This window comes from Corynebacterium sp. BF-R-2 (assembly GCF_024586525.1).
In the GTDB taxonomy this organism is placed as follows: domain Bacteria; phylum Actinomycetota; class Actinomycetes; order Mycobacteriales; family Mycobacteriaceae; genus Corynebacterium; species Corynebacterium singulare.
The window spans coordinates 1-56,763 of sequence record NZ_JAMFTP010000013.1 but is presented as its reverse complement, the minus strand read 5'-3'; the positions used below and the strand labels follow the sequence as shown (position 1 = coordinate 56,763).

Annotated in this window: 53 protein-coding genes, 1 tRNA gene and 1 pseudogene (1 of these 55 only partly in view); 18 read left to right on the top strand and 37 right to left on the bottom strand. The window is 58.8% G+C overall.

Features of this window, described 5'->3' with window-relative positions:
• Positions 1-1,648: the 5' portion of an FAD-binding and (Fe-S)-binding domain-containing protein gene (locus M5J09_RS10440; protein ID WP_257157806.1), read on the bottom strand. 1,274 nt of this gene lie to the left of the window's left edge; the window shows 1,648 of its 2,922 coding nt (coding positions 1-1,648); the start codon lies at positions 1,646-1,648; its stop codon lies off the left edge, out of view.
• A gap of 109 nt (positions 1,649-1,757) precedes the next feature.
• Here M5J09_RS10440 and M5J09_RS10435 point away from each other — a divergent pair, with 109 nt between their 5' ends.
• Positions 1,758-2,741: a bile acid:sodium symporter family protein gene (locus M5J09_RS10435; protein ID WP_257157805.1), complete on the top strand. Its 984-nt coding sequence runs from the start codon at positions 1,758-1,760 to the stop codon at positions 2,739-2,741.
• Here the strand turns inward: M5J09_RS10435 and M5J09_RS10430 are convergent.
• Complete coding sequence (locus M5J09_RS10430; RefSeq protein WP_257157804.1) at positions 2,738-4,108, bottom strand: MFS transporter; 1,371 nt, start codon at positions 4,106-4,108, stop codon at positions 2,738-2,740. The genes M5J09_RS10435 and M5J09_RS10430 overlap by 4 nt on opposite strands.
• 490 nt (positions 4,109-4,598) lie before the next feature.
• Here M5J09_RS10430 and M5J09_RS10425 point away from each other — a divergent pair, with 490 nt between their 5' ends.
• Positions 4,599-5,504, top strand: a complete 906-nt coding sequence (locus M5J09_RS10425) for a Dyp-type peroxidase (RefSeq protein ID WP_257157803.1) — start codon at positions 4,599-4,601, stop codon at positions 5,502-5,504.
• Positions 5,505-5,555: 51 nt separating this feature from the next.
• On the opposite strand, the gene M5J09_RS10420 is transcribed toward M5J09_RS10425, so the two are convergent.
• Genes M5J09_RS10420 through M5J09_RS10410 form a run of 3 tightly spaced genes read right to left on the bottom strand, consistent with a single transcriptional unit; the run spans position 5,556 to position 6,786 of the window.
• Positions 5,556-5,720, bottom strand: coding sequence for a hypothetical protein (locus M5J09_RS10420; protein ID WP_186302177.1), 165 nt, complete (start codon positions 5,718-5,720; stop codon positions 5,556-5,558).
• A 4-nt stretch (positions 5,721-5,724) separates the two neighbouring features.
• Positions 5,725-6,423, bottom strand: coding sequence for a YceI family protein (locus M5J09_RS10415; RefSeq protein ID WP_257157802.1), 699 nt, complete (start codon positions 6,421-6,423; stop codon positions 5,725-5,727).
• A 3-nt stretch (positions 6,424-6,426) separates the two neighbouring features.
• Complete coding sequence (locus tag M5J09_RS10410) at positions 6,427-6,786, bottom strand: hypothetical protein (RefSeq protein ID WP_042530875.1); 360 nt, start codon at positions 6,784-6,786, stop codon at positions 6,427-6,429.
• Positions 6,787-6,916: 130 nt separating this feature from the next.
• Here M5J09_RS10410 and M5J09_RS10405 point away from each other — a divergent pair, with 130 nt between their 5' ends.
• A complete protein-coding gene (locus tag M5J09_RS10405) occupies positions 6,917-7,300 on the top strand; it encodes an RNA polymerase-binding protein RbpA (RefSeq protein ID WP_257157801.1) in 384 nt (127 codons plus the stop codon).
• A 125-nt stretch (positions 7,301-7,425) separates the two neighbouring features.
• Here the strand turns inward: M5J09_RS10405 and M5J09_RS10400 are convergent, their stop codons facing one another.
• From M5J09_RS10400 to M5J09_RS10390, 3 genes are read right to left on the bottom strand one after another with little or no spacing between them, the layout of a single operon-like run.
• On the bottom strand, positions 7,426-8,301 hold the full coding sequence (locus M5J09_RS10400) for a polyprenol monophosphomannose synthase (RefSeq protein ID WP_042530871.1): 876 nt from the start codon (positions 8,299-8,301) through the stop codon (positions 7,426-7,428).
• Complete coding sequence (lnt, locus tag M5J09_RS10395; RefSeq protein WP_374982122.1) at positions 8,301-9,818, bottom strand: apolipoprotein N-acyltransferase; 1,518 nt, start codon at positions 9,816-9,818, stop codon at positions 8,301-8,303. The genes M5J09_RS10400 and lnt overlap by 1 nt, the downstream gene beginning before the upstream one ends.
• The gene (locus M5J09_RS10390; RefSeq protein WP_257157800.1) at positions 9,818-10,372 is read right to left on the bottom strand and encodes an FxsA family protein; all 555 of its coding nucleotides are present in this window, start codon (positions 10,370-10,372) and stop codon (positions 9,818-9,820) included. The genes lnt and M5J09_RS10390 overlap by 1 nt, the downstream gene beginning before the upstream one ends.
• Positions 10,373-10,442: 70 nt before the next feature.
• Between M5J09_RS10390 and M5J09_RS10385 the strand changes: the two genes are divergently transcribed.
• Positions 10,443-11,240, top strand: a complete 798-nt coding sequence (locus M5J09_RS10385; protein ID WP_257157799.1) for a cobalamin biosynthesis protein — start codon at positions 10,443-10,445, stop codon at positions 11,238-11,240.
• Here the strand turns inward: M5J09_RS10385 and M5J09_RS10380 are convergent.
• Together M5J09_RS10380 and M5J09_RS10375 are read right to left on the bottom strand one after the other, a co-directional pair.
• Positions 11,237-11,971 carry an SDR family oxidoreductase gene (locus M5J09_RS10380; protein ID WP_257157798.1) on the bottom strand — a complete coding sequence of 245 codons (735 nt, stop codon included), beginning with the start codon at positions 11,969-11,971 and terminating at the stop codon, positions 11,237-11,239. The two genes, M5J09_RS10385 and M5J09_RS10380, sit on opposite strands and share 4 nt — an antisense overlap.
• The gene (locus tag M5J09_RS10375; RefSeq protein ID WP_257157797.1) at positions 11,971-13,053 is read right to left on the bottom strand and encodes a Xaa-Pro peptidase family protein; all 1,083 of its coding nucleotides are present in this window, start codon (positions 13,051-13,053) and stop codon (positions 11,971-11,973) included. Before M5J09_RS10375 ends, M5J09_RS10380 begins: the two co-directional genes overlap by 1 nt.
• A 50-nt stretch (positions 13,054-13,103) precedes the next feature.
• Between M5J09_RS10375 and M5J09_RS10370 the strand changes: the two genes are divergently transcribed.
• Positions 13,104-13,754 (top strand): hypothetical protein, encoded by a 651-nt coding sequence (locus tag M5J09_RS10370; protein ID WP_257157796.1) that lies wholly within the window; start codon positions 13,104-13,106, stop codon positions 13,752-13,754.
• Between the two features lie 19 nt (positions 13,755-13,773).
• On the opposite strand, the gene M5J09_RS10365 is transcribed toward M5J09_RS10370, so the two are convergent.
• The 11 genes from M5J09_RS10365 to M5J09_RS10315 form a co-directional block, all read right to left on the bottom strand.
• Entirely contained in the window at positions 13,774-16,611 is a 2,838-nt protein-coding gene (locus tag M5J09_RS10365) for an RNA helicase (protein ID WP_257157795.1), read from the bottom strand.
• Positions 16,612-16,718: 107 nt separating this feature from the next.
• A complete protein-coding gene (gene tatC / locus M5J09_RS10360; protein ID WP_257157794.1) occupies positions 16,719-17,702 on the bottom strand; it encodes a twin-arginine translocase subunit TatC in 984 nt (327 codons plus the stop codon).
• 145 nt (positions 17,703-17,847) lie between these two features.
• The gene (tatA, locus tag M5J09_RS10355; protein ID WP_042530855.1) at positions 17,848-18,111 is read right to left on the bottom strand and encodes a Sec-independent protein translocase subunit TatA; all 264 of its coding nucleotides are present in this window, start codon (positions 18,109-18,111) and stop codon (positions 17,848-17,850) included.
• A gap of 81 nt (positions 18,112-18,192) precedes the next feature.
• Positions 18,193-19,173 carry a YafY family protein gene (locus M5J09_RS10350; RefSeq protein WP_257157793.1) on the bottom strand — a complete coding sequence of 327 codons (981 nt, stop codon included), beginning with the start codon at positions 19,171-19,173 and terminating at the stop codon, positions 18,193-18,195.
• Positions 19,166-20,164 (bottom strand): YafY family protein, encoded by a 999-nt coding sequence (locus tag M5J09_RS10345; protein ID WP_257157792.1) that lies wholly within the window; start codon positions 20,162-20,164, stop codon positions 19,166-19,168. Before M5J09_RS10345 ends, M5J09_RS10350 begins: the two co-directional genes overlap by 8 nt.
• A 19-nt stretch (positions 20,165-20,183) precedes the next feature.
• Positions 20,184-21,566: a Pup--protein ligase gene (gene pafA, locus M5J09_RS10340; protein WP_257157838.1), complete on the bottom strand. Its 1,383-nt coding sequence runs from the start codon at positions 21,564-21,566 to the stop codon at positions 20,184-20,186.
• Between the two features lie 47 nt (positions 21,567-21,613).
• The gene (locus tag M5J09_RS10335; protein ID WP_257157791.1) at positions 21,614-21,805 is read right to left on the bottom strand and encodes a ubiquitin-like protein Pup; all 192 of its coding nucleotides are present in this window, start codon (positions 21,803-21,805) and stop codon (positions 21,614-21,616) included.
• A gap of 81 nt (positions 21,806-21,886) precedes the next feature.
• Entirely contained in the window at positions 21,887-23,431 is a 1,545-nt protein-coding gene (gene dop / locus M5J09_RS10330; RefSeq protein WP_257157790.1) for a depupylase/deamidase Dop, read from the bottom strand.
• 11 nt (positions 23,432-23,442) lie between these two features.
• The gene (gene arc, locus M5J09_RS10325) at positions 23,443-24,999 is read right to left on the bottom strand and encodes a proteasome ATPase (RefSeq protein ID WP_257157789.1); all 1,557 of its coding nucleotides are present in this window, start codon (positions 24,997-24,999) and stop codon (positions 23,443-23,445) included.
• A 37-nt stretch (positions 25,000-25,036) separates the two neighbouring features.
• Entirely contained in the window at positions 25,037-25,873 is an 837-nt protein-coding gene (locus M5J09_RS10320) for a tRNA (adenine-N1)-methyltransferase (protein ID WP_257157788.1), read from the bottom strand.
• A 37-nt stretch (positions 25,874-25,910) separates the two neighbouring features.
• Positions 25,911-27,191, bottom strand: a complete 1,281-nt coding sequence (locus M5J09_RS10315; RefSeq protein WP_257157787.1) for a M18 family aminopeptidase — start codon at positions 27,189-27,191, stop codon at positions 25,911-25,913.
• Positions 27,192-27,281: 90 nt separating this feature from the next.
• Here M5J09_RS10315 and M5J09_RS10310 point away from each other — a divergent pair, with 90 nt between their 5' ends.
• A complete protein-coding gene (locus M5J09_RS10310) occupies positions 27,282-28,076 on the top strand; it encodes a RecB family exonuclease (RefSeq protein ID WP_257157786.1) in 795 nt (264 codons plus the stop codon).
• 55 nt (positions 28,077-28,131) lie between these two features.
• On the opposite strand, the gene M5J09_RS10305 is transcribed toward M5J09_RS10310, so the two are convergent.
• From M5J09_RS10305 to M5J09_RS10265, 9 genes are all read right to left on the bottom strand, one after another.
• Positions 28,132-29,799, bottom strand: a complete 1,668-nt coding sequence (locus tag M5J09_RS10305) for a formate--tetrahydrofolate ligase (protein ID WP_257157785.1) — start codon at positions 29,797-29,799, stop codon at positions 28,132-28,134.
• 130 nt (positions 29,800-29,929) lie between these two features.
• Positions 29,930-31,237, bottom strand: a complete 1,308-nt coding sequence (locus tag M5J09_RS10300; RefSeq protein ID WP_257157784.1) for an anaerobic C4-dicarboxylate transporter — start codon at positions 31,235-31,237, stop codon at positions 29,930-29,932.
• 300 nt (positions 31,238-31,537) lie between these two features.
• The gene (gene aspA / locus M5J09_RS10295) at positions 31,538-33,061 is read right to left on the bottom strand and encodes an aspartate ammonia-lyase (protein ID WP_042530835.1); all 1,524 of its coding nucleotides are present in this window, start codon (positions 33,059-33,061) and stop codon (positions 31,538-31,540) included.
• A gap of 91 nt (positions 33,062-33,152) precedes the next feature.
• Positions 33,153-33,998, bottom strand: a complete 846-nt coding sequence (hisG, locus tag M5J09_RS10290) for an ATP phosphoribosyltransferase (protein ID WP_042530832.1) — start codon at positions 33,996-33,998, stop codon at positions 33,153-33,155.
• 12 nt (positions 33,999-34,010) lie between these two features.
• The gene (locus M5J09_RS10285) at positions 34,011-34,274 is read right to left on the bottom strand and encodes a phosphoribosyl-ATP diphosphatase (protein WP_070536706.1); all 264 of its coding nucleotides are present in this window, start codon (positions 34,272-34,274) and stop codon (positions 34,011-34,013) included.
• A gap of 66 nt (positions 34,275-34,340) precedes the next feature.
• Positions 34,341-35,042: an HAD family phosphatase gene (locus M5J09_RS10280; RefSeq protein WP_257157783.1), complete on the bottom strand. Its 702-nt coding sequence runs from the start codon at positions 35,040-35,042 to the stop codon at positions 34,341-34,343.
• Complete coding sequence (locus M5J09_RS10275; protein WP_042530828.1) at positions 35,043-35,426, bottom strand: hypothetical protein; 384 nt, start codon at positions 35,424-35,426, stop codon at positions 35,043-35,045. It lies immediately after the preceding gene.
• 24 nt (positions 35,427-35,450) lie between these two features.
• A complete protein-coding gene (gene mshC / locus M5J09_RS10270; RefSeq protein ID WP_257157782.1) occupies positions 35,451-36,710 on the bottom strand; it encodes a cysteine--1-D-myo-inosityl 2-amino-2-deoxy-alpha-D-glucopyranoside ligase in 1,260 nt (419 codons plus the stop codon).
• 72 nt (positions 36,711-36,782) lie between these two features.
• On the bottom strand, positions 36,783-37,607 hold the full coding sequence (locus tag M5J09_RS10265; RefSeq protein WP_186302181.1) for an undecaprenyl-diphosphate phosphatase: 825 nt from the start codon (positions 37,605-37,607) through the stop codon (positions 36,783-36,785).
• Between the two features lie 102 nt (positions 37,608-37,709).
• On the opposite strand from M5J09_RS10265, the gene M5J09_RS10260 reads away from it, so the two are divergent.
• Both M5J09_RS10260 and M5J09_RS10255 read left to right on the top strand, forming a co-directional pair.
• Entirely contained in the window at positions 37,710-38,735 is a 1,026-nt protein-coding gene (locus M5J09_RS10260; RefSeq protein WP_257157837.1) for a hypothetical protein, read from the top strand.
• Between the two features lie 70 nt (positions 38,736-38,805).
• Positions 38,806-39,918 (top strand): quinone-dependent dihydroorotate dehydrogenase, encoded by a 1,113-nt coding sequence (locus M5J09_RS10255; protein ID WP_042530821.1) that lies wholly within the window; start codon positions 38,806-38,808, stop codon positions 39,916-39,918.
• Here M5J09_RS10255 and M5J09_RS10250 read toward each other — a convergent pair.
• A complete protein-coding gene (locus M5J09_RS10250; protein ID WP_070536453.1) occupies positions 39,915-40,298 on the bottom strand; it encodes a hypothetical protein in 384 nt (127 codons plus the stop codon). The two genes, M5J09_RS10255 and M5J09_RS10250, sit on opposite strands and share 4 nt — an antisense overlap.
• A gap of 23 nt (positions 40,299-40,321) precedes the next feature.
• The gene (locus tag M5J09_RS10245; protein WP_257157781.1) at positions 40,322-40,894 is read right to left on the bottom strand and encodes a YbhB/YbcL family Raf kinase inhibitor-like protein; all 573 of its coding nucleotides are present in this window, start codon (positions 40,892-40,894) and stop codon (positions 40,322-40,324) included.
• A gap of 253 nt (positions 40,895-41,147) precedes the next feature.
• Here M5J09_RS10245 and M5J09_RS10240 point away from each other — a divergent pair.
• Together M5J09_RS10240 and M5J09_RS10235 are read left to right on the top strand one after the other, a co-directional pair.
• Positions 41,148-41,233, top strand: a tRNA-Leu gene (locus tag M5J09_RS10240).
• A 263-nt stretch (positions 41,234-41,496) separates the two neighbouring features.
• Complete coding sequence (locus M5J09_RS10235) at positions 41,497-41,766, top strand: hypothetical protein (protein WP_042530816.1); 270 nt, start codon at positions 41,497-41,499, stop codon at positions 41,764-41,766.
• 64 nt (positions 41,767-41,830) lie between these two features.
• Here the strand turns inward: M5J09_RS10235 and M5J09_RS10230 are convergent.
• Positions 41,831-42,447 (bottom strand): annotated as a pseudogene (locus M5J09_RS10230) (DedA family protein).
• Positions 42,448-42,741: 294 nt separating this feature from the next.
• Between M5J09_RS10230 and M5J09_RS10225 the strand changes: the two are divergent.
• Together M5J09_RS10225 and M5J09_RS10220 are read left to right on the top strand one after the other, a co-directional pair.
• Positions 42,742-43,482 carry a TVP38/TMEM64 family protein gene (locus tag M5J09_RS10225; RefSeq protein WP_257157780.1) on the top strand — a complete coding sequence of 247 codons (741 nt, stop codon included), beginning with the start codon at positions 42,742-42,744 and terminating at the stop codon, positions 43,480-43,482.
• Positions 43,483-43,519: 37 nt separating this feature from the next.
• On the top strand, positions 43,520-44,095 hold the full coding sequence (locus tag M5J09_RS10220; protein ID WP_144792905.1) for a MarR family transcriptional regulator: 576 nt from the start codon (positions 43,520-43,522) through the stop codon (positions 44,093-44,095).
• 9 nt (positions 44,096-44,104) lie between these two features.
• On the opposite strand, the gene M5J09_RS10215 is transcribed toward M5J09_RS10220, so the two are convergent.
• The gene (locus M5J09_RS10215) at positions 44,105-44,947 is read right to left on the bottom strand and encodes a DUF3097 domain-containing protein (RefSeq protein ID WP_257157836.1); all 843 of its coding nucleotides are present in this window, start codon (positions 44,945-44,947) and stop codon (positions 44,105-44,107) included.
• Positions 44,948-44,986: 39 nt separating this feature from the next.
• Here M5J09_RS10215 and M5J09_RS10210 point away from each other — a divergent pair, with 39 nt between their 5' ends.
• A complete protein-coding gene (locus tag M5J09_RS10210; protein ID WP_257157779.1) occupies positions 44,987-45,754 on the top strand; it encodes a hypothetical protein in 768 nt (255 codons plus the stop codon).
• A gap of 30 nt (positions 45,755-45,784) precedes the next feature.
• Here the strand turns inward: M5J09_RS10210 and M5J09_RS10205 are convergent, their stop codons facing one another.
• The 3 genes from M5J09_RS10205 to M5J09_RS10195 all read right to left on the bottom strand — a co-directional run bounded on the left by M5J09_RS10205 (position 45,785) and on the right by M5J09_RS10195 (position 50,719).
• The gene (locus M5J09_RS10205) at positions 45,785-46,903 is read right to left on the bottom strand and encodes a ferrochelatase (protein WP_257157778.1); all 1,119 of its coding nucleotides are present in this window, start codon (positions 46,901-46,903) and stop codon (positions 45,785-45,787) included.
• A gap of 26 nt (positions 46,904-46,929) precedes the next feature.
• Positions 46,930-48,903 (bottom strand): DIP1281 family NlpC/P60 protein, encoded by a 1,974-nt coding sequence (locus M5J09_RS10200; protein ID WP_257157777.1) that lies wholly within the window; start codon positions 48,901-48,903, stop codon positions 46,930-46,932.
• 1,339 nt (positions 48,904-50,242) lie between these two features.
• Entirely contained in the window at positions 50,243-50,719 is a 477-nt protein-coding gene (locus M5J09_RS10195) for a DUF6676 family protein (RefSeq protein ID WP_070536465.1), read from the bottom strand.
• A gap of 281 nt (positions 50,720-51,000) precedes the next feature.
• On the opposite strand from M5J09_RS10195, the gene can reads away from it, so the two are divergent.
• The 5 genes from can to M5J09_RS10170 all read left to right on the top strand — a co-directional run bounded on the left by can (position 51,001) and on the right by M5J09_RS10170 (position 56,674).
• Positions 51,001-53,817 (top strand): aconitate hydratase, encoded by a 2,817-nt coding sequence (gene can, locus M5J09_RS10190; RefSeq protein ID WP_210385396.1) that lies wholly within the window; start codon positions 51,001-51,003, stop codon positions 53,815-53,817.
• A gap of 219 nt (positions 53,818-54,036) precedes the next feature.
• Entirely contained in the window at positions 54,037-54,606 is a 570-nt protein-coding gene (locus tag M5J09_RS10185; RefSeq protein ID WP_257157776.1) for a TetR/AcrR family transcriptional regulator, read from the top strand.
• 147 nt (positions 54,607-54,753) lie between these two features.
• Positions 54,754-55,533 (top strand): hypothetical protein, encoded by a 780-nt coding sequence (locus M5J09_RS10180; protein ID WP_257157775.1) that lies wholly within the window; start codon positions 54,754-54,756, stop codon positions 55,531-55,533.
• Positions 55,534-55,619: 86 nt separating this feature from the next.
• Complete coding sequence (locus tag M5J09_RS10175; protein ID WP_257157774.1) at positions 55,620-56,279, top strand: hypothetical protein; 660 nt, start codon at positions 55,620-55,622, stop codon at positions 56,277-56,279.
• Positions 56,280-56,356: 77 nt separating this feature from the next.
• Entirely contained in the window at positions 56,357-56,674 is a 318-nt protein-coding gene (locus tag M5J09_RS10170) for a hypothetical protein (RefSeq protein ID WP_257157773.1), read from the top strand.
• Positions 56,675-56,763 lie beyond the last annotated feature (89 nt).

Here is a 56,763-nt window from a genome sequence, read left to right as displayed (position 1 = left end):
TGGTTTCATCCCGGGTGAGCTTCACATTGGGAGCGAGGATGCCCTTGGGGTCGATCATGTTCTTGACTTCCCAGAAAAGCTCAAAAGCCTCCGTACCCCATTCGTGCTCTAGGTAGGGAGCCATGTTCACGCCGGTGCCGTGCTCGGCCTTCATTGATCCCTGGTACTTGTCGATGACCAGTTCAGCGAGGTCATCGAGGAAGTTAGCATAAGACTCGCGTTCTTCTTCGCGGTCAAAGCGCGGGGTGAAGAAGAAGTGGAGGTTGCCAAAGGCGGCGTGGCCCATAACAGACTCGGGATACCCGTACTTGGCCTGCAGATCCATAAGATCTGCTGCAGCTTCGCCCACCTGGGACGGCGGGAAGCAGACGTCTTCGGTGATGTAAGCCGTCCCATTGGGACGGTCAGCGCCGAGCAGACCATAGAGGCCATTGCGCAGCTCCCAGGCTCCACGCATCCCCTCTGGGGTGGTGAGGAATTCGAGGGGGCTCAGCAGTGGGGCGTCGGCAAGCACGGCGCGAAGACGCTCCATAGCCTGGTTGAGTTCCTCTTCATCGCTGCCGCCAACCTCCACGAGAAGGGCCGCCGCGTCATCGTCGAGGGTGCGCCAGGACTCCGGTGCGTGGGCGTAGTGCTCAGCGGAGCGGCGCATCACGGGAGCGACGAGCAACTCGCAGGCTTCCGCACCGGTCTCCATGATGGGGTGGACAAAGTTGGCGGCATCGCGCAAGTTCGGCAGCTCGACCCACGTCGTGGCCTTCACGCGCGGCAACTTCACTGTGCGGATGACGGACTCGGTGATGGCACCAAAAATGCCCTCGGAGCCCACGAGCAGGCGCTTGAGAATGTGCACCGGCTCGTCCTCATCCAAGAACGCGTCGATGCGCAATCCGTTGGTATTGCGGATGGAGAACTTCGTGCGCAGGAACTCCACCATTGTAGTGTTGGCGCGTAACCTGTCCCGGAAAGCCAACAGGTCAGCGTGGAGCTTCGGCTCTTGGGCGCGGAAGACCTCATCGCCGCGAGCCGTATCCACGATGGTGCCGGAGGGCAGGACGAAGGTGAGGTCCTCAACGCAGTGATAGCTATCGCGCTCGAGCGAGCAGCGCATACCACCAGAGTTGTCCGCGAGAACGCCTCCGATGGTGCAGACCGAGGTCGACCCCGGATCGGGGCCCAGCATGAAGCCGTGGCGGGAGAGCACAGCTTGGGCATCACCGAGGATCACACCCGGGCGCGCCCATAGGGTCCGTCCGTTCTCGCGAACTTCCATGCCGGAGAAGTGCGTTTTGACGTCGACGAGGATGTCATCGCTCATGGCCTGGCCGTTGAGGGAGGTACCGGCGGCACGGAAGGTCATGTGGCGGTTATTGGTCTCGCAGTATGCCATGAGTGCGGAGAGGTCAGCGGCATTGCGTGGGGAGACCACGATGTTGGGAATAGAGCGGTAGGGGCCGGCGTCGGAAGAGAAACGAACGAGGTCGGTGAGGCGCCCGTGGACGTTATCTGCCCCAACGATGGCTTCCATGTCCGCGACGAGCTCGGCGGGGGAGCCGTGGCGGTAGCGGGCGGAGACGGCGTCGGCCTGGCTGGTGGTTCCTTCTGGGCGGGTAAGGCGAGAGGTATCGGGGCTGAAGAGCTTTGACATATCTCTAATCTATCGCTTGACAGTAAATAGGGACTAAATGGGGTACACCTCGACTGTGATGTGGGATACTTAGTTCACTCAATGAGATGTGATAAGGAAAGGACACGTTATGAACAGCCCGCGCACGGAGGGGGAGGCTGGCGAGAAACTCGCCGTCTATGCCTTCCCCCTCGTTATTGTTGCCTGCGCCGCCGTGGCCTTTATGTCCCCGAGTACTTTCGAGCCGGTGGGGCAGTACACCAAGCAGTTGCTCATGGTGATCATGTTCTCCATGGGTCTCACGCTCACCTTTCCGGACTTGGCTCTAGTGGCGAAACGCCCGCTGCCCATTTTCCTCGGGGTTCTCTGCCAATTTGCCATTATGCCGACGAGCGCCCTGCTGGTGGCGAAAATACTGGGGCTTTCCGACGCCGCCACTGTCGGCCTCATCCTCCTCGGCTCCGTCCCCGGCGGCACGGCCTCCAACGTCATGGCCTATCTGGCGAAAGGAGACGTTGCATTATCCGTCGCAATGACGTCGGTGTCCACGCTGGTATCACCCATCATGACTCCGCTGCTCATGCTGTGGTTGGCCGGTGAGACGGCGGATGTCGACGGCGCCGGCATGATGTGGTCACTAGTGCAGACCGTTCTGATCCCCGTGGGACTCGGCCTGCTACTGCGGGTCATCGCGAGCACGGTCGTGGACAAGATCCTTCCCGTACTGCCGTGGGTGGCCATCGCCGGCATCGGAGCGGTGGTCATGGCGGTGGTGTCACAGTCACAGGACAAGCTGGTGACCGTGGGTCTCATTGTCTTCGTGGGCGTAGCCATCCAGAACGCTATTGGTTTCCTTTGTGGCTACTACTTGGCCAAGCTAGCCCGTGAACGCGAGTCCGCTGCCCGCACCACGGCCATTGAGGTGGCCACCCAGAACTCCGGCCTGGCGTCAGCCTTAGCGCTGCAGTTCTTTACCCCGGAGGCGGCCCTCCCAGGCGTGGTGGCCGCTGTGTGGGCCAATGTCACCGGCGCTATCTTTTCCGCTATTGTGCGCCGCACGCCGCTTGATGAAGCGCCGATGGATGAAGAGCTGGCTACTCAGAAGGCAGGCTAGACCTCGCTGAGGTCTTGGTCCTTCAGCTCTTTCATGATGAGGATGGCGATGAGAGAGACGAAGCAGACGGCGATGAGGTAGTAGCCCACGTAGTTGACGTTGTACTCACGAACTAGCCACGTGGCGATGAACGGCGCAACGGCAGCACCGAGGATGGAGGAAACATTGTAGGCAATTCCCGATCCCGTGTAGCGGACATTGGTGGGGAAGAGCTCCGGAAGAACGGCAGACATTGGGCCGAAGATAAGACCCATGCAGAACATGCCGATCAGCAGGAAGCCCAAGACCGAGTTGCGGTCAGCTACCTCGATGCCCAGGAAGTACGGGAAGCTGAAGCCGAAGGCAATCATCACGATGGAGGTTGCCACGAGAATGGGCTTGCGGCCATATTTATCGGAGAGCATAGAGGAAACCGGAATGCCGAGGATGAACATGAAGATGGAGATCAGCTGAATCTCCAGGAACTCCAAATAGGGAATGCCCAAGCCGAGGCCCAGTTCCTTATCACCAATACCGTAGGACAAAATCCACGTGGTTACCAGGTAGAACTGGGTGTAGCAGGAGACCATGACGAAGGTGCCGATGATCATTGGCTTCCACGAGGTCTTGAAGGCTTCGACCATAGGAGTTTTAGCCTTCTTGCCTTGGTCCACGGCCTTCTGGAAGACCGGGGTTTCCTCCAAGCGCAACCGCACGTACAGGCCAATAAGGACCATGACCGCCGAGGCCAAGAAAGGCAGGCGCCAGCCCCATTCCATGAACGCGCCCGTGGTATCACCACGGTTGTAGTCTAACGTTGCAACCAGGGTCAGGAAGAAGCCATTGGCCAACAGAAAGCCAACCGGAGCTCCGAACTGAGGCCACATCGCGGCAAATGCACGTTTTCCGTCCTTAGCAGTCTCGGAGGCCAGCAGCGCAGCACCGGACCATTCGCCGCCCAGGCCCAGCCCCTGGCAGAAGCGCATGAGGGCAAGCAGCGCCGGGGCAATAATGCCTGCCGTCTGGTACGTGGGCAGCAGACCGATGATAAAGGTCGCGATTCCCATGGTCAGCAGGGCACCCACTAGGGTGGCTTTGCGGCCGATGCGGTCGCCGAAGTGTCCAAAGAGGACTGAGCCCACGGGGCGGGCAATAAACGCTAGGCCGAAGGTGGCGAAGGATTGCAGCAAGGCAACCGTCGGATCCTCGGTCTTGGGGAAGAAGAGGAAAGGAAAGACGGCTACAGCTGCGGTGGCATAAATATAGAAGTCATAGAACTCAATTGTGGTGCCGATGGTTGAAGCTACGGCGATGCGTACACGGTCTCGTGAGGTGAGCTCAGCCGGGCTGCTTGCTTGCGCAGGTCGTGCGCTGTCTATTGCAGTCATTGGGGCGTCCTCCTTGGAATTTCAATAGGATGATTGGTTATTAGAAATCATAAAGTCTCACAGTCTGGAACACAAGTCTCATGCGGTGAAATATTTTCCGGCGGAGGGCCTGAGGCGCTATGTGATGAAGCGGTTAGCCTTGCGATGAAGCGCTTGCAGTGTTGTTGATAGCCCGCAAGGTGCCGTGTAGCTCGGGGCAGCCTTATGTAAACCCCCAGACCTGGCCCCCCAGACATGCTGGTCGGCGGGAAGGTGCCGGAAAGCGCAGGCGAAGAGTGACCTGCATGTCTGGGGTTTGAGGTCTGGGGAAATGGGTGCCAGGTAGCGCGAGGGAGGTAGCGCGATGTGCGCGGTTGGCGTAGTGGCGGGGAACTGAGGTCGCCGCATTATCTGACATAATGTACATTATCGGACAGTTATATAAGCAGTGCTAGGCTGTGGTACTGACGGCGCTGCCTCGTCCCACCCTCCGGTAGCTACACTGGGATATATGACTATTCAGCACATCGTAGATAAGCCGTCGCGGGCTGCGCTCTTTCTCGTCCTTGATATCAATCCCGGCGGCGAGGATGCGGTTCGGGATATGCTCACCGGATTCAGCGGACTATATAAGTCAGTCAACTTCCGCTATAACGAGGCGGATCTATTCACCGTCGTGGGCATTGGCGCTTCTCTGTGGCCGCGCCTCACCACCGCGCCCATTCCTCAGCATCTCCGTGAGTTTGAGGCCATTGACGCCGCGCACAAGGCGCCGGCAACTCCTGGCGATATCTTGCTGCACTTCCGTGCCAATAGTTACGACCTCTGCCATGAGCTGGCTCGTCAAGTGCTCGACCAGCTCGGTCCGGCTGCCACCGTGGTCGATGAGACGCACGGCTTTAAATACCTTGACCAGCGCGATCTTCTAGGCTTCGTGGATGGAACGGCAAACCCCCTGGCGCAGGAGGCTTTGGATGCGGTGCTACTCGGCGACGATGCTGATTATCCACGCGGATCTTACGTCACAGTACAAAAATACATCCATGACATGGACGCGTGGCACGAGCTAACCACTGAGGAGCAAGAAAAAGTTATTGGGCGCACCAAAGCGGACGATATTGAGCTTGGTGAAGCGGACAAGCCCAGTAACTCCCACGTTGCGCTCAATGACCTCGATGAGGATATCTACCGCGAGAATATGGTCTTTGGTTCCTTCGCCTCCGGCGAGATGGGCACCTACTTTATTGGTTATGCGAATGATCCGGAAAATATCAACAAGCGTCTGCGTCAGATGTTTGTTGGCGAGCCTGCCGGTAATTATGATCGCATTCTCGATTTTTCCACCGCCTTAACCGGAACGAACTTCTTCGTCCCCAGTGCGGATCTCCTGAAGAGCTTCGATGAACTTCCCCATTAAAGTCAAGTGACTGTAATGGGGGTATATGGAAGTACGGGGAAATTGGGCATTTTAGCGCTGTCGGTAGGCAATGACGAGTTGTATGAGAGTTAAAGCAACCAGAACTGCTGAGAACGCCGCCAGGACTTTCGTACCCGTAAACCAGATAAAGATTCCGAAACCCGCAAGCACAGCGAGGCGCACCCAGAGGACGGTGATGAGGTGTCGAGATTCCATGGTGCTACTTCTGAAGGGTCACGCGGACGTTCACTTCGCCGACCTCAGAAATCTTGGCGGCGATCATCTCGGGAGTCTCTACGCCGAAATCCAAGCGATTAATCGGGATATCGCCGCCGAGGATGATGGTGTCTCCATCTCGAACGACCTGGAAATCGGTGGTCACGTTCTTGGTCTCACCGTGGATGGTCAAGTCACCGGTGAGCGAGACGGTGGCCGGTGAGGCATCATCAGGCACAGCGGAGAGATCAGCCGGGGTGGTTAACGTAAACGTGGACTCTGGGAAGTCGGCGACCTCAAAGAGCTTCGTCTTCATGTTCTGGTCACGAACCTTCTTATCCGTAGTCAGCGTGGTCATGTCGACGGTAATGGTTGCTTCTTTGACGGTAGAACCCGAAATACTGGCCTGACCAGTCACTTCCTTGGTGGAACCGGAGGTCGTGCGTTTGTCAGCGGGCAGGATTTCATCGATAGTAAAGCCGGCGGACGTGAAGTTGTAGGGAGAGCCCTTCACCACGTGCCACTCACCATCGAGCTCTGTGGTTGCTGCCTTAACCCTGTCCAGATTGATCGGCTCAGTCTTGACGCCGCGGCCCATGACCAGCGAAAACACCATCGGACCAAGGGCCAGTGCTGTCGAAGCTAGGATCAGGATCACGAAGACAGTGATGACTAGTTTGCGGTTACCTAACAGCGATTTCATGTTCTATCTCAATTCCTCCAGATTGCGAGCCAACGTCACCAGTTCGGTACACAATTCCTTCATCTCTTCGGCGCTGGCGCTTTCCGACGCCGCCGTAGCCACATCCTCCGCACAGCACCGCAGTTCAAAGAGTCCATCCCGGAGCTGGTCGGCTTTGTCCGGGGTTAGGATGACGGCATCGGCAGGAATCGTGGTTCCGGCAACATTCTGACGCTGTTCATATGCACGCTGCTTGCAGGAGGCCGAGCAGAACTTGCGTGGGCGTCCTCGGCCGCCTTGCGCAATCTCCTTGCCGCACCATTGGCAGGTTGCGGCGTTGTTGCGACGCGGCGACCCCGGCTGCCGATCCTGTGTACCAATCACTCCACACACCTTAGCCCATAAAGCTGAGGGTGGGAACAAAGGCTAAAGCCTGTTCGTTATACTGGAGGAACTTTAAGTGATAAAGGTCGATCCTGATCCCTCCCTCACTACTTGAAAAGGATGATGTTGCATGGCAGATCGCGTGCTTCGTGGCAGCCGTATGGGCGCTGTGAGCTACGAAACCGACCGTGACCACGACTTGGCACCCCGCCAGATGGTGAAGTACCGCACTGAGGACGGCGAAATCTATGAGGTGCCGTTCGCTGACGATGCGGAGATCCCTGAGGAGTGGATGTGCAAGAACGGTAGGCTCGGCACCCTTGTCGAAGGCGAAGGCGTGGAATCCAAGCCCACCAAGCCGCCGCGTACCCACTGGGACATGCTGCGTGAGCGCCGCTCCATCGAGGAACTGGATGAGTTGCTGACGGAGCGCATTGATAACCTTCGCTCCCGCCGCCGCGCTGCTGCCCGCCTGCTCAAGGAGCAAAAGGAACAGGAAGAAAGCGAGTCCTAGCTGGACTGCGCTTTGGCAAAGTTAAAGGGTAGAGGCCCCATGGGAGCCTCTACCCTATTTTTGTTCTATTGATGCTGCGCGTCGGTCATTGCTAGTTCTGGCCACTGCAGCGCTAGCTCAGACGGCTAGCGCTTGCTCGAGCGCTGAACCAAGTGGGTAACGTCACCGATAAACTCGCTCACGGCGTTCTTGATCTTGGTGGCCTTTGCGCCGAGTTCGAGATCTTCCACGGTGCGGCTGGCCAGCTTGGACACTTCACCACTGAAATCGCTGACCTGCTCGGAACGGTGAGCAACGCCCCACTTGGTGACCTCAAGGAGGGAGTCCTTAACAAAAGAACCGTCCAGCTTGGATTCTCCCAGCTCACGCTCGGTAAAGGTGATCGGCACCTCGCGGACGTCAAAACCATCCTTGATGGCGCGGAAAGCCACGTCCACCTGGAAGATGTAACCGGCCTTAGACAGGTCATCGAAGTCAAGGTGCTCGAGCAGCTCACGGCGGAAGGCACGGTAGCCGGCGGTCATGTCGCTGATTCCTGCGCCGAGTGCGACGGAGATGTACTTGTTGCCCAGACGCGAGAGAAGCTCACGGTTGGCCGGCCAGTTGACGGTTTCGCCGCCCGGCACGTAGCGGGAGCCAATGACGAGGTCGGCTCCCTTCTCAATCTCCTCGAGCAGCAGGTGCAGCTGCTCTGGTGCGTGGGAGCCATCCGCATCCATTTCACACAGGACCTGGTAATCCTTCTCCAGACCCCACTCAAAGCCAGCGATATAAGCTCCCAGCAGGCCGCCCTTGCCCTCGCGGTGCAGCACGTGAAGGTTGGAGTCCTCCGCTGCCAGCTTGTCGGCTGCCTCGCCGGTGCCATCCGGGGAGTTATCGTCAACGATGAGGATGTGAACCTCAGGCGTGGCTTTACGCACGCGGCCGGTAATCAGCGGCAGGTTCTCAATCTCATTGTAGGTAGGGATGATGACCAGGGTGGATTCGCGGGTCGAGCTCACTAGTTCTTTGCTCCTTTGGGTTTAAGACGAGGCGTGCTGCTCCGGGTAGTAAAGGAAGTGGAATAGACCGCCAGCAGCGCGCAGACCGTTCCAATAATAGTCATGAGCCATTGCAGGATCGAACCATAACGCACCGCAAAAGTACGTCCTTCTCGTAGCGGGAGTTCTTCTTCAAGGTAGGCAGGCTCAAAGATGCCACTAGCTTGGCTCACGCTGCCGTCTGGATGAACGATGGCGGAGACTCCAGAGGTCGCGGCCACGACGACGGCCCGGTCAGCTTCCATCGCTCGCAACCGGCTCATCGCGAGTTGCTGGTAGGTCATGTCGGAATCGCTGAAGGTGGCGTTGTTGGTAGGCGTGGTCAGGATCTGCGCGCCGTTATCGATGGCAGTGCGGACGGCCTGGTCAAAGCTCACCTCATAGCAAGTGGCAATGCCCACCGTCGTGCCAGCCATGGTGACTACACCGGGCCCATCTCCGGGTTTCATATCCCCTGCAAGCTCCACCAGATCGGTGATCTTGGCAAAGAAGTCGCGCATCGGCATGGTCTCGCCAAAAGGCTGCAGGTACTTCTTGTGGTGATGCTCACCTGCCGAACCATCCGGGTTGAACACCTGCATGGTGTTGCGCGCGCCCACCTCATCTGTCGTTAATGTGCCGACGAGGATGGGGGCGTTGATGTCGCGGGAGGCGGCGTCGATAAGCATCCGTGCGTCCTTGTTAGTGAACGGATTGATATCGGAGGCATTCTCGGGCCAGATGACGATGTCAGGGTGTGCGCCGTTGTGGGCGGCTTGTTCAGTGACGCGCACGTGGTTGTCCAGCACCGCGCGGCGTTGCGCTGCGAAGTCCAGGCCAAGCCGCGGGACGTTGCCCTGCACTGCCGCGATGGTCACCGTTCCCGTGGTCCGTGAATCACGACCTATCCCCTGTCCTGCCAGAATGCCTGCCAGCAGGGGAAGCGCAATGAGCGCGCAGGCGAGCCTCGGTGCACGAGCCAATCCCACCACACCTGCGGCTGCACACACTGCTGCGAAGGTGATGAGAGCGGGGCCTCCCCACGGTGCGAGGTTAGCCAGTGGCCCCTCAATTTGCCCCCAGGCCAGGCGGACCCAGGAAAAGCCGCCGAAAGGTACCGAAGAGCGCAGCATCTCCACCGCAACATAAAAGAAAGGGAAGAGCGCGAAGCCGTACTTCCAGCGCAGCAGCGCAGACCCGCCGATGCCGAGCAGGATGCTGTAGAGGGACAAAAACAACGCCAGTGCGATATAGGGCATCGAGCCCACAAGCTCGCCAATCCACGGCAGTGTGAACACGTAGAGCACAGCACTGTGCACTGCGGCGATGAGTGCGGACCATGCCAAGGAAGGCTCAGTCGTGCGCCACGGCGCGAGCGCAGCCACCAGCAGCGCCACGCCGATAATTCCGGCTGCCCACCAACCCCGCGGTTCGATGGCGAGGTAGGTGACGGCGCCGGATGTGGCCGCCAGGATCAGTCGAGCGATAATCCCCAGCACTAGTTCTTGCCGTCCTCAAAGTCCTCAGGCTTGACGTTCTTGGTCCAATCCCGCAGCTCGTCCTCGTCGATCACTTCAGGAGACGGGGTATTCGGCGTCATCGGGCCGGCGTTGCCGAAGGAACCATAGGAGTCTCGGTGCTGAGCCATCGGAGAGGCCTCATAGGCGCGGATGCCCATGTCCTCAATCTTCTTAAACATCGACGCTGCTAGCATCATGCGAATCAGCGAACGCGTTGGTGCAAAGATAAACAGCGCACCGAGCACAGTAGACACGAAGCCAGGCATGGATAGCAGAATGCCTCCCACCATCGTCAGGCCCACGTTGCCGGCTGTCTTTCCAGGGGTCGGATCCTCCATGAAGTACATGCCATCTCCTGCTTGGCGGATGCGGCTCGACATCATGCGGCGCACCTCCAGGCTGGCAATGGTCATGCCGAAGAACATGGTCAGCGCTAGGGCAAGTAGGGCCCAGAGGACGCCGATCCACTGCGCGACGGCCCAGAAGGCGAGGGTTTCCAGAAGGATGTACGCGATGAACAGAACAAAGGGCATGCTGCCTACCCTACTTGCTTTACCAGCCGGTTCGCTGTTGCCCCTCCCAGGCCTATTAGACTAGCCCACCATGTCCCATACCCTGCACTTCTATCCCGCCGGCGGCGTGGTCACCCCTGAGCAGTGGCTAGCGCTGGGCCAGGTCGCGCGCGAGCACGCCGATGGCTATGTGTATCTCGAAGAGCACAGCGTGCTCACCCTTCGCGGAGTTGATGATGAGGCTGCGGTGAGCAGTGTGTCTCTTCCACGGACTCCTCCACGCGTCGTGGCCTCTCCCCTGTCTGCGCAGGCGCGATCGGTTGCTGCCCGCGTGGCTGAAGAGATCTCGGCTGCACTTGCTGAACACGAAGCGGAAGGGAACGCTTTACGTGAGACCGTTATTGGTATCGATGGCGGCCTAGGTGACATCCTCAGCCAGGGCGTGTCCACTGGCTTGCAGCTGCGCACACCTGAGGACTCGACGGTTGTTCGCCTCATCGAGGCAGGTCAGGTAAAAGGCGAGGAGCTTGCGCTTGACGACGCCCTCCCCGACCTCATCACCGCTCTCCTAAAGACCATAGATGAGGTAGATAGCCCTACTTCAGATTCGGCAGCGGAGGCAGCGGCATCCCTGCACCCCGCACCAATTGGTTGGCTTACCGAGCACACTGCCGAAGGACGAGTCGATCTGGGCGCGGGTCTCCACAAGGGCGCTTTGCCGGGTGAATACGCCGGACTGATTGCACAGCTCGATGTGCCGGTCACTGTCACTCCGTGGCGCGGCCTCGTTATCCACGACCTTGCCGATGGCGATGCCGACGTTGTTCTGCGGGTGCTTGCCCCGCGGGGCTTTATCTTCGACGTGAACTCGCCGCACCTTCAGGATTAGCGCGGCATATGCCGCCAGATGGGACGCGGCACGAGCTTCATGACCCAGGCTAGGAGCCGAAGCGCACGAGGGATCCACACGGTCCGTGACTGGGTTCCCGACTCGATAGCCTTCGTTACTGCCTCAGCCACACTGTCTGGCGTAACGGACAACGGAGCAGGTTTCATTCCCTTGGTCATAGAACCGATAACGAAGCCTGGCCGTGCAGTGATGAGGGCAAGATTGCTGCCGTGGAGACGATCAGCCAACCCTTGGCAGAAGGCATCGAGTCCGGCTTTGGTCGAGCCGTACACATAATTGGCGCGGCGGGCTCGCCATCCAGCGATGGAGGAAAAGGCGACGATGTGGCCCGACGTCATGACATCAGCTAGCACGGTGAGCATGGACACCTGCGCTGCATAGTCCACCAGCGCGATATCGAAAGCGTGGGCTTCATCGTGCTCTGCGCGGTTGTGATCCCCCAAGATGCCGAAGGCCACCACGGCGGTTGTGATCTCCTCGCCGGCCAGCTGGGCAGCTTGTGCCACTACTTCGCGGTGCTGGTCTACCTGGGTGGCATCAAAAGATAGTGTATGGACGGCGGTTGCCCCGGCATGAACGAGTTCCTCGCTGAGGGCTTCCATGCCTTGCTCACCACGCGCAGCCAACACCACCGGGCGGCCCTGGCAGAGCCTGCGGGCGAGTTCGCCACCTATGTCGCTGCGTCCACCCAGAATGAGCAGTGCTCCCATTAGCGCAGCTCCCTCGGTGCCTGGTTGAGGGACTCATAACCATCCTCAGTGGTCACCACGATATCTTCCAAGCGCATTCCCCATTTCCCGGGCACGTAGATGCCCGGCTCGATGGAAAAGGCCATAGACGCAGCTAGTTCTAAACTGTTTCCCGCCATGATGAAAGGCTCTTCGTGGGTTGAGAGCCCGATACCGTGGCCAGTGCGGTGCGTAAAGAACTCTCCCCAGCCAGCTTCCTCAATGACCTCACGGGTGGCGCGGTCAATGTCCTGGGCGGTCGCTCCCGGGCGGATGGCGGCACGGCTGGCAGCTTGGGCCTGCTCCAGCACCGCATAAGCCTCCAGAAAATCCTCTGGTGCAGCACTTGGATCGCCGCCTACGACATAAGTCCTCGTGCAATCGGAGTGATAACCCGAGGGCACAGTACCTCCGATGTCGACGACAACCGGATCCCCTGCTGCAAGAATGCGTTCTCCGAAGTCATAATGCGGGTTCGCGCCGTGGGCACCGGAACCAACGATGATGAAATCCACCGACGTGTGCTCTCGCAAGATGAGGGTCCGAAGGTCCTCGGCAACCTCGGCTTCGGTACCTCCAGGCTGCAAGAGTCCAGGTACCTGCGCATGTACCGCATCGATCGCTCGTGCGGCGTGGCGCAGTTCCGAAATCTCCTCGTCCTCTTTGCGCGTAAACAGATCAGCGAGGGCGGTGGTGGCGAGAACGAAGGAAGAGCCATCAAGCACTTCCTGGAAACGCAACACGTGATCGGCCGTCAGGGTTGAACCCAGCGCCACCTTTCGCGGAGTGCACCCCTCTAACGCCAGTGCGTAGGGATTCTCGCCGTCACTCCAACCACGCAAACGGGCAGCAACGCCCTCAAGGGATTCGATATCCGTGCGGGGAGCCACGATAACTGGCTCAGCATCAGGGCGAATCACTAGGCAGGTCAAACGTTCATGGGAGGACACCCAGGAACCGGTGAGATAAGCAAACTCGGCACCGGTGCCTACCAGTGCAACATCGATTCCTTGGGCAGCCACTGCCTCACGGGCGCGCTGAAGGCGGGAAGGATAATCAGTCATGCCCGCCAGCCTACCGCGCTGTACGCGGGCTCCTCGTTAGGCTGGAGTTCATGGAGCCTCATCCCGCTGCCGTCAAGATCCGCACCCGACAGGGCTACTGCTCGGGTGTGCTTGTTGACGCCTCCCTTCTACCCCGCCCGCAGCTCCGCGCCCAGCTGGTGCTCACCTGCGCTCATTTTTTCCGTGATGGGATTGAGGAAGGGGACCACTACAAAGTTAGCGGCGGATTCAACCGCAGGCTCACAGCCGTGCGCACCATTGATGGCACAGACATGGCCCTGTGCTTGCTGGACAGCCCAGCTCCTCCCCGTGATGTGCCGGGGCTGGACACACGGACCCCAGGCTTCCGCGAGGAGATTCTGACGTGGGGCTACGGCGGTAAGGCTCGGCGCGCCCAACAACGCCGAGGGCGCTTTCTCATGCCCTTCTTCCGCATATGGTCCGTTGACTTTCGGACGACCGTCTCCCCCGCCGGCATGGTGTTCAACACAGTGCCCGCGGTGAAAGGTGATTCCGGCGGACCGGCACTGGTGGGCGATGATGTCGTGGGTACCCAAGCGCTCATACTCAACCCCTTCGGGAAGAACCTGCGCATTGCCACGCTCGCACTCGTTGGTACACACCGCCCAGCACTCGTGGCTGCTGCGACCGCGCTCCTTGCAGGGGCGGATGAACATGAGACCCGGCCCGAGAAGCCGTGAACTGAGCCTTGGGGTGGGATTAGGCGCCGATGGCGACGACACCGCGCTGGATAGCATCGATGGCGCGCCGGGCATTGCGGCGAATGTCCTCTTCGTAGCCGGTTTTGGCCACCTGCTGAAGCAGGTCCACTACCTGGCGGCACCAGCGCACAAAGTCACCGGGGGTGAGCTCGGCGCCAGCTTCGTTGGCCGCGGCCATGCAGTAGGCCAGCGGCGCGCCCGCGGTCCACTGATGGATGGCCAGTGCGAAAGCAGGTTCCGGCTCACGCGTCTGCGGAAGGTTGTGGCGCCTCTCATCCGCCACGAGCTCGGTGTAGATACGCCAGGTGGCCTCCATGGCATCTGCCATGGGATCCGTGGCTGCACCGGGTTCACCGCGTGTGGCCTTTCGATTTTCAAAGACACACAGCGATGCCACACCTGCCAGCTCCGCGGGATCCAAGTCATTCCAGATACCGCGCTTCAGGCACTGCGCTACGAGGAGATCCGAGTCGGAATGGATCTTGGCAAGGCGTTCGCCCTCATCAGTGATCACTGGTTCACGGTCCTCGCCGAAGCCTTCAAACTCCACGTAGTCCATTTCAGAGAGTAGATCAACAATGCGCTCAAAGGTGCGGCCGAGGGTGTCGGTAGCACGCTCTACCTTGGCTTCGAGCTTGGCCAAGTCGCGCTCGCGGCGGGCAAGTTTCTGGGCTACACCAGCAAGTTGCTCTCGATCAGTTGCCGGCCAGTGGTGAACCGGGTGTTGGCGGATGGCGTCACGCAACTCCCCTACCTTCCTGTTGGGGCGATTCCGCGGCGCAGTGCGCATCTTTTTCGGACGCTTATAAAAGTCCCGCTTGAAGGCATCCTGAACGTACTTGGTGTGGCGGCGCGGATTCTTCTGCGCCGCGCGCGGCAGTTTCATGTGGCCGACGGAGATGGGAGGATTCTCAATGCCCTCGGCGTCGATACGCCCGGACCATCCCGATTCTGTGGTCACCCATGGGCGGGGGTCAGCAGATTGGTTGGCAGGGGTAATAACGACGGCTAACGTGGGGCGCTTCCTTGTTGCGATGGCGATAACCTCACCGACCTGGAGACGCGCGAGAACAGCGGCGACTTCTTTACGGCGCTCATTCTTCTTGTTGGCTTGGGCTGCCTTTTCCTCATCGCTCAAGGCGTGGCGCAGCCGCATGTAGTCCATAAGGACCTCCGCGGCATCCTCACCATCCGTGGTGGGTGGTGCTAAATGAGAAATCGCGTCGTCGAGCTGTGCGCGTAGTTCGCGAACGCGATGCTCAGCGCGCTCGATCTCACGGGTCTCCTCCACCACGGAGCCATCTGCCTGGAACTGGGCAAAGGACTTCTCCAACAGGCGCAGGGATTCTTCGAATCCCAGCATCCCCAACAGGTTGATGGCCATGTTGTAGCCGGGTTCAAACGTAGAAATCAGCGGGTAGGTACGCGTTGAGGCAAGGCCGGCCACCGCCTGGGGGTCCATGGCCGGCGCCCACTGCACCACCGCGTTGCCTTGCGTATCGATGCCACGGCGGCCGGCGCGACCAGTGAGCTGCGTGTATTGGCCTGGCGTGAGGTCAACGTGCGCTTCGCCGTTGAACTTGATGAGCTTCTCCAACACCACGGTGCGGGCAGGCATGTTGATGCCGAGGGCAAGGGTTTCAGTGGCAAACACGGCTCGGACGAGACCCTTGACAAAGAGCTCCTCAACGATATGCCGAAATGCCGGAAGCATGCCTGCGTGGTGAGCAGCGAACCCACGCGACAGAGCTTCACGCCAGCGCTTGAAGTCCAGAACCTGGAGGTCCTCCTCGGGGATGCCTTCCACACCTTTATCCACGATGGCTTTGATCTCCGTCGCTTCCTCCGGGGAGGTGAGCACCATGCGCGAGCGCAAGCACTGGTAGAGCGCCCCGTCACACCCTGCACGGGAGAAGATGAAGGTAATTGCCGGCAGCATGTTCATGGACTGCAGCTCTTTGAGCACTTCTGGGCGGCCGAGCGGGCGATAGCGGTCCTGTGCACGGGGTGCACCACTACGCCTGTCGTGACCGCCACCGTTGCGGTCACCGTGCCTGCCACGACCCCCGCCCTTGTGGCGTGCCCGCGAGCGGAAGCTGGCTCGCTTATTCTCGTAGGCGTCAGAAGAGCTACCAGCCGAGCGCTCCCCCGACTCCAAGCGCTCGATGCGCCGGGCAAGCTCCGCGTTGACCTGACCGCCAGAATTCGGTTCGAACAACGGGTAAATCTTGCGGCCCACCATCATCCACTGGTCCAGTGGAACGGGGCGGTTCTCGCTGACGATGACAGTGGTATCACCGCGCACGGTGCTCAGCCAACGTCCAAACTCCTCCGAGTTCGACACGGTGGCGGAGAGGCCAATGATGGAGACGTGTTCATCAAGATTGAGGATTACCTCCTCCCAGACTGCACCGCGCGAGGCGTCCGCAAGGAAGTGGATCTCATCCATGACCACGTGGGTAAGCCGCTCTAGTGCACCGGAGCCAGCGTAAATCATGTTGCGGAGCACCTCAGTGGTCATCACGAGGATGTCTGCGGAAGAGTTGATAGAGACATCACCTGTCAACAGGCCCACGGCGTCTTCACCATGGGCTTCGACGAGGTCGTGGTACTTCTGATTACTCAGTGCCTTAATCGGCGTGGTGTAGAAACAGCGGGTGCCCTGGCTCAGCGCAAGGGAGACCGCAAATTCGCCGACGATGGTTTTACCAGCACCAGTAGGCGCGCACACCAGCACGCCGTGGCCGTCCTCGACGGCTTGGCAACCCTCGATTTGGAAGTCATCCAGGGAGTACGGCAGGGCGCGGGTGAACTCGTCCAGATGCGTCAATGTCATAAGCACCCAGGGTACCTGCCCAGCGTTACCGCGGCGCAGTCGGTGACCGCTGCGCGAGGAGAAACGCGGTCAGTGCCTTTGCCAGGTCGGCTTTAACGAGTATGTCCTTAAAGGACGTCATCGAAGAATCCGCCCTGTGGCGGCTGCGTGGTGCGCGGAGCGGTGCTGGTGCTTGGCGACGCCCCCGTGGTCCGTGGAGATGGGCTACTTACTGGTGCAGCGGAGGCAGAGACACTCGTCGGGGCCTCGACTGGAGTCGGCGTGCCAATGCCCCCGGGGCCCTCGCCCAACGGCGAGGCCGTTTCATCATCGAGGTCCATCCACGCAGGACGTTCACGCTGAGCGCGATTATCGTGGATTCGGCAGAACTGGAAGGCAATCTCCACCAACAGGACGAGCGCGAGGGCCAACACCAGCATGGAAAAAGGTTCTTGTCCTGGAGTCACCACGGCTGCGAAGATCATGATGACCACAATGATGATGCGGCGCTTGTCCTTGACGTGCTCGTACTCCAGCACACCGATAAGGTTGAGGCAGACAATGAGCAGCGGAATTTCGAAGCTCACGCCAAAGATCATGAGCAGAGTGAGCAGGAAGTAGAAGTAGCGCTCACCGGTGAGCGCTGCGGTCTGGAACTCCTCACCCATCCCCATGAGGAACTCCAGTCCCACCGAGAGGATGAAGTACGCCAGAACGGCACCGAGAACAAAGAGAACCACGGCGCTGGAGACAAAGAAGAAAGTGAAGCGGCGCTCGTTCTTGTGCAGCCCGGGCACGATAAAGGCCCAAATCTGATAGAGCCACACTGGGGAGGCAAGCACCGCACCGGCGAGAGCACCAACCTTCAGACGCAGGAGAAGCATCTCAAAAGGACTGGTAGCAAGCAGACGGCATTCACCGTCTGCGCTAAAGGAAATACGGCGCTCTTCTGGCAAAGAGCAGTACGGGCCACGCAGGATTTCGCCCAACGGTGATAATCCGAAGGGTGAATGCTGGTACCACAGAAAGCCAAGAATGGTGCCCACTATCAGGGCGAGCAAGGAGATAACAATGCGCTTGCGCAGCTCCTGAAGGTGCTGCACTAAGGTCATTTCCCCGGTTGGGTTTTTCGGCTTGCGCCGTAGCTTTGAGGTCCACTTCTGCCTGCTCGTGGGTTTACTTGTAGCAGATGGTGTGCGCATATCGCTCAAGGCACACGTCCTCCCCTCTCAGGCAGAAAGATGGCGTGAATGGTGCTTAGTTCTGGGTGCCGTCTACCGGCTTGGTGGAGCGCGGCTGCATCTCCGGGCTGTTCCAGAAGTCCTCGTCGTTCTTCTTAGCGGCAGCGATCTGGCCTTGACCGTCAGCGGTGTTGTTCTCGTCCTTCATTTCTTTGACCTCGGACTTGAAGATGCGCATGGAACGACCCACGGAACGAGCGAGCTCCGGAAGCTTCTTAGCGCCGAAGAGCAGCACGATTACGAGGACGACAAGGCCGATTTCCAAAGGTCCCACAGTCATGGGGAAGCCCCTTCTTTCATAGTCGGTGGTGCGTGTTACGGATGTGGAGAACACCTCGCAACGAGCGCACGCGGAGAGCACTTAATCTGGGAGTTGAGTATAACGCTCGATGGCGCGATTTCTATGCTGCGAAATAGCGCGGACGAGCTTTGCAGGGCCAGTAACCCGCAACCTATCGCCTTGGCCGAGCGCAAAACGGGTGAACCACGCCTCAGAGCCAATCGGCATCGTTGCAGCTATGAGGCCATTTCCAAGGTCCTTACCCAGGGTGATGTCATAGTGCTCTGCTAGCCAGGTGAACTCTTGGTGAATCTCGAGCTCAGCGGTGAGAGTGTGATCTAGACCAAACGGTGAATCAGGGTTGAAGTCTAGCTCGCGGAGGTGCGGGGTTGCCGGTGCGTCCAGCACCTCCACGTCCTTCATACGGTCGAGACGGAAGGTGCGATGCTCTCCCGTCGCTTCTCCACCGGCGGACTCATCCCAGGCCACGAGGTAAGGTTCACCGTCCACGATGAAGATACGAGCGGGGTGCACAGTACGCTCGCGTGTGCGGTTGGAGGACATACTCCAGTAAGTGAAGCGCACCTGCTTGTGGTTGTTTATAGCTCCTGCCAATGCCGCTTGGACCTGGGATTCTTCCGGGTCAGTTGCGGCGAGAGAGTCATAGATAGCAGCGGTCTTCTCATCCATGATGTCGCGCAGCTTGGCGGCGGCGGAATGGACAGAGGAGACGTCGACAAGCCCTGGCATTGCCTCTAGAGATTCAAGCGTCAGCAACAGCGCCCCGGCCTCCGTCGGAGTAAGGCGCAGTGCCTGGGTTAAGCCCTGGTCGTTGTAGATCTCAATGCCATCGCGGTAGCTGAAGCTTAAGTCAATGAGTTCTTCGGTATTACGCCCCACGCCTGAGCAGAAAAGTCTATCCACGGCATCTTTCAGCTCCGCTGGGGTCATGCCGAGATCCTCTGCCGCTTCCATCGGGGTGAGATCCGGGTGGTTGCGCAGATACGGAATGAGATTGAGCGAGCGAACGAGCGCCTGCAGCTTACGTGAGTGATCAGTCATGGGGCCCCTCCTCAGTGCTGCCACCGCGCAGAAGGCTAAGAATGTCGACGCGGATCTCCTCAGGCTCAAGCACGATGACATCGGGCGCGTAGCCAGCGGCAGTACGAACCAGCCAATCGCGCTGAACGTCTGTGAGCTCGAGCAGGCCATCGTTGCGGCGGTTTCCCGCCTCGACGAGCTCGGCTGCTTGGCCTTCCGGCACGTTGAGAACGGCACTGATGGTTTCACCCCGATCCAGTGCGGCGATAACGAGGTCTTGTAGTGGTGCACTTGGCTCCAGATGCGTGGCTTCCTGGCGGGAACGGCGAACGTTGTCGATGCGCGTGGCGCGGAACGTGCGTGGTGCTTCACGGTCAGCATCCCAGCCAACGAGGTAAACACGGTCACGGTGGTTGACCAACCCCCACGGGTCCATGAGGCGGCGTATAGGTTCGGAGGCCGGCGTAGGGTAATAATCAAAGGAGATGCGCACTCCGGCCCGTACCGCGGTGATAATTGCCTTCACCAGCTCCGGACTGAGTTTTGTCATGTCATTGACTGCGGTATACACCGGAGCCCCAGAAAGATCGCGCGACGCACCTGAAGCTGCGATCTTGGTCCATGCCGAAAGACTGAAATCGCTCAACCCACCGGGCGTGCCAATGCCCCCGGCAACACCCAGAACCATGGCTTCTTCGGGGGTGAAATCCACAGGTGGTAGCTGGTAATCCTCAGGGTTAAGCCGGTAGAGCGGACCTTCTGGCCCACTGGTGTGAACGACGGGAACACCCGCACGCTGCAGAGTTACGATGTCGCGGGACAGCTGCTTGCTAAAGGCTTCATCGCTCTTCCTCTGATAACCCTCAACGTGAGTTCGGATCCATGCAGCGCTGCGGTCAGGGACACCGCCTTGGTGGGCGGCTCCATGAAGAGCGAAAGTGAGGTTGGTGAGCCTTTCAACGGCTGTGTCCCAGGCCGGAGCCCGGTGTGCGGTGCGGTCAGCTGACGCCATGGTGGCAGGCTCCTTCGTGCTAAACGCCGTGGTGTGAACGCATATAGTCTAACAACCCGTCCAAACGCTGATCCTCGGATACGAAGGGATCGGAGAACTCCTCCGTCATAGGTTCTGGCCGGTTGACCTTCATCCGCGTCCAATCCACCGTCACAGCGGCATCAAGTTGGCGGGCAGCTGCAAGGAACTCCCCGCGCAGTTTGGCACGGGTTGTCTGTGGTGGGTTATCAACGGCAGCCTCGATGGTCGCGTCATCAATCCAGCGTTTCACCATCCCACGCTGTTCCAACACGCTGAAAAGCCCCCGGCCGGGACGGATATCGTGGTAGGTCAGATCGATTTGTGCCAATTTGGGGTGGGCCCACTCCCCTCCCAGGCGCGCGCGGTAGCGTTCAAGCAGGCTGCGCTTGATAACCCAATCAATTTCGCGGTCCACTCCAGAGAAGTCTTGGGACTCGATTGCCGTGAGCATGCGCTGCCAGAGGTCTACGACGCGCGCCATTTCCGCGGTAGGCGTGCCGGCATCCTCGCGGTAATCAAGCCAGCGCTGCGCTGCTGCGCAGAGAGCTTGCTGCACCTCGAGCGCAGTGGCAGTAGAACCATCGGCGAGCGGCAGCCGCGTACTGCCCGTGGGATCGAGCGCAATGTCACGAATGTGGTGAATCGGGTGCTGCACAGCACAGTGAGGAACGTCAAAGCCTGCCTCAAGCATCTCGAGCATGAGCAATGTGGAACCAACCTTGAGCGCCACGGTGGGCTCAGCCATGGAGGAGTCACCCACGATGACGTGCATTCGGCGGAAACGCTTGGAATCTCCATGCGGTTCATCCCGGGTATTAATGATGGGGCGCGAGCGGGTTGTTGCCGAAGATACACCCTCCCATACCTGGTCGGCGCGTTGGGAGAGCACAAAGCGAGCCGGTTCATCACCTGCAGACTTCTGAATCATGCCCGCACCACAAATGAGCTGGCGAGTAATCATGAAGGGCAGCAGAGCCTGGCCGAGGTCCTTAAGCACGACGTGGCGGCTGATGAGGTAGTTCTCGTGGCAGCCATAGGAGTTACCGGCGGAGTCCACGTTGTTTTTAAACAGGTACACCGCGCGCTCCTCACCCTCGGCGGCCAGAGTGTCCTCGGCCTGCCGCGCCATGCTGTCCACCATGCGGTCACCGGCACGTTCATAGGCAATGAGCTGGCTCAGGCTGTCACACTCGGCAGTAGCAATCTCCGGGTGGGATCCCACATCGAGGTACAGGCGGGAGGCGTTGGCAGCGAAGATATTTGAGGATGAATACTTCGCAACCACGGGACGAAAGAGGAGGCGGGCGATTTCATCTGGGGACATCGCACGTTGTCCAGCAGCCGTGGAAGCCGTGATGCCGTACTCGGTTTCGATGCCCATGATGCGCCGCGCGTAGACGGGGGCGTTACCGGAGAACTGATCCACCCCTATTCGCCACCCTTTTGCACGTAGGAACGCACAAATTCCTCGGCATTGGACTCTAGAAGGCCATCAATCTCATCGAGAAGATCGTCGGTGCCTGCGCTGTTGATGCTGACCTGCCCGGCGTCGAACTCCTCGGCATTATCGTTCGAGTTGCCGCCGCCGCCGGCGTTGACCTGGGACTGGTTTCCACTCATGGTGAATGCTCCTTTCATGAGCTACAAGCGTGGTGAAGAGCTAAAGCTGAGGCGAGAAGCCATTCGTGCTTCATACCGTGCTTAATACAACGTAGGGTACTCGATGGTGACGCCCAGCTGGCGGAGTCCGTCAATGAACTCCGCGGCGGTTGCTGAGGAATCGAGCACAGCGCCGACGTCGCCCTCCCCCAGCTTCGTCGTCTCATCCAGCGCCACAGAGGCGGCACCGGATTGAGCGCCGTCCTCCGGTCCTATGCGGAATGTCAGCGATTGCCAGGAAGCGGCGAGGACATCGTCACCAAACTTTTGGGTGGCACGTCCGCGAAGATAGGCGCGGGTATCGTTCGGCGGGTTATCGGCCGCACGGGTGAGCTCATCGTCGCTGACAAGCGTGCGCATTTGGCCCTTGCGCACCAATGCATGATGCAGAGACTTTGCCGGATCGATGTCTGTGTACTGGAGATCAATGAGAGCGAGCTTGGGATCATCAGCTGCGAGACCACGGTCCACATAGCCCTTGATGAGCCGATACTTGGCCACCCAATCCAACAGATGAGCGGCTTTGAGTGGATCCTCGGCAAGCAATTCCACCACCTCATCCCAGGCGTCAAGAACTTTTTCCTCTGCAGGAGAAGTAGCAGTGACGCGTTCGCGATAGGCAGCGAGGATATCGAGGGCGGTGAGGCGGCGGCCGTCGACAAGCTGCAGCTCGTGGGTCAAGGTGAGATCGCGGCTAACGCGCTGGACCTCTGCCACCGGTTCCGCCAAGCGCAGATCGCTAAAGTCCACGCCGTCCTCGATAGCATCCAGAACTAGAGCGGTCATGCCGAGTTTGAGCAACGTCGAGGTGTGGGACATGGTGGCGTCCCCGATGATGACGTGCAGACGTCCGTAGTCCTCAGCCACCGCATGCGGTTCATCGCGGGTATTAATGATGCCGCGGTTGAGAGTAGTTTCCAGGGAAATCTCGGTTTCGATGTAGTCTGCGCGCTGCGAGATCTGAAACCCTGCCTCTTCGCCGTCAGCACCGAGACCCATGCGGCCGGCACCCGTGACCACCTGGCGGGTCACGAAGAAAGGAATGAGTCCCTGCGCGATGTCCTCAAAATTGGTGTCGCGGGAGTATTGATAGTTCTCGTGGCTACCGTAAGAAGCGCCTTTGCCATCGACATTGTTCTTGTAGAACTTCAGAGGCGGACACGGATCGTGGTTGGCCAACACGGACGTACCTTGTGCGGTGAGCTTAGTGACGGCCTCCGCCGCTCGGCGTAGGATGAGATCCCCCGCGGCATCATACAGCATTCCTTCCCAGGCCGTGGTGCATTCTGGTGAGGAGTACTCGGGGTGCGCATGATCGACGTAAAAGCGCGCGCCATTGGCGGTGACCACGTTGGCAACACCGATGGCGTTCGGATCTACGACAGGCACGGTGTGATAGCGCTTGAGATCGAAACCGCGGCTGTCACGCAAGGGATGTTCTTCACGGAAATCCCACCGGGAGCGCGCTCCCGTGTGCAGCGCAGCATAGGCTACGACGGCATGCGTAGAGGACACGATGGGTGACAAGGCGGGATTCGATGGCGTCGAGATGCCGTATTCGGTCTCAGTACCAAGTACGCGTTTCATTCTTCCCATGTCTACGCTCCCATCAACTCAACACCGGTGACATGTGCCCCCACAGAGGTTCCGGCGACGATCTTGGCCCACTCCTCCGGGTTCGCGGAAGTGGGTACGTACTCTGATTCTGCTTGCTCGGCGGCAATAGCCTCATGAAGGTGCGCTGCGGTAATACCTGATACCGAGCCGTCGGCTGCTGTCAAGGCTTCCTTGATAGCCAGCTTCTTTGCGCGGGACACGATATTGGCAATCATCGCACCGGACACAAAGTCCCGGTAATGCAGTACGCGCGGCTCCGCGTTGGCGAAGCGCAACTTGACGAAGGGCCGGTCAGCGTACAGGTCCTCCACCGCGTCATCGATGAGCGCGTCAAGCTCGCCTTGGTGCGGCACCGAGTCTGGGAAGTGACGGGCAAAGATTTCTCGCGCTCCCTGTTTGGTTGGACGGTTGACACGGATTTTGATGTCGAGACGACCCGGACGCATGATGGCCGGATCAATAAGTTCTTCACGGTTGGTAGCACCGATGACGATAACGTTGTTGAGCTTTTCTACGCCGTCCAGCTCCGTGAGAAGCTGCGGAACCACGGTGGTTTCCATGTCGGAGGACACACCGGAACCGCGGGTGCGAAAGATGGACTCCATCTCGTCGAAGAAAATAATGACTGGACGCTGGCTCCCGTCCGCGGTCTGCTCGGAGGCCAGCTCGCGCGCTCGCTCGAAGATGAGGCGGATACGTCGCTCCGTTTCGCCCACGAACTTATTGAGTAGCTCTGGGCCCTTAACGTTGAGAAAATAGCTGGGCGCAGTGGCGCCCAGGGAGGCAGACAGCGAATGAGCCACGGCCTTGGCAATCAGAGTCTTTCCGCAGCCTGGAGGGCCATAGAGCAACACGCCCTTGGGTGGCTGAAGATCGAACTGACGGTACAGATCCGGGTGCAGGAAGGGTAGCTCCACGGAGTCGCGGATTTGGGATATCTGCTCATCAAGGCCGCCAATGTCCTCGTAAGAAACATCGGGAACTTCCTCCAACGTCAGCTGCGCCACTTCTGTCTTGTGGACACGCTCCGAAGCCACGGCTGACTTCGGCTCGATGAGCAGTGTGTCCCCGGCACGGACGGTATCACGCAAGTCTGCAGCTAACAGGATCACCTGCTCCTCGCCCGCGGAATTGGTCACCACCGCTCGGTCAGTGCCAATGCGTTCTTGAAGTGTTCCCAGCGAGCCAGTGCTAACGGGCGCACAGGCCTCGACGACGACGAAACCTTCACCGAGGCGCACCTGCTGCCCCACCTTGAGCGAGCCTGGTTCGAGGTTAGGAGAAATCTTCACCCGCATGACGCGCCCATTGGTATAAACCTCGGCATCGCGGCGCGAATCGTGAGGGCGGCCGGAATAACCCAAGAAAACACCGTATGTGGACGCGGGTTCTGCAAGTGCATCAACCTCTGCGAGTAACTGCTGAAGCTTGACGCGCGCGTCCTTCAACAAAGCGGCGAGCTTGGTGTTGCGTTCAGAAAGCTGGTCTATCTGGCGGCGCAACTGAGTGTGCTCGGAGGAGTGGGTGGCATCGTTCATAGAATCCACCCTAGCGCGCGGGTGGGGGCCTTATCCCCTACTTTCGTGCGCGGCGCTGCGGGCGGGGCGGCGTGACGCCGTCGGCAAGCCGGCGCGTCCAAATGAGGAATGCGGTGTGGGCATTCATTCGGTGCTCTGGACGGGTAGCCAGGCCCTCGACCTTCCACTCACGCACGAGGGACTCCCAAGCCTTCGGCTCCGTGAAGCATTTGAGCTCACGAATGCCTTCCATGACCTTCATCAGCTGCGGAACGGTGGCAACGTAGGTCATGAACACACCGCCTGGAATGAGGACGTCACGCACCTTTTCCAGATGCTCCCAAGGTTCAAGCATGTCTAGGATGACACGGTCGACCGGGCCCCCGAGATCCTCGACGCTGACATCAGCCAGATCTCCCAGGCGCGGGCTCCACCACTCTGGCTGCTCGCCGAAGTACTCCGTGACGTTGTCCACGGCATACTCCAAATGGTCATCGCGGACCTCATAGGAGTACACGTGGCCTTGGGGGCCCACGGCGCGCAGGAGCGTCATGGACAGCGCGCCCGAACCTGCGCCTGCTTCCAGCACTCGGGCGCCCATGAAAATATCGCCCTCGACCAAAATCTGTGCGGAATCCTTGGGGTAGATAACTGCCGCACCGCGTGGCATGGACAGCACGTGGTCCACCATGAGATGACGGAAAAGCAGGAAGGAGCTGCCCAGGGTGGAGTCAATCACCGAGCCTTCATCGAGTCCCACGATGTCATCGTGGTTGATGATGCCCTTGTGCGAATGAAACTGGCCTCCCTCCTCGAGGATGATGGTGTAGTGACGGCGCTTAGCATCAGTAAGCTGCACGCGGTCGCCGTAGCTGAAGGGGCCAGAATAAGCCATAGCGTCAAGGGCCTTTCACAGAGTGCGGGGTACGGGGTTAACCCACCAAGTATGCCTCAAGAGCCTGGCCGAGCCATAGTTGGTCACGCTCACCTACCAGCTCACGTGCTGAGTGCATGGACAGCATCGGGACTCCGACATCGACCGTCGGGATACCCAGACGGGTAGCAGAGATGGGCCCAATGGTGGAACCGCATGGTACGTCATTGTTGCCCACAAAACGCTGGAAAGGCACGTCAGCGCGGCGGCACGCGTCCTCCCACAGCGACACAGTCTGGGCATCAGAGGCATAGCGCTGGTTGCCATTAATCTTGGTCACCGGCCCCTGGCCAATGATGGGGTGATGAGTGGGATCGTGCTTCTCCGCGTAGTTGGGATGCACCGAGTGCGCGGCATCTGCGGAGACGCAGCTGGAGCGAGCGAACATCTGAAAACGCTGCTCCTCAGTGGCGCCCAGTGCCCGTGCGGTGCGAGTAAGCACATCCCCCAGGATGGGCCCTCCAGCACCGTAACGTGACGAGGAGCCGACCTCCTCGTGGTCAAAAGCGGCCATGACGAGGATGTCGTTGTGGCTCGAATTATCAGCCACGCTGGCCTGCTCAGCAGCCGATATCAGCGCCCGCAGCGACGCATGGACGGAGGACAGGTTATCCATTCTGCCAGCAGCGATGAGCTTCTCTCCGGCGCCAAACACCGCTCCGCGCTGGGCGTCGGCAGTAATGAGATTGAAGGAAGCGATGTCTTCTGGGCAAATGCCGAGCTGCTTGCCGACGACCCCGAGAACCGACGTCTCCGGAGTCCCTACGGACAGCACCGGCTGCATGTGGCGCTGACGGTCAGGCTTGAACTCATCCTTGCGGTAAAGGTGGATTGCCAGGGAAGGCAGGCGCAACAACGGCCCCGTATTGACGAGGTGGCGAGTGCCGTCCTTCGTCATGACCTGCCCGCCCACGGTCAGCTCGCGGTCAAACCAACTGTGAAGAAGCACGCCGCCATAGACTTCCACAGCAACCTGCTGCCAGCCGGCGGAATCGAAATCCGGGGTAGGTTTCAGGGCCAAGCCCGGGGAATCGGTATGGGAACCGATGATCCGGAAACCCGAGTCCGGGCCAGCGCCCTCCGGAACGTACCAAGCCATGACGGCTCCGCCGCGCACCATCACGTGCCCACCTGGCGCTGCCGACCACTCATCAGTCTCCTCTTGGCGGCTAAAACCAGCCTCCGTTAGTAGGCGCGCTACTTCCTCCGCAGCGTGATAAGAGGAGGGGCTGGCAGCAATGAAGTCGAGAAAATCTTCCGTCGTTTTCCTAGTAGTCATACCTTCAAGCTTGCCATGCCGAGGAGACGCGCGTCTGCTGCATTGTGTATCGCAGTGCTGATATCGGCATGCGCTAGGCTGAGGAGCATTATGCCACAGCGAATAGCACTTTCTCCTTCCCGCGCCTCCGACTACAACCAGTGCCCCCTGCTCTATCGCTTTCGAGCGATAGACAAGCTGCCTGAGCCGAAGACGAAGGCACAGGTTAAGGGAACACTGGTTCACGCGGTGCTGGAAAACATGCACAACTTGCCTCGTGAGGAACGCGATTATCCGGTGGCAGTCAAGATGATTAAGCCGGAGTGGGCTTCCATGCTGAAAGAGTCGCCTGACCTGCGCGAGCTCGTCCCGGAAGAGGAAGAGCTGGACTTCTTCGTGGAGGCGCGCGAGCTGGTCAAGGGCTATTTCCAGATGGAGAACCCGCAAGGCTTCGATGCCCATGAGTGCGAGATGTACGTCGACACCGTCCTCCCCAACGGAGTTCCGGTTCGCGGCTTCATCGACCGCGTGGATGTGGCACCCACCGGTGAGGTTCGCGTGGTGGACTATAAGACTGGCAAGAAGCCTATCCCCCGCTATTCCCACGACGCACAATTCCAGATGCGCTTCTATGCCCTTGTGTACTGGCGCCTCTTTAACACCATCCCGACGCAGCTGCGTCTGATGTACCTCAAGGTATTGGACTCCATGTTCCTCACGCCGGGGCCCGAGGAACTGGAATATTTCGAGCGCGACTTAGGCGAGCTGTGGGCGAAAATCGAAGGCGACGGTAAATCGGGTGATTTTCGCCCCAAAACATCGAAACTCTGCGGTTGGTGCTCGTTTCAGGACCTCTGCCCTGCCTTCGGCGGCACGCCACCCGAGTATCCCGGCTGGCCGGGCTAGGACGCTGCGCTCATCGCACACCGGCCTAGTGGACACAACGACCTAGAGGACAGTTCTAGAACAGGCCAGAAATCGAGCCCTCGGCATCGACGTCGATGTTGTTAGCCGCTGGCTTCTTGGGCAGTCCTGGCATGGTCATGACATCACCGGTAAGCGCCACGATGAAGCCGGCACCCGTGCGTGGCTGAAGCTCGCGCACATGGAGGGTGTGGCCTTCAGGGGCACCAAGTTGGCTCGGATCATCAGAGAAGGAGTACTGCGTCTTTGAGATGACCACCGGGAAATCTTCCCAGCCGTTGTCCTTGATGTACTTGAGATCCTTTAGCGCCTTGCTGGAATATTCCACGCGCTCAGCCCGATAGATCGTCGTTGCGATGGTTTTAATGGAGGCTTCGATTCCCTCCGCGGGGTCATAAAGCTGCCGTGAGCTGCCCTCCGAAAGGTTCTCCAACAGCAACTCTGCAAGCTCGATGGCGCCATCGCCGCCCTTGGACCAGACATCGGCCTCTTCAAGAGCTACGCCCATGTCCTGTGCCCACTGGCGCATGAACTCACGCTCGGCGTCCGTATCGCTGCTGAAGAGGTTGAGGGCCACCACCGGCGTGAGACCAAAACTGCGGAGGTTTTCCACGTGACGCTCAAGGTTGACCACACCCTTCTGCAGGGCATCGAGGTTCTCCGTGGTGAGTTCTTCACGAGGCTGGCCACCGTTGTACTTCTGTGAGCGGATGGTGGCCACCACAACTGCACCGGCCACGTCAAGGTCACCAAAGCGAGCTTTGATGTCCATGAACTTCTCGCCGCCGAGGTCAGCGCCAAAGCCTGCCTCAGTAAGAACGATGTCACCAAAGCGCATCGCGGTGTGGGTAGCTAGCAGTGTGTTGCAGCCATGCGCGATGTTGGCGAAGGGGCCACCATGAACGAAGGCGGGCGTGCCTGCAAGCGTTTGCACCAGATTCGGGTTGAGTGCATCGCGCATCAATGCGGTAAGGGCACCTTCTGCGCCCAGCTCACGCGCGGTCACGGGCTTCTGGTCGTAGGTGTATCCGACGGTGATGTCACCAAGGCGCTTCTTCAGATCTGCCAGATCGGTGGCAAGACCAAGAATGGCCATGATTTCCGAGGCCGCAGTAATCGTAAAACCAGTCTCGGCAGGAACTCCATGGGCCGGGCCGCCTAATCCCGTGACAACGTTGCGCAACGCGCGGTCGTTGACGTCAATACAGCGCTGCCACGTCACGCGGCGTGGATCGATGTTCAGTGCATTTCCCTGGTGGATGTGGTTGTCAATGATGGCGGCTAAGGTGTTGGTGGCCGCCGCGATGGCGTGAAAGTCACCCGTGAAGTGGAGGTTGATGTCCTCCATCGGTACAACCTGTGAGTACCCGCCGCCAGCAGCGCCACCTTTGATGCCCATGACTGGGCCCTGGGAGGGCTCGCGCAGCGCCACGACGGCCTTCTTGCCGATTTTTGCTAAGGCGTCAGTGAGGCCGATCAGGACAGTGGACTTGCCTTCGCCTGCCGGCGTGGGCGATACACCTGTGACGAGGACGACCTTGCCCTTCTCAGGGAAATCGCCGATCTGCGTGATATCTACCTTGGCCTTCGTGCGGCCATACGGGATAAGCGCGGAATCGGGAATGCCGGCGCGGGCTGCAATGTCAGTGATGGGCTCGAGCTCGTGAGCCTGGGCAATGTCAACGTCAGAAGGCTGTGTACTCATATCGACCAGTTTAGCGCGCCAGAGTGCGGAAAATTGCGGCTAAAGGTAGACAAAAGGCCCTTCCCGGCGGCCAGTGTGGGCTGTCGACACTGGTCGCCCAGGGGCCATAGTAGATCACGGCGAGTATCTACTAAATGATAACTGCGCCGAAGATGTAACAGAGGAGAATAGACAGAACGATGCTCACGACACCCGGGATGATGAACGGGTGGTTGAACACTGCCTTGCCGATGCGGGTAGAGCCTGTATCGTCCATCTCAACCGCTGCGAGGAGCGTCGGGTAGGTCGGTAGGATGAACAGAGCAGAGACGGCCGGGAACGCAGCAACGGCCGTGAGCGGGTTAACGCCCAGAGCCAAGGCGGCCGGCATGAGTGCCTTGGTTGTAGCCGCCTGGGAGTACAAGAGCGCTGCGGCGAAGAAGAGAACCACGGCCAACAGCCACGGTGCAGAGGCGATAACCTCACCGGAGAGTTCCTTGATGTCTTCCATGTAGTGGTTAATCAGGGAGGTACCAAGCCATGCAACACCGAGCACACAGATACAGGCGGACATACCGGACTTAAACACCGGAGTGTTGAGGACATCGCCCGCGGCAATCTTCGTGACCATCACGATGAGCGTTGCTGCCGTGAGCATGACCGTCATGATGGCCTCGTTACGTGGCAGAGTCGGCTCTTCAATCAGGCCCACCTGGGAGGAGGTCAGCGTGGCCCACAGCATGACAATGACGATAGCGACAAGGAAGATGATGACGGAGGTCTTTGCGCCTTGGACAGGGGTGTAGTTGGTAGAACCCTGCGGCATCTTTACAAGGCCCTGAGCCTTGCGTTCCTGGTAGACGGGATCATCTTCCAGCTCCACACCGGAGCGGTTAGCCAGCCAAGCAGCCGGGAAAATAGCCAGAAAGGTCGCCGGAAGAAGCACAGCCAAGATCTGGAGGTAACCCACTCCCTGTGGCTCAAGCAGCGAAGCTAAGAGCACGACGGCGGCAGAAATCGGCGAGGCACAAATCGCCATCTGAGAGGCCACCACGGCAATGGACAGCGGGCGGGACGGGCGGACCTTGCCTTCCTTGGCCACCTCCACAATCACCGGAAGAGTCGAGAAAGCCGTGTGGCCGGTACCAGCAAGCACCGTCATCAGCCACGTGACAATCGGAGCGTAGAAGGTGATCCTCTTCGGGTTCTTGCGAAGGAATTTCTCGGCCAAGTAAACCAAGTAGTCCATGCCGCCGGCGCGCTGCATAGCAGCGATGGCAGCGATCACGGTCATAATGATGCCGATAACGTCGAAGGGAATGTCTTCGCGGGTAATCGGCACTCCAGTCAGGCCGAGGAGAAGGACGCCGAGGCCACCAGCCATACCGATGCCGATTGAGCCTATTCGGGCGCCCAAGTAGATCGCCGCAAGGACGATGATGATGTGCACAACAACCATTGTGTGACTCCAATTTTTGCAGCAGAGCTGCACGTTAGGAAGTGGGTCGCGTCAAGCCTGAGTTGAGCCGACGAACGACATTTGACTATTTTTATTCTTCCCTATTCGCGCCCAAAAGTGGACATTTACGCCCGATTGTGTCCACTTACACACCCGTAAGTAGGTGCTTCTCTTCCCGCGGAAGACGCCACGATGAGGAGAAAACGGAGACAGCGCCCGTGCAAACCAAGAGGGCTGCACAGGCGCTGTCAAGCGCACTTTGCACTTTGCGCCAGTAAGGACTGGCGCAGATGTAAAGCTCTATTCGTCGATGTAGAGCTGGCCGCGGAACTCTGGGTGCATCAGGTTCTCAACGGACAGAACGCGGTTCAGGGTTTCCTCGTCGAGCAGGCCCTTCTCCAGGACCAGTTCCTTGACACCCTTGCCAGTCTCCAGGGACTCCTTAGCAATGAGGTCACCGTTGTGGTGGCCAATGAACGGGTTCAGGTAGGTGACGATACCGATGGAGTTCTCCACGTAAGCACGGCAGACATCGGCGTTAGCGGTAATGCCCTCAACGCACTTCTCACGCAGGGTGTCCACGGCGTTGCCCATAATGCGGATGGACTGGAACAGTGCTTCACCAATAACCGGCTCCATCACGTTGAGCTGGAGCTGGCCAGCCTCAGCGGCCATGGTGACGACGTGGTCATTACCAAAGATCTTGAAGCAGACCTGGTTGACAACCTCTGGGATAACCGGGTTGACCTTACCCGGCATGATGGAGGAACCAGCCTGGCGCGGCGGCAGATTGATTTCCGCCAGACCTGCGCGCGGACCGGACGACAGCAGACGCAGGTCATTACAGATCTTGGCCAGCTTCATGGCGGCGCGCTTGATGGTGGAGTGCAGAAGCACGTAGGCGCCACAGTCGGAGGTGGCCTCAATGAGGTCGCGGGCGGTCTTGATCTCCAGACCGGTGACCTCCGACAGAGCGGCGGTGACCTGGTGGCGGTAGCCAGCCGGGGTATTCACACCGGTACCGATAGCAGTTGCGCCCAGGTTGACCTCGAGGAGGCGCTTCTGCGAGTCACGCAGAATGGCCTGCTCTTCAGCAAGGTTATGGGCAAAAGCCTTGAACTCGTCACCGAGGGTCATCGGCACAGCGTCCTGCAGCTGGGTACGGCCCATCTTCAGGATGTCGTAGAACTCGTTGCCCTTGGAGTGGAACGTGGCCTGCAGCGCATCGATGCGGTCAATGAGGTCTTCCATGGCGTAGTAAAGGCCGAGGCGGAAGCCCGTCGGGTAGGCATCGTTGGTGGACTGGGACATGTTGACATCATCGTTCGGGTTGATGACGTCGTAAGCGCCCTTCTCTTCGCCGAGGTGCTCAAGGGCCAGGTTGGCAATAACCTCATTGGTATTCATGTTGAGAGAGGTACCAGCACCACCCTGGAAGACGTCCAGCGGGAACTGGTCCATGCAGCGGCCTTCCTCCAGAATCTGGTCACAGGCCCAGATGATGGCCTCAGCCTTCTTCTTGGGCAGGACGTGGAGGCGGCGGTTGGCCATTGCGGTGGCCTTCTTAACCTGAACCATGCCACGGATGAAGTCCGGGATGGTGTTGATGGTCACGTAGGAAATCTGGAAGTTCTCAATAGCGCGCAGCGTGTGAACACCGTAGTACGCGTTGTTGGGAACTTCCATGGAGCCGAGAAGGTCGGTCTCAGTACGAGTCTTCTTGGTTGTGGTCGACTTCGGGGCCTTGTTGGTGGCCTTCTCCTCAACCTCAGACTTCGTAGCCTTGGTCTCGGACTGAGCATCCTTCTTAGTGGACTTTGCCATGATGGCTGACTCCTTGCATATAAATCGAAGAACGATGGTGGACACCGTCCATCGTAGCTAGGAGTCAGAATAAAATGTTTGGAATGTGCCCCTAAAATCGGGCAATTCGGAGATCCGACGCCAAGATCGCTTCCGCTCCGATTCCAGACAGGCTATCCATAACCTGGTTAGCGAGTTTTCGAGGAACCATAACGCGGACCGCGACCCAGCCCTCGCGAGCCAGCGGGGAGATAGTCGGTCCAGTCAGACCTGGGGTCACCGCTTCAACATCCGGGAGCTTGTCCTCAGCAACGTTGTAATCCAGCATCACGTAATGACGGGCATTGAGGATGCCGCGAATGCGGCCAAGAACGACGTTTTCTTCGTCGTTAAGCTCTTCCCCAGCGCGCTTGATGACCACTGCCTCAGAGGTCACGATTGGCTCGCCGAAGGGCTCGAGGCCCTGCTGGCGCAGCGTGGCCCCGGTAGAGACGACATCCGCAATGACGTCAGCCACACCAAGGTGAATAGAAATCTCTACTGCACCGTCGAGACGAATGACCTCGGCTTCAATGCCGTGAGCGGCCAGGTGGTCGCGCACTACGTTCGGATACGACGTGGCAATGCGTTTGCCCTCAAGCTTGGCGACGTCCCACTCCTCACCCGCCGGAGCCGCGTAGCGGAAGGTGGAGGAACCAAAGCCCAAGTCGAGAACCTCGTTGAACTTAGCGCGGGAGTCCTGGGCCAAATCGCGGCCGGTAATTCCTAAGTCCAATACGCCCTGGGCAACATAGATGGCGATGTCCTTTGGCCGCAGGAAGAAGAACTCGACACCGTTGTCCTCGTCAACGACGTTGAGGGACTTATTGTGTCCACGGCCTTTGTATCCGGCCTCCTTAAGAATCTCGAGGGCAGACTCGGACAGTGAACCCTTATTGGGGACAGCAATCTTAATCATGGGAGCGGCTTTCTAGAGATAGCGGTAAATGTCGTCGAGCTTAAGGCCTCGTTTGTGGGCCATGACCTGCAGCCAATACAGCAATTGGGACATTTCTTCGGCGAGTTCCTCATCAGACTCGTACTCGGCGGCAATCCAGACCTCGCCAGCCTCTTCGACGATCTTCTTGCCCAGATGGTGAACGCCTTTGTCATAGGCCTCCACTGTGCCGGACCCTTCGGGGCGCTCGGCGATCTTTCGGGACAATTCCTCAAACAGGCTCTCAAAATTCTTCACAGGTGCATATTCTTCCATACAGGTGCATAGAATTCTGCTCTCCAGCCGAAATTCTTGAGTCAGTGGCTAGGTGCGGATTTGAGCAAACCAAGCATGGACGTCAGCTGCGGTCACACCGTCAAGGTGGCGTGAAGAGTGCAGCTGCGAAATCTCCGTTGCTTCAGCAGGGACTGCAACGTGGTCTCCTTCGGGCAACCCGATGACGACGCAGCCAGCATCAACTGCCGCGCGCATTCCGGCGGCGGAATCTTCAAAGACCAAGCACTCCCCCGGTTCCAGGCCCAAGCGCCGTGCGGCTTCGGCATACATGTCCGGCGCCGGCTTGCCGCGAGGTACCTCATCCCCGCAGATTGTGTCCACAAAATATTCTCGCCCCAAGGCCTCAATGGCCGAGTCGGCGACATAGCGCTCGGTATTCGTCGTCACCATCATGGGCACGCCTTGATCCTTGAGCTCGCTAAGGAGCTCCGGAATACCCGGAAAGATTTCGAGGTGCTGGGCGAAGAGCGACTTTACGTAGTCGAACATCAGCGTACGGTAGCGTTCGGTATCACCTGGTTGCAACGTGACGCCAGCTATATCTGCGCAGATGTTGAGGGTGTCCTCAAAGGTGGCACCCACAGTAGCGAGGCGCTCTGTCGGAGTAAGACGGCGCCCTAGGCTCTCCGAGAGGTGAAAGGTCGCTTCTTCCCACAGTGGTTCAGAATTGGTGAGTGTGCCATCCATGTCCCAAAAGATCGCGGATGGACGTGCAGTCTGCTCAGCCAATTAGAAGTCCAGCTCCGGTAGCTGGGACAGGGCCACGTCATCGGCGCCGGTGGCCGCCGAAGCGGAATGAATGAGCTCGGAGAGCTCTTCCTTTTCCTCCGGCTCAAGCACAGCATCGGCATTCTTCCGGTTGAAGGCCGCGAGATTTTCTACCGACGGTTTAACTGCGGTGCTGAGGATGGAACCCTCTGGATCGTCCGGGAGCTTGTCGAGGTCATCGAGAAAACTTTCCAGAATCTTTCGTAGCTCCGGGAGGACGGAGGCATCGAACGGCGCCTCCCAAAACTCCTTCTCGTCTTCCTTAAGGTAATCACCAGTAGCAAAGGACTGAAGGTTGGAGATGAACTCGTCAACGGTGGGCTGGAATTCTGCGCGAATGCTCATGAGCTAGATAATGCCTGAAGATCCTTAGAGGCGCACGCCCAGCAGAGAATTAACTGCTGTACGCATCACGTCAGCTGCCTCAGCAGCATCGTCATGCTCACCGTCAGGACCGCCGTCGGCCGCGTGGGCCGCCCAACCATCCAGTACCTTCAGTGCACGCGGTGTATCGAGGTCATCGGCCAACGCCGCACGTACGTCGTGGATGACGGCTTGCACGGATTCGAGAGACCCCGGGGTCTTCATGGCCGATCGCCACTGCACAAGGCGGTCCTGCGCCGCGCTGAGGACACTATCTGACCAATCGCGGTCACCGCGGTAATGTCCGGAGTAGACACCCAGACGGATGGCAGAGGGGTCAATTCCTGCCTCCACCAGCTTGTGCACGAAGACAAGGTTGCCCAGGGACTTCGACATCTTCGTGCCGTCAAGACCGATCATTCCGGTGTGCACGTAGAACTGCGCCATGCGGTCCACCTTGAGTGCGGCTTCCGCATGAGCCGCAGAAAACTCATGGTGCGGGAACTTCAGATCGGAACCACCGCCCTGAATATCGAAACTGGAGCCCAAACGGTTGGTGGCGATGGCAGAACATTCGATGTGCCATCCCGGACGACCAGGGCCGAAGGGAGACTCCCATGCAGGTTCGCCGTCGCGGTGGGCACGCCAGATCAGTGCATCCAACGGATCACGCTTGCCGGGGCGGTCGGGATCACCGCCGCGCTCCGCAAAGAATGTCTCCATCTGCTCGCGCGAGTAATTGGACTCGTAACCAAAGTTGTCGGTCGCCTCGATAGAGGCGTAGATGTCGGGGTACTCGGGGTCGTCGACGACGTAGGCCGCCCCGACGTCGAGAAGCGCCTGCACCATGACAGTGATCTCATCGACGGCCTCCATCGCGCCGATGAAGTGCTGAGGTGGGAACACCGAGAGCAGTTCCATATCGGAGCGGAACAGATTGATCTGGGAGGTACCCAGTTCACGCCAATCTACGCCATCGCGCTCCGCGCGCTCGAACAGAGGATCGTCCACATCGGTGATATTTTGCGCATAGTTCACCGCATAGCCGTTATCCAACAGTTGACGGTAAATAAGATCAAAAGTCAGATAAGTTGCCGCGTGGCCCAAGTGCGTGGAGTCATACGGGGTGATGCCACAGACATACATGGTGGCTGTATCCCCGTCAATATTCACCTTCGATACAGACTTGTCAGCTGAATCATACAGGTGAAGCGGCACGGGTGCGCCAGGAACGGAGTCGACGTGTGGAACAGGCCAAGAATGCATGCCCACAATCCTAACGCGCGCCGCAGTCCCATGGCGCCTCCGGCACCATTGAGAGCTCCGAAAAGGTCTCGTTTAGGGCACCAGCACGCCCAAGGCCAGCAGAATCATGACGAGGATGCCCACGGGGATACGGTAGGCAGCGAACCACTCAAAGGAATGGTTGCCCACGAACTTCAGCAGCCACGCAATGGAGGCATAGCCCACGACGAACGCAATGCTCGTACCCACGAGCAGCTGCATACCTGTGGCGGACTGGCCCACCGTGGGGCCGAAGGCGTCTTTCAGCGAAAACAGTCCTGACGCCATGACCGCGGGAATGGCAAGGAGAAAGCTGAACCGGGTCGCCACCTCGCGTTCGAGGCCCAGGAACAAACCACCTGAAATAGTGCCACCTGAGCGGGACACACCGGGGATAAGAGCGAGGCACTGGCAGAGTCCCATCACGATGGCATCGCGCATAGTGAGTTCTTCGAAGCTGCGGGTCTTGTTGCCCATGCGCTCGGCCAGGATAAAAACGAAGGAAAAGAGCACGAGCATGGATGCTGTGATCCACAGGTTGCGCAGGTTGTCCCGGATGAGGTCCTTACCAAGGAAGCCGAGGATGCCGATTGGAATGGAGCCGACGATGACCATCCACCCCATCCGGTAGTCTTGCCCGCGCTTGTCCTTGTTGGCTATGCCGATGAACCAGCCTTTGAGTATCTGCCAGATCATTCTGGCGAAGTAGACGATCACGGCCAGCTCCGTACCGAGTTGGATCACGGCGGTGAAGGATGCGCCGGCGTCGTGCCCCCAGAAAAGCGTAGAGACGATGCGCAGATGGCCGGAGGAACTCACGGGAAGGAATTCGGTGAGGCCTTGAACGAGAGACAGGACAATGACCTGCATCCATGTCATGGCGTCAGAAGCTGTTGTTGTAGTCACTCGCGACAGCCTACTAGTGCGCCCTGCGGCTTCCAGCTTTCACCACGCTGACTGCTAGGATGAGAAATCGTGAAAATGAGTCGAGTTCTGCTTTCTTGTGCCCTTCTCACCAGCGTGTCTGCCCTTGCAGCGTGCGATCCCACGGTGGGAGTTGGTGGAGATCCCAACTCAGCCGTCTATGGCCAAGCAGAGCCCGCCGACTCCCCCGCGGCACAGGAACCGGTGGGTAAAGTTGTCGACTTCGATGCAGTGTCAGACACCGCTGCGCTGGACGATGTACTCGCTGTACGTACGAAGAACACTCTCAGCATAGGAACCCAAGAGGAATTCGAGTCGTCGAAGGCACCGAGCATTGACGTTTCTGAACACTGCGGGGACCTCACCGCTTCGCCTCAACACTTTGTCTTGGCCTGCGGCGATAAAGTCCTGCTGTTTGATCCGCAGAAGCCGGATTCCCCACAGGAACTCGCGGTGGAAGAGGAGACCCCAGTGACGGTGGCCGCTGAGGCCTCGACTGGAGAAATCTTCGTCGGCTCGGCGGATTCTGCTTCCATCGGTGTCTATAAGGAGGGCGAGCGCACCACCGAAATTTCTGTGGAGGGCGGGTCTGATCAGCTTATTTCCGTACCCAATCCCGACGGGGCGGACGGAATCGTGCGCGTCTTGCGTCAAGACTCAACGATTCAGTCGCTTGATTGGGAAAAAGATCGCGCCGGTGGCCGCCTTCGCGTTGGTCAAGGTGTGGGTCAGATCGCCGGTGGTGACGGTGCGGTAGTCGTAGCTTCCGATACTGTGGGCAAGCGCGTCGCTATCTACACAGCGAGCGACGTCATCCGTCTGCACCAATTTGGTAACACCGAGGGCACACCGTGGGCGGTCGCCTGGGATAATGAGCGCACCTTGGCGTGGGTCACCACGACTGACAACAACCTTCTCCACGCCTACTCAGTTTCTACCGGCGTGCCGGAGTTGGTTGGGAGCGTAGCGACGGTTGCGGGTGCGCAGAATATCGCAGTGCTTGGTGACGGCACACTGGTCGCCGCCTCCGCCACTGGTGACGGCCTCCAGTTCATCACCGATGCCAAGCTCAGCTCATCTTAGCTGTGAGCTTCTCACTCGGCTTCACTCTTTTTAGACTTCCACCAGCAACTACGGACCAGAAGGATTCTTCATGCAGTATTCCGCGCTCGACCGCGCCCGCCACGCCGCCTACCAGGTAGCACTCAAGGGGATGTTCCGGCTGAGCCCGGAGCGCATCCACGGCATCATCATCAGTGGCCTTGCCGGACTTCAGGCAGCTGGCCCAGCCAACCGCCTGCTGGCTAAGGTTCTTCCAGTCAACGACCCGGTCCTCGAACAGGAAGTGTTCGGCGTGCGCTTCCCGCGCCCGCTGGGTCTTGCAGCTGGCTTTGATAAGAACGCAGCCTCTCCGGACGCGTGGGCGCCGTTGGGCTTCGGCTATGCCGAGCTGGGCACCATAACTCCGAAGGCACAGCCGGGAAACCCTGCACCCCGCTTGTTCCGACTCAAGCCGGACAAGGGCATCCTCAACCGCATGGGCTTCAACAACGAAGGTGCACTTCATGCGGCACGTAACCTTCGTAAGCGCCGTTATAACGATGTCGTTGGAATCAACATTGGTAAGAACAAGGTGACCGACCCAGAGCGCGCTGTGGACGACTACCGCCAGTGCGCCTCGGTTCTCGGTGACCTGTCGGACTTCGTTGTGGTCAACGTCTCCTCTCCCAATACCCCGGGCTTGCGTGACCTTCAAGCAGTGGAGTCACTGCGCCCGATCATGGAGGCAGTCGTGGAATCCACGTCGCGTCCAGTCCTCGTAAAAATCGCACCAGATCTCTCTGATGAAGATATCGATGCGGTGGCGGATATGGCCGTCGAGGTCGGGCTCGCCGGCATCGTCGCCACCAACACCACCATCTCCCGCGAGGGCCTCGCTACCCCGGCGGACGAGGTAGCGGCCATGGGCGCAGGCGGAGTTTCCGGCCCTCCAGTAGCGGCTCGTTCGCTCGAGGTGCTCAAGCGGCTCAACGCTCACGTCGGTGACAAGCTCGTGCTCATCTCCGTGGGTGGTATCTCCACTCCGGAAGAAGCATGGGAGCGTATCACTTCTGGCGCGTCACTCCTGCAGGGCTACACCGGCATGATTTACGGCGGACCTGACTGGATTCGCGATATTCATCGCGGCATTGCCCTGCAGATCCGCAACCACGGCCTGAGCAACATCTCTGAGGCCGTGGGATCTGGCTTGGGCTGGATTGACTAACGCACAGTGCGGCGGATAACCGCTGCACACAACGCCGCGCCTACGGCGTAGAGGAACACGACGTACTGCCCCATCGTTGTCAGAACCGTAGTCGGCAGCGCGCGGCTCGCGACAATGAGGACAAGGGCAAGAATCAGCGCAATGATTTGTTCGCGACTGCCACGTTGATCGTGCCGCTGGCTACTAAATGCCCCGACCAAAAGCGCCGCGCCCACGATGGCAAGGCGTCGCCACGTCCATTCGAAGGTGGCTCCCCACCCGTCCGTGAAGATGGAAATAAGCCCGAAGAGCGCTAGCACAGCGGCCAGTAGGGCGAACGCGCCGCCCACACGCAGGCCGGCCGGGATCGATACTCCTTCGGAGTCGGGTTTAGTACTCATTGCGATGAGTTTAACGGGGATCCTTAATGAGCCTCGTACCAACCCCACGTAACTGCACGGCCCAGTGTATGGAAGAAGAGGTTGAAGCCCAACACAGTGGGCGTCGAATCAGGGTCGATGTCCAACTTCTCCACGTCCACCGCGTGAACCGCAAAGAGGTAGCGGTGCGGGGCATGACCAGCCGGCGGCTGTGGCCCGTAGTAGACACGCTGGCCAGAATCACCGCGCAAGCTGATAACGCCCTCGTGACCCAAATCTTCGACAGCGCCAGCCCCTGTCGGGAGTTCACGAACATCCGCCGGGATGTTGAAGGCTGCCCAGTGCCAGAATCCGGAACCGGTTGGTGCATCTGGATCGAAGCACGTGACGGCGAAAGATTTAGTGCCTTCAGGTACATCACTCCACGACAGCTGCGGGGACACATTCTCCGGTGCACGGAAACGCTCTGCAATTTCCGCGCCTTCCTCGATATCGGAAGAGGTCACGGTGAACGCGGGCACGTCTCCCAACGGCGCGTAGGGGTCGGGGCCCGGAAAGCGAGCGTCCGCAGCATAGTTCGGAGTGGAAGCACTGTTGTTGGATGTGTTGCTAGTCATATTTCCTTTGTACCGGACTTCACTTTTGAGCGCGGAAGATTTGACTGACGTCCTCAACACGACTGTTGATCCTCGCTTCTCGCCCTACTGGTCGCTGCACCGACTTCTGCTGACACACACGCTACTTCCATCGGTGTGTTTTAAGCCCTTCAATGAGGGCTTAAAACACGTAATAACGTGGCGATTTGTGTAGTGCACACGAATCGGGATACAGTATGCGAGTGCCCAGCCGAGAGGCTGAACAAACACCCTAGCCCGGGTGGCGGAATGGCAGACGCGCTAGCTTGAGGTGCTAGTGTCCTATTAACGGACGTGGGGGTTCAAGTCCCCCCTCGGGCACACTGTGAAGTCTCGAGACATCGTGAATACGATGGCTCGGGACTTTTCGTTTCACGCTCATCACGCAGTGAAACCGGGTCCTTTTGAAGGGACCCTTAACCCCCTTTTCTAGACACACTGAGTGCGGTGTGAAGCGTCGGGAGAAAGCTCTCCGATTAAAGGGCGCCACTGGGGATTGTTGGGACGGTACAGTAGATTGCGTTACATGGGCCACGAAGCTCGTGTCCCCCCCTACCTATCCGTTCGTACCCAAGGAGCACCGGATGACGGTAACCTTTACTTACCTCGACCCTTTTACAGCACAGCGCAAAGTTATTGAAGCCCCAGAGGGCTCGGAGTATGTAGTTGTCAAGCGCCGCGGCGAGGCTGTCGTTGACGGTGAAGTCATGAGCTTTCATGCCACGCACGCAGAAGCCCGTGATGCTGTCATGGCAGGACTAACAGAAGAGTTCAAGACTGCGGTGGATAATGAGCCCATCTATGTCACCCATGCGCGCCTCCGTGGTGAGTTTGCTCGCTATGCCACCCGCTAGGCGCGGGAATAAGTTCTCACCACGCTCCGTAGCTTGAGCCACATAGGCCACGTTTGTGGAACGCTTAGGACGTTTCCACAGCCGTGGCCTTTTTCTTTCCCTCAATGTAGCTGTAAAGGCTCTTAATAACGATCGGCGTCACAGAGAGAGCAACGATGAGAAGCATGATCTTCTCAATCGAATCTGCGATGCCGGGGATGGTGCCAAGAAAGACACCGACCATATTCATGGACGCTACCCATGCGACGGCACCACTGACGTTCCACCCCACAAAGTTCTTATACTGCATCCCTGCTGCGCCGGCAGCGACGGGAACGAAGGTGCGAACAATCGGGACGAAGCGGCCGAGAATCAATGCGAGAGGTCCGTGTTTGCGGAAGAAATCTTCGGCTGATTTCAGGTACTCCAGCTTGAGAAGTTTCGCATCATCTTTAAATAGTCCGCGGCCCCAGCGGTGGCCAATCCAATACCCCACTTGGTCTCCCGCAACAGCCGCAGCAATGCCGACAAGTACAAGCAGCCAGATTGACACATGCAGGTCTTCTCGGAGGATTGCTGCGGTCACCAGCAAGGAATCTCCCGGAAGGAAGGGAAAAGCACACCGGACTCCACGAAAACTACTAGTGCGATGCCGGCGATAACCCACGGACCAAAGGCTTGCAGGAGGGTCGCCGCGTCCATGTATGACGCAAGGTGATGAATCGTGTTCACAGGGAACTCCTTGTGAGATGCTCGTCGAGATAATCGACGAAGGATGACGTGCGCGGACGACGAAAAGTAATGCGTAGTCGCATGCACGGAGCTTTAATCAGTTAAGTATCCTCCAGCGACCTCCACTTGTAGCGATCAGAATCGGCATTGACAGATACTTAGTGCCAATCCTTCAGACAAGACACAGATGGTAGGAGCATTCCTCTATGCCGATAGATGGCGCAGTGACGCGCATGGTTGACGGCAGGTTAGGCTAAATACCTTATGAATTCAGGATGGGTAAACAGTTTCGGCGATTACTGTCGGTCGTTGATGCATTCCGCGTGGCACGACGTTCGCGGGTGGACGTGGCATCGTTGGGCCATAGTCGCAGTTGCTGTAGCGGTGTCAATAGCTCTCGCAACGCTTGTCGACGTCCCATCCATCGGCGCTCTTCGCTCTTGGTCGGAGAACCTCGGCAGTTGGTTTATCGCAGCGTTCATCGCCGCCTATGTTTTCTTCACGCAATTTCCTATTCCACGAACCGTGTGGACACTGGCCGCAGGACTCCTCTTTGGGCCTTGGCTGGGACTCGGCATATCTCTGGTGGCTTTGACCATCTCTGCGACGTTGTCACTCATCATTGTCCGCAGTCTTCTTGGCGAGTGGATTCGCCCGCACTTGAGCCACCCGGCAGTAAATAAGATCAATGCCCGTCTCGAACGCCGCGGATGGCTAGCCATAGCCTCACTGCGCCTGGTCGCAGGAGTTCCATTTTCCTTATTAAACTATGTTGCGGCGTTGACGCCCATTCCCATAACCCAGTTTGTTCTCGCCACGCTCATCGGATCCATCCCCACCACCGCCATCGGTGTCTTCTTTGGTGATGCCCTTACAGGTCAAACCGATCCCCTGACCGTGATCGCGCTCATCGTAGCTGCCGCGTTAGGTGTGGCAGGTCTTGTTCTCGACACGCGCTTGCCCGCCACCCCAGGCGTGCAAGGTTCGGTCAAGCGCGAGGAGTAGACTTGGGCTTGTTTCACGTCGAAGGGAGTTCCCCACAGTGCTAGCAGTCCACGCGCGCTACCGCGGCCGTTCGGTGCGCCGCGCCGAATTGGTCCAACGTTCAGCCGCTGCCCTATCCACCTTGGAGGGCATTGGTGAATTCGAGGTCCTAGGTGTGGAGGATATCTGCGCTGTGGCCTACTCGGCGTCCTCGATCTGCGATGTTGTCATGGCCCTACTTGCGGATGGCGATTGGGCCATCGGAATAGGCGTTATCCCCGGGGAAGACGCCAGCGACAAGGAAACTCGCGCAGTAGCTACGGCTGCATTGAAAGGCTCTGCACGCGCCGGCCACGTTTACGCCAAGGTTGACCGCCGTGGTCGTGCAGCTGAGGCCAATGACATCGCGGCCACTTTTGCACTCCTTGGTTTCGTCCTCAACAAACGCACCATGGAAGGCCGGGAAGCTACCTCGCTAGTGCGCGGGGGCCTCAACCAGAATGAGGCGGCTGAGGAGCTTGGAATCTCCAAGCAAGCCATGTCCCAGCGCCTGCAAGCGGCCGGCTGGGCTGCTGAGACCGCCGGTTGGCAGCTCGCGGTTAACCTCATCGAGCGTGCCAACACGACGCACTAGACGCTTTCTTTATAGCAAGTCAGCTTTCGAGAGCTCCGGAGTGGTTACAAAGTCCACAAGCCGTTCAACCGCGCCAATCAGCGTGGAATCGAGATCTCGGAAGGAATTCACCGCGTTGTAGACGCGGCTCCAGCCTTCCTTCGGATCGGACCAGCCCACTCGCTGGCAGATCCCCGTTTTCCAGTCCTCGCCATAGGGAACCTCTGGCCAGACCCGCAGCCCAAGACGCTCCGGCTTAACTGCTGCCCAAATATCGATGAAGGGATGCCCCGTCACGAGCACGTGCTCGCCGACAGTCTGGGTCATACGCGTTTCTTTAGAGCCCTCAACTAGGTGGTCTGCCAGTACACCAACGCGGCGGCCGGGGCCCGGCTGAAACTCTGCGAGGCGCTCCTCTAAGTTGTCGAGCCCTTCAAGGTATTCAACGACAACGCCTTCCACCCGGAGGTCATGGCCCCAGACCTTTTCCACGATCGCGGCATCGTGGATTCCCTCTACCCAGATGCGAGAGGGGGCAGCTACCTTGGCCTCAAGATTTTCTACGCGACGCGACCCTGAATTGGATTTGCGGGGTGCTTGCTTCGCCACGTAGCGAGTCAGAGTCACCGGCTGGCCTTCCACCAGAAACCCACCCTTGACAAGGTTGAACACTCGCTCGACACCGTAGCGGTCCTCCAGTCGTACCACTGGGCCCCAGGCCGTCTTATCAACACCCATGACCGCCCCCACGAAGTCATCTCCCCGAACCTCGACGACCATGCCTGGCTCTGCAGGAACCTCTGGGTAGTCCGGCTTCTTCGTGCGTGCGTGACCGGCGAAAATATCTCCGCCATACGGGTCTCGGGGATTCATGCTCATAGCGGTCTACCCTATCGTCTACACTGGCCAGCCATGGATATGCGCGCCGAGGTCTGGTCCCCTGTTCAAAATGTCGCCTTATGGCTCGGAGCATGGCTCTGGGGCAAAGAATCGACGGATGATTTCCTCGACGCCATTGTGGAGCTCGGCGGTCAACAAACCGGTCCAGACGGTGCAGCCTTCGTTGACCTTCTCGCTCGCCTCCGCCGCGAAACTACTGAGATCATTGATCGCCGTGAACGCGAGCCTCTGCTGCGCCTTGTTCTTTCCGGCCCCGGTGAGGCGCCAGCTCTGCCCGCCGGATCTGAATCCGCTGTCGCGGTAGCACATAACCCAGCCGGGGCCATTGTGGTGCGCACCAACGATCGGGAACACCACGTGGTTCTCGTTCCAGCCTATGCAGACGGAGTAACTATCTGGACTGCCATCGACGAAGACTCTCCACTGCCCGCACCGTCATGGTTAAGCCCGGGCGATGCCGATGCCCTTCTGAGCCGCGCAACTAACGAGTCGGCCGCGCTCATTGAGACTACTGGCTACCGCAGCGACGTTCTCCCGAATCCTCGACTAACAGTGGGAACCCTGAGTGATTTCTATGACACCCCGGGGTTGCCCTCGGCAGTGCCTGAGCGCGCGGCCAAACTGTTTGCGCGTGCGGATCGCGTAGCCGCCATCATCGAAACCGTGACGGACCGTATCAACGATCACAGCCTCGATCCTCAGCTTCTCAGGCTCTGGCGTCACATTCGTCAAGCGCGAATGGCTGGGGTGGCCTACGCACTCAGCGATTTTGCCCGGTGAGCTGGGTACGCAGGTAGGTTTCCTGGATGCCTAGTGTGCCTTTTTCAGCGACCAAATATCGCAGCAGCCTTCAGCGCACGGAGCACCGTTAACGGTGCAGCCCTGCACGGTGACGTTGCCTAATGACTCAGGCTGTGAGCCCTGTTCTAGCTCATCCACAAGGTCGATGATCAGTGATGCGAACCGTTGGGAAGGACCTGCGGTCCGGGTGCGGTGCACACTGACACCCATCTCATCGGCGGCATCCTGCAACTCTGAATCGAGATCCCAGATGACCTCCATATGATCGGAAATGAAACCGATCGGGCAGACCACTACAGCTTCAATGCCATCGTTCTTATGAATCTCGGTAGTGTGATCGACAATATCGGGCTCAAGCCATGGAGTGGACGGGTTCCCGGAGCGGGACTGCCACACGAGGTCGTACTCCTTGACGCCGGCGGCTTCGGCGACAAGTCGAGAGGCTTCTGCAACCTGACGAGAATAGATGTGTTTATCGCCTTCAGCGCCTCCTACGGAGTCATGAGCCGTGGGCACCGAGTGCGCAGTAAAAAGCATGCGCGTCTTCGGTAGCTTTTCCTCCGCTACTTCCGCGTAAGCCTCACGGACCGCGTCCGCCATCTCGCCCACGAACTTCGGATGATCGAAGAATTGGCGCAGTTTAGTAAACGTGATCTCAGGGTATCCCTTGTCCGCGACGTAGTCACGCAGTTTGGTGATGTCCTCATCATACTGGCGGCAGGCACTGTATCCTCCCCAGGCCGACGTAGCGAACACTGCGACGTTGCGAACCCCGTCTTCCGCCATCTGGTCGACGGCTTCTGTGCCGAAGGGGTGCCAGTTACGGTTGCCAAAATACACGGGTAGATTATGTCCGCGATCTTTCAGCTCAGACTCGAGGTTGGCAATGATATCGCGATTGAGGGCGTTAAGAGGGCTAACGCCGTCAAAGTGGAAATAGTGCTCGCCCACTTCTTCCAAGCGCTCGCGCGGGATGCCTCGCCCGCGGGTCACATTCTCCAAAAACGGGACGACCTCCTCGTTTCCTTCCGGGCCACCGAAAGAAAGAACGAGGAGGGCGTCAAAAGTGGAGGGTGCTTGGCCAGTGCCGAAGCCAGCACCGGGGGCCGTACGCTGTGTTTCAGTCATGCCGCCCAGTTTAGCAACGCGCTTGTCTAAAGTAGGCGCACGGCATACGGGGACATTCCGCCTTGCCGTACTGGGGTGATGCTGACATTTTGACCGGACTGTGGAGCCTCAACCATGGTGCCATCACCAAGGTAGATCGCTACGTGCTGGTTGCCACTGGGGCCATAGAAGATAAGGTCACCGCGTTCCATCTCGCTGGTCGGAATCTTCTCACCCTTCTGGTACTGATAGCCGGTGTAGTGCGGTAGAGAGATGCCCACGCCGGCGAAAGCATAGAGCACGAGACCGGAACAATCGAAGCCAATCTTGTTGTAGTCGCCGTGAGAGTCAGCGACGCCGCCATCGCGAATACCCTGGGTCGGTCCGTTTGCGTCGCCGCCACCCCATGCATAAGGAACGCCAACCTGAGAAGTAGCGCGCTGGATGACGGTTTCTATCTTCGCCTCACGGGAAGCATCACCAAGCTTGGAAGTGGCCTTGTCCGTGATGCTATCGGTCGTTTCGAGTTCCTCGAGCACGTCTGACACGTCAGAGGCAAGAGAGTCCTCATCTTCGGAGTCTCCTTCACCACGTGTGCCCCACGAGTTCGACGTAGATTCCGTGGAGGTTTCCTCGGATGTCGTTGTGTCTGCAGTGCTTGCCGACGCCTCTTGGTTCGATACCGACTGTGTCGTCCCCGTCGCTGACTGCTCCGATTGAAGGGCAAAGAGCTTCGATGACCCCTGGGCTAGTGCATCGATTTCATCGGGAGTGAGACTATTGCTGTGGCTGGGTTGGGACGCTGCCACAATAGAGGCAACACTACCCACGACGCCGATGCCCAGAGCGACGGTTTCGGGGTCAAGTGACGTCGGATCAAAGGAACTTCCTCCCGCATGCTCCTTACGGTCTGCAGACTTCGAGGACAATTCCTTCACATTCGGATCGGACGACAAGGTATCCGCTGCGCTAGAGAGCTCCTTCATCTGCTCTGGCGATACCGAAGGGCTGGTTTGCTGCGCTTGGAGCGTACGGTTGCGGGCCTCAACTGCGGTCGGCCCCTCGGCGACAGTAGATTCTTCAGTTGCGACGGAAGCTGGAGCGCTGGAGGACGCCGAAGGCTCCTCAGACTTCTTTGCCTCCTCAGTCGGCTGGTCTTCCGCGGCCGGGTCTTCTGTGACCGGTGCCGTGGTTCCATGGGCACCCTGATCCGCTTCGGTCAAGCTCTCGTCCTGGACGTTAGGTCCAGTCGGGACGGTTGACTTTTCTTCTTCGTCAACACCCTTAGCTTGATTTAAAGCCTTATGGAGCGATGTGAGCTGAGAGAGTAACTCGACACGCTCGGCTGCTGATTCTTCGATTGACGCTTCAGAGTCTGTAAGCGTTTGGCGCGCTGAAGCTTCCGCCTCAGTTGCTTGCTCCTCACGCCGTTCAGCAAGTTGTTGAGTCTTCCGAAGCTGAGACTCCTTGTTTGCCTTCTTGGTTCGTTCCTGCTCGAGCTGGGCTAGTACGCCCTGCTGCTTGTCGGATTGCGAACGGAGAAGAGCCTGGCGCTCAAGCATGTCGGAGCGAGCGTCTTTGCCGGCTGCACGAGAGACCGAGTCAGACGTGTTTGCTCGGCGGTAGGCAGAGCGTGAAATATCGTTAAGCTTTGCTTGAGCCTGAGCTACCTCGTCCTCTGCCAGGCCCAGTTGCTCGCGGGCCGTCGTCGTGCCGCGACGCGCCTGTTCGGCCTTCGTGCGAGCATCATTGAGATCAACGAGCGCTCGGTTGACTGCCTCACGGTGTGAGCCAATCGCGGCCTCGGCCTCAGCAATGCGTTCCTCTACCTGAGCGATGGCCCCTGCAAGGTCTGCGATAGATGGGTTGTCAGACGACAACAGCTGCTTGATGTTGAGCTGCTCTGGTTCCGCCGCTATGGCTGGCGTGACTGATGAGACTGTAGACAATACGGCTGTGGTCGCGATGGCAGTAAACGCTGCCTTAAAGCGACGAAAGCCAAAGGATGAAGTGGTGGCCACGAGAAATATCTCCTCGACACCTACCCAGTTTCCTACCTGCCCTAGGCGCGACAGCAATAGCGCACGCTCGACCCGGGCGCCGGTTACTGCGACACGGGAGAGTCAAGGACAACGGATACGGGGGCACTTCCGTACTACATGCGCTTCTTGAGCAATTCTTTAGGGAAAGAAGGGCATGCCAAAGGAGGGAATGGAGGTCGTCCGGTGCGGACGCACTCATCTGAGACCCTGTCAAAAGCGTGGTTAAGCTACAGCCAATCGGGGTGTACACCAACGCTAAGACCCGGACCATATTCGCGAGGCAGCAATAGGAGCCTCACCCATGGTCCCGATAGCGAAAGGGGCACACGTCACTCGAAGGCCATCGCGCTGGGAGGTTCCTCCTCGCCGAGCGCCCCGCGCATAAAGCATCCTCCTCCGCTGCGCGCGGAGAATGCCCCTATGGCTGGCACCCGACCGGGAACCGACAGGGCGAGAAGCCGCGGCACTTCTCTGCACGGAGCGCACAGGAAGCGAAAAGGAGCCTCTCCCATTCGGAAGGTAGGTGTCTTGTTTTGAAAAAGTCGAACACTGGTACCGACTGCGGCGAGGAACCCGTAACGCTGCGTGCTTGTGAAAGCACGGCGCTCATTTGCCAGACGGTGAACCTCAACTGCCGTATTCGCTCGTGGCGTGCTTCCCCACATACCCGTGCGTCGTCTCAGTTGAGAGTCAAGGCTTGGCCCATGAACACATGAAGCAAGAGTCAACCCGTGAGTCGATACGTGAACCATACGTCACCGACACGCCATTCCGCACACTTTCCTCATTTTTCACATGAGTTAAGTCCAGCCACAGACCCTTACAGAAGTACCTAACCTGCAATGATTTTGTTACCAAGGTGTGATTGTGACGTTTCTCACATAGATGTAACGCAGCCTGTACCAGCGCAATTTACATCCAGGACGAAGCGACAGTCAGTCGCAGTTCATGCTTAATGTGGGCTGCCGACGCGGGATCTCTTTGACTCTTCCCTCAAGCCTGTTCGACAAGTCTTGAGCCTTGCCCGCCTTTCAGCTGAACGACGTCGGGTGTCGATTGAATCCGGCATCCCGGCCACTCGTCGGGCGGGCAGTCCCCGAACGCGGCACAGCGCCAAAACCACTCCCCCACCCTCAAAGTAAAGCCTTAGTGGTTGACTCGTTCGCCTCTTCCCCACTCTCCCAGGGTGGCCGAATCACTCGCGCAAGGCGCATGGCCACCCCGCTGTCCCCGATGAAATCCCCTCGAAACGTTACTTTTGAACTTCAAACTGTCTGTCCGACTGTAGGACAGTTTGAGCACAGATCTCGGCAACGGATTAGTGTGAGATGAACCGGTGATCGTGGGCGGCGCTTCGGAAAGCCATAGCGCCCGCCAACACCGCTAGGCAGAAAATTGTTCCCAGGATGGCAAGCCATGGCGCCGAGAACCCATCGGCCGCTGTGTAGAAGTCATTGAGGAGTGTGACCTGATCGAGGCCTGGGGGCAGCGAATCCTCAGCGGCTTCGAGCGCTGCCCGGTCATAGGAGTTACTTACCGCCGACACCTTCATGGGGGCTTGAAGGATGACGGTGTCGAGACCAGTCTCCTTTTGTAGGGCGGTCGCTAGATCTCGTAGATCGGGAATCTTTTCAGGAAAGACATCAACGACCGCTACCCCGTGATTGGGACGGAGGGACTCGGCGATGGGTTCCTGGAGGGCGTCGTCAAGCGCCAGTTCCGGATTAGAGAAGGCTACGCCATCTTCCGAGAGCTGCTCGGCGATGTTATCGACGTCTACGCCAGCCGGGATCATGAGTCTCTCCTTTATCTCTGCCCGCCTGAGCTTAAACGGAAAGGCTCTGGGTGAAGCTTGTGACGCGCCGGTACCCCCGAAATGGATGAAACAGAACGCCCGTACTGTTATAGTGGCACCAACCGTGGGTTCCAACCTCTACAATGGTTTAGGAACCTTCGCGTTCTGAGAACGTCGATGCGCCGAACTCCTCCGGATGCCGGCATCACCTCGATGAGCTCGATGAACATGTTAAAGGTGTTCGACAACCCACAAGCGAAAACCAAGGAATGGAGCTCCCTGTGACTGAAAGCCTGAACTCCTTCGGTGCCAAGAAGACTCTTGATGTCAACGGTAAGTCCTACGACTACTTCGATATCAATGCGGTCGAGGGCCTGGAGAAGCTGCCGTACTCCCTCAAGGTGCTGGCTGAGAACCAGCTGCGCTACGAGGATGGCAAGAACGTAACCAAGGACCACATTAACGCTTTGGCGAACTGGGATCCGTCCGCTGAGCCGGACACCGAGATCCAGTTCACCCCGGCCCGCGTCCTCATGCAGGACTTCACCGGCGTCCCCTGTGTCGTTGACCTTGCCACCATGCGTGAGGCCATTGCCACCCTTGGTGGTAAGCCGGACCAGGTGAACCCGCTTAACCCGGCAGAGATGGTTATTGACCACTCCGTTATTGTTGAGGCCTTCGGCTCCTCCGACGCTCTGGAGAAGAACGTTGAGATCGAGTACGAGCGCAACCAGGAGCGCTACCAGTTCCTGCGCTGGGGTGCTGAGAACTTCTCCAACTTCCGCGTTGTGCCTCCGGGAACCGGTATTGTCCACCAGGTCAACATTGAGTACCTCTCCCGCGTCGTCTTCGACAACGAAGGCGTTGCTTACCCGGATACCTGTATTGGTACTGACTCCCACACCACCATGGAGAACGGTCTGGGCATCTTGGGCTGGGGTGTCGGCGGCATCGAGGCCGAGGCTGCCATGCTGGGCCAGCCGGTCTCCATGCTTATCCCGCGCGTCGTCGGCTTCAAGCTCACCGGCGAGATTCCGACCGGTGTGACGGCTACCGATGTTGTTCTGACCATCACCGAGATGCTCCGCGAGCACGGCGTGGTCCAGAAGTTCGTCGAGTTCTACGGCAACGGTGTGAAGTCTGTTCCGCTGGCTAACCGTGCCACCATCGGCAACATGTCCCCAGAGTTCGGCTCCACCGCTGCGATCTTCCCGATCGACGAGGAGACCATCAAGTACCTCGAGCTCACCGGCCGCCCGCAGGAGCAGATCGACCGCGTAGAGGCCTACGCCAAGGCTCAGGGCATGTGGCTCGAGCAAGACGCTCCGGAGGCTAAGTACTCCGAGTACCTCGAGCTGGACCTGTCCACTGTTGTTCCGTCCATCGCTGGTCCGAAGCGCCCGCAGGACCGCATCCTCCTTTCCGAGGCTAAGGAGCAGTTCCGTAAGGATCTGCCGACCTACGCTTCCGGTGACGTCGTCGCTGACGAGACCACTCTCGCCGCAAAGCGCATGACCTCCGAGGGTGGCGACGAGAACTCTCTCGTTGACGTCACTGGCGGTCTGAACAAGTCCCGCGCTGGTGAAGGTGAGTCCGCTGCCAAGGGCGGTTCCGGCCGTCAGTCCAACCCGGTGACCGTCACCTCCCCGAACGGCGGCGAGTACACCCTGGACCACGGCATGGTTGCTATCGCATCCATCACCTCCTGCACCAACACCTCTAACCCGTCCGTCATGGTCGGCGCCGGCCTCATTGCCCGCAAGGCAGCTGAGAAGGGCCTCAAGTCCAAGCCGTGGGTCAAGACCATTTGCGCTCCGGGTTCCCAGGTTGTGGACGGCTACTTCCAGCGTGCAGACCTGTGGAAGGACCTGGAAGCCCTGGGCTTCTACCTCTCCGGCTTTGGCTGCACCACCTGTATCGGTAACTCCGGCCCGCTGCCGGAAGAGATCTCCAACGCCATCAACGAGCATGACCTGGCTGCTACCGCAGTCCTGTCCGGTAACCGTAACTTCGAGGGTCGTATCTCCCCGGACGTCAAGATGAACTACTTGGCTTCCCCCATCATGGTTATCGCTTACGCTATTGCCGGCACCATGGACTTCGACTTCGAGACCCAGGCGCTGGGCCAAGACCAGGACGGCAACGATGTCTTCCTTAAGGACATCTGGCCTTCCCCGCAGGAGATCGAGGACACCATCCAGCAGGCTATCTCCCGCGAGCTCTACGAGGCTGACTACGCTGACGTCTTCAAGGGCGATGACGCATGGCGCAGCCTGGACGTTCCGGAGGGTGAGACCTTCGAGTGGAACGAGGACTCCACCTACATCCGCAAGGCTCCGTACTTCGACGGTATGCCGACTGAGCCGGAGCCGGTCGAGGACATCAAGGGCGCTCGCGTTCTGGCAAAGCTCGGTGACTCCGTCACGACCGACCACATCTCCCCCGCCTCCTCCATTAAGCCGGGCACCCCGGCCGCTCAGTACCTGGATGAGAACGGTGTGGAGCGCCAGGACTACAACTCCCTGGGTTCCCGTCGTGGTAACCACGAGGTCATGATGCGCGGCACCTTCGCCAACATCCGCCTCCAGAACCAGCTGGTCGACGTTGCTGGCGGCTACACCCGCGACTTCACCCAGGACGGTGCTCCGCAGGCCTTCATCTTCGATGCTTGCGAGAACTACAAGGCTGCTGACATCCCGCTGGTCGTTCTGGCCGGCAAGGAGTACGGCACCGGTTCCTCCCGTGACTGGGCTGCCAAGGGCACCAACCTGCTGGGTGTCAAGGCCGTCATCACCGAGTCCTTTGAGCGTATCCACCGCTCCAACCTCATCGGTATGGGCGTTATCCCGCTGCAGTTCCCGGAGGGCGAGTCCCACGAGTCCCTCGGCCTCGACGGCACCGAGACCTTCGACATCGATGGCATCGCAGCCCTCAACGAAGGCGGCATTCCGAAGTCGGTACACGTCACCGCCACCAAGGAATCCGGCGAGACCGTCGAGTTCGATGCCAAGGTTCGCATCGACACGCCTGGTGAGGCCGACTACTACCGCCACGGCGGCATCCTGCAGTTCGTGCTGCGCCAGATGGTCAAGGCCTAAGAAGGCTCAAGCCGCTTTGAGAGCCCACGAGGTGGGCTCTGCATAGCTCAGCGGAAGGCCGGCTAGCAACGAGATGAGTGCTGGCTGGCCTTTCTTTATCCACAAAGCTTTCCATTTACCGAGTCGTTGGCATGTATTTCCCTACTCGGTTCCCCTCCCTTACCCGCTATCGTTGCGGCAGTTTCGTGCCGCGCTTCCTTCCAAGGAGATTGTCCAGCCATGCCGATTATGAGCGATTCTGAGCTCAACCGCCGCCGTAACGACATCCTCGTCGGGGCGAGAAAATGCTTCGCAGAGCATGGCTATGAAGGTGCCACAGTCCGCCGATTGGAAGAGGCCACCGGAAAGTCACGAGGCGCCATCTTCCACCACTTCGGTGATAAGGAATCGCTCTTCCTCGCGCTGGCTCGGGAGGATGCCGCCCGGGAGGCGGAGGTCGTGGCAAACAACGGTTTGGTCGAGGTGATGAGCGAAATGCTCCGCCACCCTGAGCGCCACGAGTGGCTCGCCACCCGCCTAGAAGTGGCCTCAATGCTGCGCACCGATCCTTCCTTTGCCACTCGCTGGCGCGAGGAACATGAAGTCCTTGGCAAAGCCGTGCGCGCCCGCTTGGAATCCAATGCTGAGAAGGGCCGGCTACGCGACGATGTCTCCATCGACACCTTGGTGACCTATCTGGAGACCTTTATGGATGGATTCATTAACCGCCTCGCACTGGGTGACACGTCGAACTTGGAGCAGGTTCTTTTGTTGGTTGAGCAGACAATCCGCGGAACGCGCACGCAGTAGTTGCACACTGTTTCCTCGTTATGGGCACTGTGTCCTCATGACGCTGTCAGGCATGGAGGTCCACCCACACACGATTTACGGGTACTGCTCCCCCAGGGGCCTGTTGTACATAGCCCACAGGGTTTTACTACCGCTAGTCTGTGAGGTATGACTCATTCTCCTATCCGACTGCCGCGCACAAAGCTCAAGATCTCAGATAAGGCGCGAGCTTACCTTGCACCAGAGGAATCTCAAACGCATGATTCCCAGCCAAATCGGGAAATCGACCGCAGCGGTATCAGAGAGGTCATTGACTCCACTGGCTTGCCACCGGGCCGCGCAAAGGCAAGCGATGTGCTCGCAGGATTATTCATTGGTTTCTTCGGCGTAACTGCGGCTTTCCTCGCACTTATATTCGGGTTTGTAATCTTCATTTCTGCTGGAAGCGACGAGGGAGATAGCTCCGGTATAGTGCATGGATTCCTAATTTGCGGGGCGCTCGCAGTCTTGTTTGTCGGTCTTGCAATTCTCGTTGTACGAAGTGAGAAACGTAGTTCCAAGCGCACGTCCATTGCCTGGAAAAACGGATGGATCGAATACCGGCCGGCACTCATCGGGGAATTGGTGTTGCATCGGCGCAGGAGGAATGACGACTCAACAGAACATTACTACAAAGCTCCACTACTAATTCTTCAACCAGATGGCTCAATGCCGAAAGCATGGTGCGCCGAATTTGTCAGCGCCAATCCCAATTGGCTAAAGATGCGCGGTTTCACCGTGGCGGATGGCCCGCTGGTTGCCACGGTGGACTTCAACCATAACAACGGTTGGCATGTCGTTGCCTACCGTGCTGACGATCCCAACCCCACTCCCGCGCTTCAACACGGGCTCAGCAAAGAGCAAATGGAGGCTGTCTTGACCTTCGCCGAAAATTCATGGGTGAAGTAGGTCGGATGTTCCAGAATTCACTCGCACCATTCGAATTTCAGAGTCATTTCTATTCTGACCGAATTATCCCGAAGACCAGGCGGTCCGTGTCCTCTCCTAACCCGGCACCCGCAACGCCCGATGTCGCACGAGCTGTCTACGCCGCCGGCCCTTTCCCCGGAAAATCAGCGCTCAATAAGAAATCATTGGTGGGGCGTGCCATCCTTGTGCTAATCCTCGCAGCTTCCGCCACTGCCCTAGTCATGGACGATGAGGTCATCATCCACCCGGCGATTTCCTGGGCCATCAAACTGCTCTTGTCCGCAGCGTTCATTGTGGGAGTACACGACCTTGGGAAATCAATCCGACGCAACACTTGGGGTGCGCAGCGCGTTCGACTCGCCGCACAGAACGGATGGCTCGAGTATTACCCAGCGCTTGTAGGTGAAATCTGGAACACTGGCACCGTCGAACATGAATATGATCCGACGGAGTATTGCTACCGGGCCAAAGCGAGACTGTTTTCCAGGGATGGTTCGAGCTTCGACATCACTACTGAAGCCTTTCTTGACAACCGTACTCCTGAGGAATGTGCTCGCATGGGCATCGCTGTGGTCAACGATGAAGAAAACGCGAAGTTTGAGCGAGTGAACGGTTGGTACCTAGCAGGTCACATAGCCACCAAGCCGCTTAGTGAAGCCGGCTTCTTGCACAGGCTCACGGAAGGTCAAGTGCGGGCTGGGATCACTGCTGCACTGCGTGCTTAGTAATGCGGGCTATGCCTCCAAGGCGAAGCTCCCCATCCAGCACTATAGGTGCTGGCTTCTCAGTTAGTGTGCGAACTATGACACAATCCCCCATCACTCTGCCGCGCACCAAATTGAAGCTTTCGCCGCATGAGCCGAGAACTCTTGCAGCTCAACAATCTACAGCCGATGTATCTCAGCCAAATCCACATATAGATCGCAGTGGTATCCGCGAAATCATCGATGGCGCCGGCCCCAGCCCGGGACGCGCCCTCCTGGAAAAGAATTCCACTGGACTCATCACCGGAATACTCGTCACTACCGTCTTTATCATAGGCCTCGCGATAGCTGCAGCCGCCTTTGCGGTGTACTCGGAGACGAATGTTCAGAAGACTGAAATGGTAGCGGTGTGGTGAGTATCTGGTAGCGCCTGAGTGAGTATCCGGTAGCGGTGTCTTACTCAGGCGTTGTTGGTGGTTATGTGCGGGTGGTCAGTCGCATGTTT

What these genes read in the sequence shown, in the direction of transcription:
- M5J09_RS10205 (WP_257157778.1), bottom strand. Translation starts at nt 46,903, where the DNA reads ATGACTGAAACACAGCGTACGGCCCCCGGTGCTGGCTTCGGCACTGGC.
- M5J09_RS10265 (WP_186302181.1), bottom strand. Translation starts at nt 37,607, where the DNA reads ATGACATGGATGCAGGTCATTGTCCTGTCTCTCGTTCAAGGCCTCACC.
- M5J09_RS10425 (WP_257157803.1), top strand. Translation starts at nt 4,599, where the DNA reads ATGACTATTCAGCACATCGTAGATAAGCCGTCGCGGGCTGCGCTCTTT.
- M5J09_RS10260 (WP_257157837.1), top strand. Translation starts at nt 37,710, where the DNA reads ATGAGTCGAGTTCTGCTTTCTTGTGCCCTTCTCACCAGCGTGTCTGCC.
- pafA (WP_257157838.1), bottom strand. Translation starts at nt 21,566, where the DNA reads ATGGGCATCGAAACCGAGTACGGCATCACGGCTTCCACGGCTGCTGGA.
- aspA (WP_042530835.1), bottom strand. Translation starts at nt 33,061, where the DNA reads ATGGCAAAGTCCACTAAGAAGGATGCTCAGTCCGAGACCAAGGCTACG.
- M5J09_RS10215 (WP_257157836.1), bottom strand. Translation starts at nt 44,947, where the DNA reads ATGAATCCCCGAGACCCGTATGGCGGAGATATTTTCGCCGGTCACGCA.
- M5J09_RS10365 (WP_257157795.1), bottom strand. Translation starts at nt 16,611, where the DNA reads ATGACATTGACGCATCTGGACGAGTTCACCCGCGCCCTGCCGTACTCC.
- M5J09_RS10275 (WP_042530828.1), bottom strand. Translation starts at nt 35,426, where the DNA reads ATGAGCATTCGCGCAGAATTCCAGCCCACCGTTGACGAGTTCATCTCC.
- M5J09_RS10405 (WP_257157801.1), top strand. Translation starts at nt 6,917, where the DNA reads ATGGCAGATCGCGTGCTTCGTGGCAGCCGTATGGGCGCTGTGAGCTAC.
- arc (WP_257157789.1), bottom strand. Translation starts at nt 24,999, where the DNA reads ATGAACGATGCCACCCACTCCTCCGAGCACACTCAGTTGCGCCGCCAG.
- M5J09_RS10185 (WP_257157776.1), top strand. Translation starts at nt 54,037, where the DNA reads ATGCCGATTATGAGCGATTCTGAGCTCAACCGCCGCCGTAACGACATC.
- M5J09_RS10390 (WP_257157800.1), bottom strand. Translation starts at nt 10,372, where the DNA reads ATGCCCTTTGTTCTGTTCATCGCGTACATCCTTCTGGAAACCCTCGCC.
- M5J09_RS10335 (WP_257157791.1), bottom strand. Translation starts at nt 21,805, where the DNA reads ATGAGTGGAAACCAGTCCCAGGTCAACGCCGGCGGCGGCGGCAACTCG.
- M5J09_RS10415 (WP_257157802.1), bottom strand. Translation starts at nt 6,423, where the DNA reads ATGAAATCGCTGTTAGGTAACCGCAAACTAGTCATCACTGTCTTCGTG.
- M5J09_RS10375 (WP_257157797.1), bottom strand. Translation starts at nt 13,053, where the DNA reads ATGACTGATTATCCTTCCCGCCTTCAGCGCGCCCGTGAGGCAGTGGCT.
- M5J09_RS10255 (WP_042530821.1), top strand. Translation starts at nt 38,806, where the DNA reads ATGCAGTATTCCGCGCTCGACCGCGCCCGCCACGCCGCCTACCAGGTA.
- dop (WP_257157790.1), bottom strand. Translation starts at nt 23,431, where the DNA reads ATGAAACGCGTACTTGGTACTGAGACCGAATACGGCATCTCGACGCCA.
- M5J09_RS10245 (WP_257157781.1), bottom strand. Translation starts at nt 40,894, where the DNA reads ATGACTAGCAACACATCCAACAACAGTGCTTCCACTCCGAACTATGCT.
- M5J09_RS10310 (WP_257157786.1), top strand. Translation starts at nt 27,282, where the DNA reads ATGCCACAGCGAATAGCACTTTCTCCTTCCCGCGCCTCCGACTACAAC.
- M5J09_RS10300 (WP_257157784.1), bottom strand. Translation starts at nt 31,237, where the DNA reads ATGGTTGTTGTGCACATCATCATCGTCCTTGCGGCGATCTACTTGGGC.
- M5J09_RS10345 (WP_257157792.1), bottom strand. Translation starts at nt 20,164, where the DNA reads ATGGCGTCAGCTGACCGCACCGCACACCGGGCTCCGGCCTGGGACACA.
- M5J09_RS10305 (WP_257157785.1), bottom strand. Translation starts at nt 29,799, where the DNA reads ATGAGTACACAGCCTTCTGACGTTGACATTGCCCAGGCTCACGAGCTC.
- hisG (WP_042530832.1), bottom strand. Translation starts at nt 33,998, where the DNA reads ATGATTAAGATTGCTGTCCCCAATAAGGGTTCACTGTCCGAGTCTGCC.
- M5J09_RS10250 (WP_070536453.1), bottom strand. Translation starts at nt 40,298, where the DNA reads ATGAGTACTAAACCCGACTCCGAAGGAGTATCGATCCCGGCCGGCCTG.
- M5J09_RS10430 (WP_257157804.1), bottom strand. Translation starts at nt 4,108, where the DNA reads ATGACTGCAATAGACAGCGCACGACCTGCGCAAGCAAGCAGCCCGGCT.
- M5J09_RS10210 (WP_257157779.1), top strand. Translation starts at nt 44,987, where the DNA reads ATGGATATGCGCGCCGAGGTCTGGTCCCCTGTTCAAAATGTCGCCTTA.
- tatA (WP_042530855.1), bottom strand. Translation starts at nt 18,111, where the DNA reads ATGACTGTGGGACCTTTGGAAATCGGCCTTGTCGTCCTCGTAATCGTG.
- M5J09_RS10420 (WP_186302177.1), bottom strand. Translation starts at nt 5,720, where the DNA reads ATGGAATCTCGACACCTCATCACCGTCCTCTGGGTGCGCCTCGCTGTG.
- tatC (WP_257157794.1), bottom strand. Translation starts at nt 17,702, where the DNA reads ATGACCTTAGTGCAGCACCTTCAGGAGCTGCGCAAGCGCATTGTTATC.
- M5J09_RS10370 (WP_257157796.1), top strand. Translation starts at nt 13,104, where the DNA reads ATGGAGCCTCATCCCGCTGCCGTCAAGATCCGCACCCGACAGGGCTAC.
- M5J09_RS10435 (WP_257157805.1), top strand. Translation starts at nt 1,758, where the DNA reads ATGAACAGCCCGCGCACGGAGGGGGAGGCTGGCGAGAAACTCGCCGTC.
- M5J09_RS10350 (WP_257157793.1), bottom strand. Translation starts at nt 19,173, where the DNA reads ATGACTGATCACTCACGTAAGCTGCAGGCGCTCGTTCGCTCGCTCAAT.
- M5J09_RS10170 (WP_257157773.1), top strand. Translation starts at nt 56,357, where the DNA reads ATGACACAATCCCCCATCACTCTGCCGCGCACCAAATTGAAGCTTTCG.
- M5J09_RS10315 (WP_257157787.1), bottom strand. Translation starts at nt 27,191, where the DNA reads ATGACTACTAGGAAAACGACGGAAGATTTTCTCGACTTCATTGCTGCC.
- M5J09_RS10235 (WP_042530816.1), top strand. Translation starts at nt 41,497, where the DNA reads ATGACGGTAACCTTTACTTACCTCGACCCTTTTACAGCACAGCGCAAA.
- M5J09_RS10320 (WP_257157788.1), bottom strand. Translation starts at nt 25,873, where the DNA reads ATGGCTTATTCTGGCCCCTTCAGCTACGGCGACCGCGTGCAGCTTACT.
- M5J09_RS10225 (WP_257157780.1), top strand. Translation starts at nt 42,742, where the DNA reads ATGAATTCAGGATGGGTAAACAGTTTCGGCGATTACTGTCGGTCGTTG.
- M5J09_RS10195 (WP_070536465.1), bottom strand. Translation starts at nt 50,719, where the DNA reads ATGATCCCGGCTGGCGTAGACGTCGATAACATCGCCGAGCAGCTCTCG.
- M5J09_RS10385 (WP_257157799.1), top strand. Translation starts at nt 10,443, where the DNA reads ATGTCCCATACCCTGCACTTCTATCCCGCCGGCGGCGTGGTCACCCCT.
- M5J09_RS10180 (WP_257157775.1), top strand. Translation starts at nt 54,754, where the DNA reads ATGACTCATTCTCCTATCCGACTGCCGCGCACAAAGCTCAAGATCTCA.
- mshC (WP_257157782.1), bottom strand. Translation starts at nt 36,710, where the DNA reads ATGCATTCTTGGCCTGTTCCACACGTCGACTCCGTTCCTGGCGCACCC.
- M5J09_RS10380 (WP_257157798.1), bottom strand. Translation starts at nt 11,971, where the DNA reads ATGGGAGCACTGCTCATTCTGGGTGGACGCAGCGACATAGGTGGCGAA.